The sequence below is a fragment of the Enterobacter sp. KBR-315C3_2022 genome (genome assembly GCF_041399425.1).
Classification (GTDB): domain Bacteria; phylum Pseudomonadota; class Gammaproteobacteria; order Enterobacterales; family Enterobacteriaceae; genus Enterobacter.
Genome location: NZ_JBGKEB010000011.1, coordinates 112872 through 163437 on the forward strand (window position 1 = coordinate 112872; position 50566 = coordinate 163437).

40 protein-coding genes and 1 rRNA gene (1 of these 41 running past the window's edge) are annotated in these 50566 nt (G+C 58.9%); 11 read left to right on the forward strand and 30 right to left on the reverse strand.

Features of this window, described 5'->3' with window-relative positions; genetic code table 11:
• Together malF and malG are read left to right on the forward strand one after the other, a co-directional pair.
• Positions 1-695, forward strand: the end of a protein-coding gene (malF, locus tag AB8804_RS13615; RefSeq protein ID WP_371186956.1) for a maltose ABC transporter permease MalF. 850 nt of this gene lie to the left of the window's left edge; the window shows 695 of its 1545 coding nt (coding positions 851-1545); its start codon lies beyond the left edge, outside the window; the stop codon is at positions 693-695.
• Positions 696-709: 14 nt separating this feature from the next.
• Positions 710-1600: a maltose ABC transporter permease MalG gene (malG, locus tag AB8804_RS13620; protein ID WP_371186958.1), complete on the forward strand. Its 891-nt coding sequence runs from the start codon at positions 710-712 to the stop codon at positions 1598-1600.
• 93 nt (positions 1601-1693) lie between these two features.
• Here malG and psiE read toward each other — a convergent pair whose 3' ends face one another.
• From psiE to pgi, 6 genes are all read right to left on the reverse strand, one after another.
• Positions 1694-2104 carry a phosphate-starvation-inducible protein PsiE gene (gene psiE / locus AB8804_RS13625; protein WP_371186960.1) on the reverse strand — a complete coding sequence of 137 codons (411 nt, stop codon included), beginning with the start codon at positions 2102-2104 and terminating at the stop codon, positions 1694-1696.
• Between the two features lie 177 nt (positions 2105-2281).
• On the reverse strand, positions 2282-4378 hold the full coding sequence (locus tag AB8804_RS13630) for a YjbH domain-containing protein (protein ID WP_371186962.1): 2097 nt from the start codon (positions 4376-4378) through the stop codon (positions 2282-2284).
• The gene (locus tag AB8804_RS13635; RefSeq protein WP_371186964.1) at positions 4378-5115 is read right to left on the reverse strand and encodes a capsule biosynthesis GfcC family protein; all 738 of its coding nucleotides are present in this window, start codon (positions 5113-5115) and stop codon (positions 4378-4380) included. Before AB8804_RS13635 ends, AB8804_RS13630 begins: the two co-directional genes overlap by 1 nt.
• Positions 5112-5750 (reverse strand): YjbF family lipoprotein, encoded by a 639-nt coding sequence (locus AB8804_RS13640; RefSeq protein WP_371186966.1) that lies wholly within the window; start codon positions 5748-5750, stop codon positions 5112-5114. Before AB8804_RS13640 ends, AB8804_RS13635 begins: the two co-directional genes overlap by 4 nt.
• A 63-nt stretch (positions 5751-5813) precedes the next feature.
• Entirely contained in the window at positions 5814-6056 is a 243-nt protein-coding gene (yjbE, locus tag AB8804_RS13645; RefSeq protein ID WP_112012103.1) for an exopolysaccharide production protein YjbE, read from the reverse strand.
• Positions 6057-6422: 366 nt separating this feature from the next.
• The gene (pgi, locus tag AB8804_RS13650; protein WP_371186968.1) at positions 6423-8072 is read right to left on the reverse strand and encodes a glucose-6-phosphate isomerase; all 1650 of its coding nucleotides are present in this window, start codon (positions 8070-8072) and stop codon (positions 6423-6425) included.
• 372 nt (positions 8073-8444) lie between these two features.
• Here pgi and lysC point away from each other — a divergent pair, with 372 nt between their 5' ends.
• The 3 genes from lysC to AB8804_RS13665 all read left to right on the forward strand — a co-directional run bounded on the left by lysC (position 8445) and on the right by AB8804_RS13665 (position 11155).
• Positions 8445-9794, forward strand: coding sequence for a lysine-sensitive aspartokinase 3 (gene lysC / locus AB8804_RS13655; protein WP_371186970.1), 1350 nt, complete (start codon positions 8445-8447; stop codon positions 9792-9794).
• A gap of 93 nt (positions 9795-9887) precedes the next feature.
• Positions 9888-10832, forward strand: coding sequence for a ketopantoate/pantoate/pantothenate transporter PanS (gene panS / locus AB8804_RS13660; RefSeq protein ID WP_371186972.1), 945 nt, complete (start codon positions 9888-9890; stop codon positions 10830-10832).
• A gap of 50 nt (positions 10833-10882) precedes the next feature.
• Positions 10883-11155: a DUF3811 domain-containing protein gene (locus AB8804_RS13665; RefSeq protein WP_371186974.1), complete on the forward strand. Its 273-nt coding sequence runs from the start codon at positions 10883-10885 to the stop codon at positions 11153-11155.
• Here AB8804_RS13665 and rluF read toward each other — a convergent pair whose 3' ends face one another.
• The 5 genes from rluF to metH all read right to left on the reverse strand — a co-directional run bounded on the left by rluF (position 11156) and on the right by metH (position 18346).
• Positions 11156-12031: a 23S rRNA pseudouridine(2604) synthase RluF gene (gene rluF / locus AB8804_RS13670; protein ID WP_371186976.1), complete on the reverse strand. Its 876-nt coding sequence runs from the start codon at positions 12029-12031 to the stop codon at positions 11156-11158.
• Between the two features lie 52 nt (positions 12032-12083).
• Positions 12084-12422: a helix-turn-helix domain-containing protein gene (locus AB8804_RS13675; RefSeq protein WP_371186978.1), complete on the reverse strand. Its 339-nt coding sequence runs from the start codon at positions 12420-12422 to the stop codon at positions 12084-12086.
• Positions 12423-12424: 2 nt separating this feature from the next.
• Positions 12425-12775: a type II toxin-antitoxin system RelE/ParE family toxin gene (locus AB8804_RS13680; RefSeq protein WP_371186980.1), complete on the reverse strand. Its 351-nt coding sequence runs from the start codon at positions 12773-12775 to the stop codon at positions 12425-12427.
• 141 nt (positions 12776-12916) lie between these two features.
• Positions 12917-14548: a Na/Pi cotransporter family protein gene (locus tag AB8804_RS13685; protein ID WP_371186982.1), complete on the reverse strand. Its 1632-nt coding sequence runs from the start codon at positions 14546-14548 to the stop codon at positions 12917-12919.
• 114 nt (positions 14549-14662) lie between these two features.
• Positions 14663-18346, reverse strand: a complete 3684-nt coding sequence (metH, locus tag AB8804_RS13690) for a methionine synthase (RefSeq protein WP_371186984.1) — start codon at positions 18344-18346, stop codon at positions 14663-14665.
• 192 nt (positions 18347-18538) lie between these two features.
• On the opposite strand from metH, the gene iclR reads away from it, so the two are divergent.
• On the forward strand, positions 18539-19366 hold the full coding sequence (iclR, locus tag AB8804_RS13695; protein WP_371186986.1) for a glyoxylate bypass operon transcriptional repressor IclR: 828 nt from the start codon (positions 18539-18541) through the stop codon (positions 19364-19366).
• Between the two features lie 63 nt (positions 19367-19429).
• Here iclR and AB8804_RS13700 read toward each other — a convergent pair whose 3' ends face one another.
• The 5 genes from AB8804_RS13700 to AB8804_RS13720 all read right to left on the reverse strand — a co-directional run bounded on the left by AB8804_RS13700 (position 19430) and on the right by AB8804_RS13720 (position 24096).
• A complete protein-coding gene (locus tag AB8804_RS13700; RefSeq protein ID WP_371186988.1) occupies positions 19430-19909 on the reverse strand; it encodes an Hcp family type VI secretion system effector in 480 nt (159 codons plus the stop codon).
• Positions 19910-20173: 264 nt separating this feature from the next.
• Complete coding sequence (locus tag AB8804_RS13705) at positions 20174-20620, reverse strand: hypothetical protein (protein ID WP_371186990.1); 447 nt, start codon at positions 20618-20620, stop codon at positions 20174-20176.
• Positions 20617-20880 (reverse strand): hypothetical protein, encoded by a 264-nt coding sequence (locus AB8804_RS13710; protein WP_371186992.1) that lies wholly within the window; start codon positions 20878-20880, stop codon positions 20617-20619. Before AB8804_RS13710 ends, AB8804_RS13705 begins: the two co-directional genes overlap by 4 nt.
• Before the next feature lie 325 nt (positions 20881-21205).
• Positions 21206-23392 (reverse strand): Zn(II)/Cd(II)/Pb(II) translocating P-type ATPase ZntA, encoded by a 2187-nt coding sequence (gene zntA / locus AB8804_RS13715; RefSeq protein WP_371186994.1) that lies wholly within the window; start codon positions 23390-23392, stop codon positions 21206-21208.
• Positions 23393-23469: 77 nt separating this feature from the next.
• Positions 23470-24096, reverse strand: coding sequence for a lysoplasmalogenase (locus AB8804_RS13720; RefSeq protein ID WP_371186996.1), 627 nt, complete (start codon positions 24094-24096; stop codon positions 23470-23472).
• 128 nt (positions 24097-24224) lie between these two features.
• On the opposite strand from AB8804_RS13720, the gene AB8804_RS13725 reads away from it, so the two are divergent.
• Positions 24225-24584 (forward strand): DUF2500 domain-containing protein, encoded by a 360-nt coding sequence (locus tag AB8804_RS13725; protein WP_371186998.1) that lies wholly within the window; start codon positions 24225-24227, stop codon positions 24582-24584.
• Positions 24585-24600: 16 nt separating this feature from the next.
• Here AB8804_RS13725 and AB8804_RS13730 read toward each other — a convergent pair whose 3' ends face one another.
• Both AB8804_RS13730 and pdeH read right to left on the reverse strand, forming a co-directional pair.
• Positions 24601-26643, reverse strand: a complete 2043-nt coding sequence (locus AB8804_RS13730) for an AsmA family protein (RefSeq protein WP_371187000.1) — start codon at positions 26641-26643, stop codon at positions 24601-24603.
• A gap of 120 nt (positions 26644-26763) precedes the next feature.
• The gene (gene pdeH, locus AB8804_RS13735) at positions 26764-27537 is read right to left on the reverse strand and encodes a cyclic-guanylate-specific phosphodiesterase (RefSeq protein ID WP_371187002.1); all 774 of its coding nucleotides are present in this window, start codon (positions 27535-27537) and stop codon (positions 26764-26766) included.
• A gap of 233 nt (positions 27538-27770) precedes the next feature.
• On the opposite strand from pdeH, the gene AB8804_RS13740 reads away from it, so the two are divergent.
• Positions 27771-28700, forward strand: a complete 930-nt coding sequence (locus AB8804_RS13740) for a sugar kinase (RefSeq protein ID WP_371187004.1) — start codon at positions 27771-27773, stop codon at positions 28698-28700.
• Between the two features lie 127 nt (positions 28701-28827).
• Here the strand turns inward: AB8804_RS13740 and AB8804_RS13745 are convergent, their stop codons facing one another.
• The 9 genes from AB8804_RS13745 to bcsR all read right to left on the reverse strand — a co-directional run bounded on the left by AB8804_RS13745 (position 28828) and on the right by bcsR (position 44702).
• Positions 28828-30321, reverse strand: coding sequence for a M16 family metallopeptidase (locus AB8804_RS13745; RefSeq protein WP_371187006.1), 1494 nt, complete (start codon positions 30319-30321; stop codon positions 28828-28830).
• Positions 30322-30546: 225 nt separating this feature from the next.
• The gene (locus AB8804_RS13750) at positions 30547-31833 is read right to left on the reverse strand and encodes a dicarboxylate/amino acid:cation symporter (protein ID WP_371187008.1); all 1287 of its coding nucleotides are present in this window, start codon (positions 31831-31833) and stop codon (positions 30547-30549) included.
• Between the two features lie 159 nt (positions 31834-31992).
• Entirely contained in the window at positions 31993-33999 is a 2007-nt protein-coding gene (hmsP, locus tag AB8804_RS13755; protein WP_371187010.1) for a biofilm formation regulator HmsP, read from the reverse strand.
• A 118-nt stretch (positions 34000-34117) separates the two neighbouring features.
• Positions 34118-37600 (reverse strand): cellulose synthase complex outer membrane protein BcsC, encoded by a 3483-nt coding sequence (bcsC, locus tag AB8804_RS13760; protein ID WP_371187012.1) that lies wholly within the window; start codon positions 37598-37600, stop codon positions 34118-34120.
• Complete coding sequence (gene bcsZ, locus AB8804_RS13765) at positions 37582-38688, reverse strand: cellulose synthase complex periplasmic endoglucanase BcsZ (RefSeq protein ID WP_371187039.1); 1107 nt, start codon at positions 38686-38688, stop codon at positions 37582-37584. The genes bcsC and bcsZ overlap by 19 nt, the downstream gene beginning before the upstream one ends.
• Positions 38689-38694: 6 nt before the next feature.
• The gene (bcsB, locus tag AB8804_RS13770) at positions 38695-41127 is read right to left on the reverse strand and encodes a cellulose biosynthesis cyclic di-GMP-binding regulatory protein BcsB (protein ID WP_371187013.1); all 2433 of its coding nucleotides are present in this window, start codon (positions 41125-41127) and stop codon (positions 38695-38697) included.
• A gap of 10 nt (positions 41128-41137) precedes the next feature.
• On the reverse strand, positions 41138-43753 hold the full coding sequence (gene bcsA / locus AB8804_RS13775) for a UDP-forming cellulose synthase catalytic subunit (RefSeq protein ID WP_371187015.1): 2616 nt from the start codon (positions 43751-43753) through the stop codon (positions 41138-41140).
• Positions 43750-44502, reverse strand: coding sequence for a cellulose biosynthesis protein BcsQ (bcsQ, locus tag AB8804_RS13780; protein ID WP_371187017.1), 753 nt, complete (start codon positions 44500-44502; stop codon positions 43750-43752). Before bcsQ ends, bcsA begins: the two co-directional genes overlap by 4 nt.
• Before the next feature lie 11 nt (positions 44503-44513).
• Positions 44514-44702 (reverse strand): cellulose biosynthesis protein BcsR, encoded by a 189-nt coding sequence (gene bcsR / locus AB8804_RS13785; protein WP_371187019.1) that lies wholly within the window; start codon positions 44700-44702, stop codon positions 44514-44516.
• A 161-nt stretch (positions 44703-44863) separates the two neighbouring features.
• On the opposite strand from bcsR, the gene bcsE reads away from it, so the two are divergent.
• Genes bcsE through bcsG form a run of 3 tightly spaced genes read left to right on the forward strand, consistent with a single transcriptional unit; the run spans position 44864 to position 48301 of the window.
• Complete coding sequence (gene bcsE / locus AB8804_RS13790; protein ID WP_371187021.1) at positions 44864-46438, forward strand: cellulose biosynthesis c-di-GMP-binding protein BcsE; 1575 nt, start codon at positions 44864-44866, stop codon at positions 46436-46438.
• Entirely contained in the window at positions 46435-46629 is a 195-nt protein-coding gene (bcsF, locus tag AB8804_RS13795) for a cellulose biosynthesis protein BcsF (protein ID WP_297122588.1), read from the forward strand. The genes bcsE and bcsF overlap by 4 nt, the downstream gene beginning before the upstream one ends.
• A complete protein-coding gene (bcsG, locus tag AB8804_RS13800) occupies positions 46622-48301 on the forward strand; it encodes a cellulose biosynthesis protein BcsG (RefSeq protein ID WP_371187023.1) in 1680 nt (559 codons plus the stop codon). The genes bcsF and bcsG overlap by 8 nt, the downstream gene beginning before the upstream one ends.
• 38 nt (positions 48302-48339) lie before the next feature.
• Here bcsG and birA read toward each other — a convergent pair whose 3' ends face one another.
• From birA to rrf, 3 genes are all read right to left on the reverse strand, one after another.
• On the reverse strand, positions 48340-49302 hold the full coding sequence (birA, locus tag AB8804_RS13805; protein WP_371187025.1) for a bifunctional biotin--[acetyl-CoA-carboxylase] ligase/biotin operon repressor BirA: 963 nt from the start codon (positions 49300-49302) through the stop codon (positions 48340-48342).
• Positions 49299-50327, reverse strand: coding sequence for a UDP-N-acetylmuramate dehydrogenase (gene murB / locus AB8804_RS13810; RefSeq protein ID WP_371187027.1), 1029 nt, complete (start codon positions 50325-50327; stop codon positions 49299-49301). The genes birA and murB overlap by 4 nt, the downstream gene beginning before the upstream one ends.
• Positions 50328-50461: 134 nt before the next feature.
• Positions 50462-50566: ribosomal RNA gene (gene rrf / locus AB8804_RS13815) — 5S ribosomal RNA — on the reverse strand; the annotation flags it as partial.

Below are 50566 nucleotides of genomic sequence, written 5' to 3' on the forward strand. Positions count from 1 at the left end.
CCGTGGTCTTCTCGGTGCTGACGGTGATCCTGACCGTTGCCGTGGGCATGGTGCTGGCGTGCCTGGTGCAGTGGGAATCCCTGAAGGGCAAGGCGATTTACCGCGTGCTGCTGATTCTGCCGTACGCCGTGCCGTCGTTTATCTCGATTCTGATTTTCAAAGGGCTGTTTAACCAGAGCTTCGGTGAGATCAACATGATGCTGAGCGCGCTGTTCGGCATCAAGCCGGCCTGGTTCAGCGACCCGACCACCGCCCGCTCGATGATTATCATCGTCAACACCTGGCTGGGCTACCCGTACATGATGATCCTGTGCATGGGCCTGCTGAAGGCGATTCCGGACGACCTGTACGAAGCCTCGGCGATGGACGGCGCGGGTCCGTTCCAGAACTTCTTCAAGATTACGCTACCGCTGCTCATCAAGCCGCTGACGCCGCTGATGATCGCCAGCTTCGCCTTTAACTTTAACAACTTCGTGCTGATTCAGCTGTTGACCAACGGCGGCCCGGACCGTCTGGGCACCACTACGCCGGCGGGCTATACCGACCTGCTCGTGAGCTACACCTACCGCATCGCCTTCGAAGGCGGCGGCGGTCAGGACTTCGGCCTGGCGGCGGCGATTGCCACGCTGATCTTCCTGCTGGTAGGCGTGCTGGCGATTGTGAACCTGAAAGCTACGCGTATGAAATTCGACTAAGGAGGGCACTGAATATGTCAATGGTCCAACCCAAATCTCAGAAGCTGCGCCTCCTGGCGACGCACTTAGGCCTGCTGATTTTCATCGCGGCGATCATGTTCCCGCTGCTGATGGTCATCGCCATCTCCCTGCGCTCCGGTAACTTTGCGACCGGAAGCCTGATCCCGGATGAAATCTCCTGGGAGCACTGGAAGCTGGCGCTGGGCTTCAGCGTGGAACACGCCGACGGCCGCGTGACGCCGCCGCCGTTCCCGGTGCTGCTGTGGCTGTGGAACTCGGTGAAAATTGCGGGCATCACCGCGATTGGCATCGTGGCGCTCTCCACCACCTGCGCTTACGCTTTCGCCCGCATGCGCTTCCCGGGGAAAGCGGCGCTGCTGAAAGGGATGCTGATTTTCCAAATGTTCCCGGCGGTTCTCTCGCTGGTTGCGCTGTACGCCCTCTTTGACCGCCTGGGCCAGTACGTGCCGTTTATCGGCCTGAATACCCACGGCGGCGTGATCTTCGCCTATCTTGGCGGCATCGCCCTGCACGTGTGGACCATTAAGGGCTACTTCGAAACCATCGACGGTTCGCTGGAAGAAGCGGCGGCGCTGGATGGCGCAACGCCGTGGCAGGCGTTCCGCCTGGTGCTGCTGCCGCTGTCGGTACCGATTCTGGCGGTGGTGTTTATCTTGTCGTTTATCGCCGCGATTACCGAAGTTCCGGTCGCGTCGCTGCTGCTGCGCGACGTGAACAGCTACACCCTGGCCGTGGGTATGCAGCAATACCTCAACCCGCAAAACTACCTGTGGGGCGACTTTGCCGCAGCGGCCGTGCTCTCCGCCATCCCGATTACCGTGGTGTTCCTGCTGGCACAGCGCTGGCTGGTCAACGGCCTGACGGCGGGCGGTGTGAAAGGCTAAGTTTCATCTGTAATGCCACTGCAACCCTCAACTTTAGACGTATTGTATTGAACCACCTTGTGACTGTTAGGCGCTCCCCGGAGCGCCCTTTTTTTATTCGCGCTTCAGGCGCTTCGAGTTGCACAGCCAGAGGGTAATGACCAGCAGCAGGATCGCCGCCGAATAGATCAGCACGTCGAGCGGGGATTTGTGATCGACGATGATCAGCCGCACAATCGCGGTGATCCCGATGTAGACAAAATAGCGCAGCGGGAAGTGAAAGCCGGACTGAAAATACTTCACAATCAGGGCGATAAATTCGAAGTAAAGAAAGTAGACCACCAGGCCTTCCACCAGCGCGTATTTGCTGGTTTGCTCGGGGGCGAACAGCACATCCGCCAGATGCACCGTCTCTTTACCGAGAAAAACGACCAGGATCAGGCCAAGGCTCAGCAGACCGAGGTTCAGCACGGTCTGGAGGATCGTTGAGATAAACTCAACGCGCGGGCGGGTCTGGGATGTCATACAGCACCTCGTTCTCCAGGGCGAGGTTCCTGTATAACGCAAAAGTGTGACGGGGATCTATATTTTTTGTTTATGTTTTGTCCGCATGAGCATTTTTGCCGGGCGGCACTGCGTTTGCCCGGCCTACAAAACACTATCGTAGGCCCGGTAAGCGCAGCGCCACCGGGCAAACCGGCATTAGCGGAAGTTAACGCTCTTATCGCTCGTCATGTCATACAGCTGGAACTTACGCCCAAGCTGCTGGCCGCCGTCGCGGGTCAGCGGCGTCCAGCCCACGGCCGCGCGGCTGCGGGTTGGGCCTGACGAGAAGAGATCCAGCGGAATCGAGACATACACCCCTTTGGTGAAATCCCCTTCCCCGTATTCGTCCGGCGAGACGTTGGTGATGGTGGCATAGCCGCCCACGACCACGCCGCTGTCGAAGTGTTTCGAGATGTCCAGCGTGCCGCCCTTATCGCCTGCCAGATACTGACCAACGCTGGCTTTCACCAGCACGTCCTGCGCGAACGACGGCGTCCAGTAGGCGGTCAAATGCCCGGTTTTCACGCTGTAGTCGGTGAACTTCATCATGTCCTGCGCGCTGCGCCAGTCGCGCTGCTTCACGTAGTTGGCGTCAACGCCGAACGCCCAGTTGCTGTCGACGGGGCGATACAGCACCTCCGCCCCCGCGCCGCCGAACATGGTTTCCAGATAGCCGCCGTAGACCTGGCCGTAGAAGCCGTTGCCGAAGTACTGGAAGTAGTTGGCCTGCAGGTTGTTAACGTAGACGTCGTTCTGCACATATTCACGCACGCGAGTTCTTACGCGCGGCAGTTTTGAATCGTTCGGCGGGTTGGTGTAGTTGAACTTGTCGTAGTTGTTGGCGATGTTGCCGAACAGGCTGCCGGTGGTAAGCAGGTGGTCGGTGACCCACAGATCCGCCGTCGCCATCGCGCCCAGCTGATACATGTAGAAGTTTTCCGGCCCGCCGACGGACTGGTTCAGCACCGGATCGATATGGAAATCGAAGCGGGATTTGTCGATATACCAGCCCTGCTCGGTGGTCTCCGGCACCACCGGCTCAACGCGCTTCTGCACCAGCTCGGTTTCGTGGCCCAGCGGCTCGCCCTCAAGGTGGCGCTTGAGGCTGGCGACGTCCGTTTCGGTCGTCACCTGCGGCAGGTTGAGGCGGTTTTCCGTCACGCGGATCGTGCGGATCCCCTCCGGCAGATCGTTCATCACGATCCGGTTGGCGCGTTCGATCCCTTCGCGCGAGTCGCGGTATTTCACCTGCTCGCCGGTGACGTACAGCGTGTCGCCTTTGGTCTGGATCTTCGGATCCGCCAGGCCCGCGTTATATTTCAGCAGCGTCAGCTGGTTCGCCACCACGGAGTGCTGAATAATCGCATCCTGCGGCTCCGGCTGGTATTTTGGCCGCGCGTTGTCGTTGTAGTGCGGGCGCATGTCGTTGAAGTTGGTGCGCAGCGTAAAGCCAAACATCAGGGTATTGCCGCGCTCGTAGCTGAGGTTAACGTCGGCCCAGTCGGTGACGCGGTAAATGGCGCCGACGTTAAACTTGCTCTTCTGCTCAATCTTCCCGGCGAACTCCTGGCTGTAATCGTTTCCTTCATACTCCAGCTTCAGGCGCAGCGGCTGCCACGGCGTTTGATACTCCACGCCGCCGAACAGCGACGCCGGGCCGTGGAACATCTGGTCGCCGTTAATCGAGCCGGCTTTCTTATAGCTGTTGTCGCGGTAGCAGTATTTGTCGCTGTAGGAACAGAACGGATTTTTCACGTTGCCGCTGGTGCCGAGATAGCCCCATCCCAGCCCGAGCGAGAAATCAAACGGCCCCCAGGCCTTGCTGGCGACCATGTATTCCGCATCAAACAGGCCGGTCCCGCCGATATCCTTCGCGCCGATGGAGACCTGCGGCATCCAGTAGCTCTCTTCCCACAGGCGCAGCTTCAGGTCGAAGGCTTTGTCTTTGTAGGTCTGGTCGCCGGAGAAGGCATCCACGCTGCTGTACTGCTTCGTGCGCACGTCGGTGTAGCGCAGCGTGGTTTCGAGCCACGGGAACAGCTGAACGGAGGCGGAGTAGTAGCGGTACTGATCGTTATCGCGATAGTTGAGGCTCAGCTCGCCTTCGCGGGCCATGCGCGCGGTGGGCGTCTGCAGCAGGCCCACGCCGCCGAAGTCAGACTGCGAGGGCCCAACGGGCGCCGGAAAGGTTTCGGCATGGCAGGCCGCGCTCACGCACAGCGCCAGCATGCTGTAGAAGTAGGTTTTTTTCATTAATCCGGTATCCGCTGCGTCAGGGAGCGAAGGATATCGGCGTTAATGCCGTCATAGGCCTTCGTCCAGAAGTGGTCGGCAAAACCGACAAAAATGATGCTGCCGGGCATGGGCTCAACGTGGCGCTTATTCCAGTAGGCTACCGGTACTTTTTGTGTGCGCCCGTCGGGGTAGATCACCCACGCGTAGCTGTTATCCGCGCCGCTGAGCAGGCTTTGCTCGTCAAGGTAGTTCGCCACGTCGCGCCCCGGCGTGAAGGGCTTTTTGCCGGGGCTGCTTATCAGCCCCATCACGATCACGGTGGAAGGCTTCGCCGGAAGCCAGAGCGTATAATCGCCCTCAAGCGCCGGATTGCCGTGTTCCGCCACGCGCACCTCGTCCGGGTCGAGGTTGATGGTTTGCCGTCCCGTGACCTTCACCGCCGCAAGCTGCTGGCGCAGGGCGCTAATGGCCGCCGCGTCGTCGCCGTCTTCCTGCCCGGCGAGCCCTGTCAGCCTCGCCAGCAGCGCCTTGTGCTGCTGTTCTGCCGCCACGCTCGCCCGGCGCTCGCTGATGACCGCCCCCGGCCACCAGCTGTTGGCGAGCCGCGGCTGCCCGACGAGATCGAGCAGGTGCCCGGCGTCGGCTAAGGTTTTCGGTTTTTCACCGTCCGGCGTGTAGACCTTTACCGTTCCCGCCGACCACGCCAGCGGCGCGGCAAGACTCGCGATGAGCGCCGCAGAGATGAGCTTTTTCATGATTTCGCCGCCTTAATCAGGGTGGTTTTCACCGGGAAGAAATCGGCGCCGAGATACTGTAAGGACTGGCGGATTTGCCCTTCGTCATCCACCCAGAAGCGGTTGTGCCACGTCGCCTGGTCGGTCGTGACCTCTTCATCCAGCACGCGGACCCGGGTTTCGTCGCTGCCGACCTTCACGCTATCCGTGCCGTCCCAGCGGAAGACCGAGCGGGCCGTGGCGTACCGCACCTGCTTGTGCTCGGTCCAGCCCATCGTGCGCGTCCAGCCCGCGCCGTCGGTAATCTGGTTTGGCTTGATAAGCGGATCGGCCGCGAGGTTGTTCACCTCTAGCAGGTTGTCGCCGCCCAGCAGCGTTTTTACGATGCGCCCATGCCGCGTCACGAGGGTAGCCTGATCCTGCGTCACCCATTTCTGCTGCCCGTTTTCGTCGAAAGCGAGCACCACAAACAGCTGCGGCCCGTTGTTAAGCTGCATGTACTGGCTGGCGTAAGGCATGTTTTGCAGTTCGTCATCGGTTAGCTGCACGCCGGGCGTGCCGAACAGGCTGTCCCACAGCGAATGTCCCAGCCCTTTGGTGCTGGCCGAACAGGCCTGTAAGAGCAGGCAAATCAGGATGATTGCAGGTCGCTTCACGACTCTTCTCCGAAGGGGCGAAATAACCACACCGAAGTGTGGTTATGATTAAAACACCCGGTATTACTGGGTGCTGGTCGTCGTGGTGGTCGTGGTTCCGGTATTGGAGCCATCACCGCCACCGGTTGCCGCCAGCGCGACACCCACGGCTGAACTTACGGTGCTGGTGCTGGCCGCGGTAGAACTCCCCGCAGACGCAGACGTCGCTGCCGAACCTGCCGCTTCCCCGACCTGAACCGGAGCCGCATAGGCAGATGTCGCCGCAAGCGCAGATATGGCAAAAATGCCATACAGTACTTTCTTCATAACAATTTCCCTTCAATGAATGAATGGAGATTTACCTGAAAAGAAATTCAGGCGGAATCGAGTATACACAACTAAGGCAGTGGGATTGCCGTGCGGGGAAATAGGGGGAAGGTTTTCAGACTATTAGAAAATTCAGCGGCGCAATATTAATGACCAAAATATCAAAACCTGCTAAATCAATTAATTATAAATATACTGGTTATAATTCCGCCTCCGTATATTCCTAAAATAATCCGCAGCGCCGCGCGGGTTAACGGCCTTTTTCAGATAAAACTCAGATCCGTAATTTGAGATAAATAACAGACATGCGGAATTATCCGATAAAAAAATGCCGGCATATTGCCGGCATTATTCATGACGTATTAATTACGCACGCCAGGATTTATAACGGTTGATCAAACCATTTGTTGAGCTGTCGTGGCTTTCAATCGCTTTATCATCACCCAGCTCCGGCAGAATGCGGTTCGCCAGCTGTTTGCCCAGCTCTACGCCCCACTGGTCAAAGGTGAAGATGTTCAGGATCGCGCCCTGGGTGAAGATCTTGTGCTCGTACAGGGCAATCAGCGCGCCGAGGCTGAACGGCGTGATTTCGCGCAGCAGGATGGAGTTGGTTGGGCGGTTGCCTTCAAACACTTTGAACGGCACAACGTGGTCCAGCGTGGCCGGATCTTTACCCTGGTCACGGTATTCCTGCTCGACAACCTCGCGAGACTTACCGAACGCCAGCGCCTCGGTCTGTGCGAAGAAGTTAGACAGCAGCTTCTGATGGTGGTCGGAGAGCGCGTTATGCGTAATGGCCGGGGCGATGAAATCGCACGGTACCATTTTGGTGCCCTGGTGAATCAGCTGGTAGAACGCGTGCTGGCCGTTGGTGCCCGGCTCGCCCCAGATGATTGGGCCAGTCTGGTAATCCACCGCGTTGCCGTTACGGTCAACGTACTTACCGTTGGATTCCATGTTGCCCTGCTGGAAGTAGGCCGCAAAGCGGTGCATGTACTGGTCGTACGGCAGGATCGCTTCGGTTTCAGCGCCGAAGAAGTTGTTGTACCAGATACCAATCAGCGCCAGCAGCACCGGCAGGTTTTTCTCTGGCGCGGTGGTGGAGAAGTGTTTATCCATCGCGTGCGCGCCGGAGAGCAGCTCAACGAAATTGTCGAAGCCCACGGAGAGAATGATGGACAGGCCAATCGCCGACCACAGCGAGTAGCGGCCGCCGACCCAGTCCCAGAACTCGAACATGTTCGCGGTATCAATGCCGAACTCGCCCACCGCCTTACCGTTGGTGGACAGCGCCGCGAAGTGCTTCGCTACGTGCTTGTTGTCACCGGCCGTTTTCAGGAACCAGTCGCGCGCGCTGTGGGCGTTGGTCATGGTTTCCTGCGTGGTGAAGGTTTTAGACGCCACCAGGAACAGGGTGGTTTCCGGGTTGACCTTTTTCAGCACTTCGGCGATGTGGGTACCGTCAACGTTAGACACGAAGTGCATGTTGAGGTGATTTTTGTACGGGCGCAGCGCCTCGGTCACCATGAACGGGCCCAGGTCAGAGCCGCCGATGCCGATGTTTACCACGTCAGTGATCGCCTTGCCGGTGTAGCCTTTCCAGCTTCCGGAGATGATCGCTTCAGAGAAGGTTTTCATCTTCTCCAGCACCGCGTTCACTTCCGGCATGACGTCTTTGCCGTCAACGATGATTGGCGTATTGCTACGGTTACGCAACGCAACATGCAGCACGGCGCGGTCTTCGGTGCGGTTGATCTTCTCACCGGAGAACATGGATTTAATGGCGTCTGCCAGCTCGGTCTCTTTCGCCAGATCCTGCAGTTTTGCCAGCGTCTCTTCGGTGATGCGGTTTTTGGAGAAATCCACCAGCATCAGGTCGTCGAAGGTCGCGGAGAACTTGCTGAAACGATCGCCATCTTTCGCGAACAGATCCGCGATGGTGACGTCTTTCATTTCATCAAAATGTTTCTGGAGTGCCTGCCAGGCAGCGGTCTGCGTTGGGTTGATGTTTTTCATTAGCAATACTCTTCTGTTGAGAATTGTGACTGCGGTCGATTGTAGCGCCTGCAAATAAAAATTGTGATGGTTTTTATGCCATTGGCCTGGTCTGCATCAAACGCAGGTGAAAAGACCCGAAAAGTATAGCTGCTGCACCGGCGCCGTGCGGTGGGGAAATGTGCCCCCTTTCGCGGTAAAACGGAGCATAAAATATGGCCCTGTTATAAGTCCTGTTTCTCAGGGGTACCCACCCATAAAAAATCCGCATAATCCCAGCGTTGACAGGACACCCCCTACATCTTATTTATAGGGCCGTATTTGCGGCTGCACCTGTTATCGTTTCAATCTTGTGCCCTGGTCGCTTTATTCTTTCCCTGACACGAGGTTGTTATGACGAGTTTTGTGGTCGCTAAGTTTGGCGGCACCAGTGTGGCGGATTACGACGCCATGAACCGCAGCGCCGATGTGGTGCTGGCCGATCCGAATACCCGCCTGGTAGTGCTTTCTGCCTCCGCTGGGGTGACGAACCTGCTGGTTTCACTGTCTGAAGGACTGGAAGCGACCGAACGTTTCGTCAAGCTGGACGCGCTGCGCAAAATTCAGTTCGATATCCTCGAGCGCCTGCAAAACCCGAACGTGATCCGCGAAGAAGTCGAGCGCCTGCTGGAAAATATCACCACCCTGGCGGAAGCGGCGTCGCTGGCGACCTCAACCGCCCTGACGGACGAGCTGGTCAGCCACGGCGAGCTGATGTCGACCCTGCTGTTCGTTGAGATCCTGCGCGAGCGCAACGTTCAGTCCCAGTGGTTTGACGTGCGCAAAATCATGCGCACCAGCGACCGTTTTGGCCGCGCCGAGCCGGACGTTGAAGCGCTGGCCGAGCTGACCAGCCAGCAGCTGGCACCGCGTCTGGAAGAAGGCATTGTCATTACCCAGGGCTTTATCGGCAGCGAAGCCAAAGGCCGCACCACCACGCTGGGCCGCGGCGGCAGCGACTACACCGCCGCCCTGCTGGGCGAAGCCCTGCACGCGACGCGCGTGGATATCTGGACCGACGTGCCCGGCATTTACACCACCGACCCGCGCATAGTTTCTGCCGCAAAGCGCATTGACGTGATCGCCTTTGAAGAGGCCGCCGAAATGGCGACCTTCGGCGCGAAGGTGCTGCACCCGGCCACCCTGCTGCCCGCGGTGCGCAGCGACATTCCTGTCTTCGTTGGCTCGAGCAAAGATCCGAAAGCGGGCGGCACGCTGGTCTGCAAAAAAACCGACAACCCGCCGCTGTTCCGCGCCCTGGCGCTGCGCCGCAAGCAGACGCTGGTTACGCTGCACAGCCACAATATGCTGCATTCACGCGGCTTTCTGGCAGAAGTGTTCGGCATTCTGGCGCGCCACAATATCTCCGTGGATCTGATTACCACGTCGGAAGTGAGCATTGCCCTGACGCTGGACACTACCGGCTCCACCTCTACCGGCGACACCCTGCTGACGCAGTCTCTGCTGATTGAGCTGTCCGAGCTGTGCCGCGTGGAAGTGGAAGAAGATTTGGCGCTGGTTGCCATCATCGGTAACAAGCTGTCGCGCGCCTGCGGCGTGGGCAAAGAGGTGTTCGGCGTGCTCGACCCATTCAGCATCCGCATGATTTGCTACGGCGCCTCAAGCTACAACCTCTGCTTCCTGGTCCCTGCCGATCAGGCCGAGCAGGTGGTGCAGAAACTTCATCAGAATTTGTTTGAATAAAAGTCGTTAGCACGTTAAACACTATTCATAAGCCGGGCGCAGACCCGGCTTTTTCATAACTAAACAACACGACAATACTGCAAGGAATACACTATGTTATCCGCCATTACCCGGCTGTTCCCGCTGTGGGCGCTGCTGCTCTCCGTCCTCGCCTATTACACGCCAACCACCTTCACTGGGATTGGCCCGTGGGTCACCACGCTGCTGATGCTGATTATGCTCGGCATGGGCGTGCACCTGAAAATCGATGATTTCAAACGCGTGCTTTCCCGTCCGGCACCGGTTGCCGCGGGCATTTTTCTGCACTACCTGGTGATGCCGCTCGCCGCGTGGCTGCTGGCCATGGCCTTTAAGATGCCGCCGGATCTGTCCGCCGGAATGGTGCTGGTGGGGAGCGTCGCCAGCGGCACGGCGTCCAACGTGATGATCTACCTGGCGAAAGGAGACGTCGCTTTGTCGGTGACGATCTCTTCCGTTTCCACGCTGGTGGGCGTGGTTGCCACCCCGCTGCTGACGCGCCTGTACGTGGATGCGCATATTCAGGTGGACGTGATGGGAATGCTGCTCAGCATTCTGCAAATCGTGGTGATCCCGATTGCGCTGGGGCTGGTGATCCACCACCTTTTCCCGCGCGTGGTGAAAGCGGTTGAGCCCTGCCTGCCGGCCTTTTCGATGGTCTGCATTCTGGCGATTATCAGCGCCGTGGTCGCGGGCTCGGCGTCGCACATCGCGTCCGTGGGCTTCGTGGTGATCATCGCGGTGGTGCTGCATAACACCATCGGCCTGCTCGGCGGCTACTGGGGCGGGAAGCTGTTTGGCTTCGATGAGTCCACCTGCCGCACGCTGGCGATCGAGGTGGGCATGCAGAACTCCGGCCTGGCGGCAGCGCTCGGTAAAATCTACTTCTCACCGCTGGCCGCGCTGCCGGGGGCGCTGTTCTCCGTCTGGCATAACCTGTCCGGCTCGCTGCTGGCGGGCTACTGGTCCGGCAAGCCGATTGACGAACAACCTAAAAAAGATGCGGTTAAACAGGGTTAATTCGCGGCAGTTGCTTTACACTGAGGCCTCCCCTACAGGAGGCTTCAGCAATGGCGACACCACGATTAACCCAGAAAGACATGACGGAAGCCGAGCAGCGTGAACTTAAAACGCTTCTCGACCGCGCACGCATCGCACACGGCCGCACGCTGACGAACGCCGAAACCAATCAGGTTAAGAAAGAGTACATCGACAAGCTGATGGCCCAGCGCGAAGCGGAGGCGAAGAAAGCCCGCAAGCTGAAAAAAGAGCAGGCTTATAAACCGGATGCAGAGGCGACCTTCTCCTGGTCCGCCAACACATCGACCCGCGGAAGGCGCTAATCAGCGCCCTTTCTTTTTGCGGCCCGGCTGGACAAAACGCTTGCCGCTATTGGCGGGCTTACCGCGATTTTTGTCTTCAGACTGTGGCGCCTTCACCACCGGGCGCTTAATCCCCTGGGCTTTCGGCTTGGACTTGGTTTTCGGCTTCGCTTCGGAGGATGAATTCTCGATAAGCTTGAACAGCTCAATCAGCTCGTCGCCCGTTAAGTCGCGCCACTCGCCCAGCGGAATGCCGGACAGGCTGACGTTCATGATGCGCGTGCGCTCGAGCTTTGTGACCTCGTAGCCAAAATGTTCGCACATGCGGCGGATCTGACGGTTTAAGCCCTGCACTAGCGTAATGCGAAACGCAAACGGCGCCTCTTTCTTCACCTTGCACTTCTTCGTCATGGTGCCCAGAATCGGCACGCCCGCGCCCATTCCGCGAATGAATTCATCCGTCACCGGCTTATTAACGGTCACGATGTACTCTTTTTCGTGGTCGTTACCGGCGCGCAGGATCTTGTTCACCAGGTCGCCGTGGTTGGTGAGGAAAATCAGCCCCTGAGAGTCTTTATCCAGACGCCCAATCGGGAAGATGCGGCTGCTGTGGTTAACGAAATCGACGATGTTGTCCCGCTCGCCGTCTTCGGTGGTGCTGACGATGCCAACCGGCTTGTTCAACGCGATAAATACAAGGTCTTCCGCGTCACGCGGCTCAATGAGCTGACCGTTGACTTTGACCACGTCGCCAGGCACAACCTGGTCGCCAATCGTGGCGCGTTTGCCGTTAAGAAACACGTTACCCTGTTCGATGTAACGGTCAGCCTCGCGACGTGAGCAGATCCCGCTCTCGCTAATGTATTTGTTTAATCGGGTTGATTGAGTTGGCAGCATAGTTTCTCCTGTGAAGGGCGAAATATACCTTAGGTTTGGTCCGGTAAAAAGATTAGCCAACGGTAACTGAGACGGGTTTTCCTAATTTACCCAGCATCATGACCAGCGTGTCGAGCGTAAACTTGCTGGTCTTGAGGTTCACAACGTCAGAAACACGAGGTCTGGACACATTCAGCCTGGCCGCAGCATCAGCCTGACGCAGCTTATTTTCAGCAATCCATGAGGAAATCTCCTGCATAAGCTGCCGCTTGATCGCCAGCAGTTGCTCAACCTCTTTTTCTGCGCTTTCTTGCAGTATCCCGGCCTCATCCTCTCCAAAACCCAGTTCAGTAAAAATGTTTGCCTCTGCCGCCGTCACGTGGCGAATTTTTGTATCTACGCGGTCTCGCATATTCAATTCCTCCGGGCATCAAGTACGGCCTGAAAGCGTGTCCTGGCGATATGCTTATCATGGCTTGAGGTACGCTGTGTTTTCTTATTAAAGCAATGCAGCACATACACGGCGTCGTCAAAACGGGCCAGATAGAGGATTCGATAAGCCCCCGTGCTGCCACGAAGCCGTATTTCCGCCACGCCTTTGCCAACCTCAGACATCGGCTTCCAGTCTGCGGCCTCTAAGCCAGCCTGGAGGCGGTGTAACTGATAGCCCGCATCCCGACGGATCTCCTCTGGAAAACCGCGCAAATCATCAAAAGCACTCCCCATCCATGCAATCAACCTCATGGCTGGCCTTTGTGAAAGCATAACACATCCTTGTATAAAATTTTATACATCACTAAACAAAAGCATTGCTCCACGAGCACGTCACGACTCGTGGAACACGTTATGTTTTCTTCAGGATTTGGTCACGCCTCGCAACACGGTTTTGCGAGGCGCTTTCAGAGATCAATAATCATCACGCTCGTCGTCTTCGTCCGGCTGCTCCATCACGCTGTAGGCCACCGCGCAGAACAGGGAGTTGAGACGCTTCATATCCCCCAGCAGCCCGAGGTGCAGGGAGCTAGTCTCGATGCTTTGCACGTTCTGCTGGTGCAGACGCTCAACGTGGGCGTGCGAGTAGCGGCGGTTGAGGATGCGGAAGCGATGCTTGTTGCGGCGCAGGCGGCGGGCGCTCGGCACGTCGCTGGAGAAGAAGACCGACATCGCCAGCTTGAGGTTGCTCACCAGCTGTTCATGCAGCGCCTCCAGCTCCTTCAAACCTTCGCCCGAAAACGCGCGGCGGGCGGCCAAGGATTTGTCCGCAATCTCGCTGCCCATGCGCTCAACGATATCCGACGCCTGCTCCAGGTTAAGCGACATTTCGATGATTTCCGCCCAGCGGCGGGACTCTTCCTCCGCCAGCTCGTCCTGCGGGATGCGCGCCAGATAGAGCTTGATGGCGGTATACAGCACGTTGATGTCGTCCGCCAGCCTGCGCAGCTCTTTCTCTTCGCGCGGCTCGCCGTGCATCACCTTTTGCAGCCCCTCGAGCATGGTTTCCATCGCGTCGCCCATGCGCAGGGTTTCGCGGGCGGCATTGGCAATCGCCAGCGCGGGGGTGTCCAGCACGGATGTATCCAGATGCTTCGGCTTGAGGCGCGCGTCCAGCTCCGGCTCGTCGCGGATGAGGCGCTCGCAGAAGCGGGCCATCGGCGCGGCAAACGGCACCATCGCCAGGCAGCGCACCAGGTTGTAGAAGACGTGGAAGTAGATCACCAGCTCCGCTTTCGGCAGCGGCAGGTTGTCCATCAGGTTCGCCAGCGGATGGACAAACGGCAGAATAATCAGGCTGCCCACCAGCTTAAACAGCAGGCTGCCGAGCGCCACGCGGCGTGCGGCAGCGTTGGCCGCGCTGTTGTTGAGCATCGCCAGCAGGCCAGAACCGAGGTTCGCGCCGATGACCAGACACAGGGCGACCGGGAACGATATCGCCCCAGCCGCGGTCAGCGTCGCCGTCAGCAGCACGGCCGCCAGGCTGGAGTAGCTGACGATGGCGAACACCGCGCCGATCAGTGCGTCCAGCATGATATCGCCGGTCAGCGAGGAGAAAATAACCTGCACGCCGTTGGCCTGGGTGATGGGCGTCACCGCCTGCACGATCAGCTCCAGCGCCAGCAGGATTAGCCCAAGGCCAATGCCCACGCGCCCCAGCTGTCCGGCACGGCTTTGCTTACGTCCGAGGAAGAAGATGACGCCGATAAAGATCAGCAGCGGCGACAGCCAGGAGAGATCGAAGGTCAGGATACGCGCCATCAGCGCGGTTCCCACGTCCGCGCCCAGCACGATCACCAGCGCCGGGGCCAGCGCGACAAGGTCCTGCGCGACGAATGAGGTCACCAGCATGGTGGTGGCGTTGCTGCTTTGGACCAGCGCCGTCACGCCAATCCCCGCGCAGAAGGCGAGCGGTTTTTTCTCAACGCTGCGGCTCAGCACGGTGCGTAACCGCGCGCCGAACACGCGCATCACGCCGGTACGGACAATATGTGTACCCCAGACCAGCAGCGCCACGGCAGAAAGCAGATGTAGCAGAGTCAGCACGGAAGGGTTTTCTCCTTATCGTTATGTTTTTCCATACTTCAGTATAAGGCTTTGAGCGTAAGAAAGAGACAGGGCGCCCGATGAGCGCCCTGTTTGTTGTAAGGAAAGGTGATTTTAATCCGCGTCGTAGCCTAAATTCGGGGCCAGCCAGCGCTCAACCTCGGAGACGCTCATCCCCTTGCGCAACGCGTAATCTTCGATCTGATCGCGCTGGAGCTGCGCCACCGCGAAGTACTTGCTGTCCGGATGGCTGAAGTACCAGCCGGAAACGGACGCGCCTGGCCACATGGCGAACGACTCGGTGAGCTTCATCCCCGTGTGCGCTTCCACGTCCAGCAGCTGCCAGATGGTGCCCTTCTCGGTGTGCTCCGGGCAGGCCGGATAGCCCGGTGCCGGGCGAATGCCCTGATAGTTTTCGCGGATCAGATCTTCATTGCTGAGGTTTTCATTGGCCGCGTACCCCCAGTGCACCTTGCGCACGCGCTCGTGGAGATATTCCGCGAACGCTTCCGCCAGGCGGTCGGCAATCGCTTTCACCATGATTTTGTTGTAATCGTCGTGCTGCGCGTCGAACGCATCGGCGAGCGCATCTTCTTCCAGCCCGCCGGTGACGGCAAACGCGCCGATGTAGTCGGCCTTCCCGGAGAGCTTCGGCGCAACAAAGTCGGCCAGGCAGTAGTTGGCGAAGCCCACCTTCTCGGTCTGCTGGCGAAGGTGGCGGCTGACCGCCAGCACGTGGGTACGGGTTTCATCGCGGTAGATTTCCACGTCGTCGCCCACGCGATTCGCCGGAAACAGGCCCACCACGCCGTGCGGGTTAAGGGTTTTCTCCGCGCTCAGCTTATCGAGCATGTCGTTCGCGTCTTTGAAAAGGCGCTTCGCCTCTTCACCCACCACCTCGTCTTCGAGGATGCGCGGGTATTTGCCCGCCAGCGACCACGTCATAAAGAACGGCGTCCAGTCGATGTAGTTGCGCAGCGTTTCAATGCTGGCGCTCACCTCCTGCACGCCCAGACGGTGCGCTACCGGCGGCGTATAGGCTGACCAGTCGAACGCCAGATCGTTGTCGCGCGCGGCCTGCAGGCTGACCGGCGGCGTGCGCGGCTTCTTGCGCCCGTGCTGGATGCGCACGGTTTCGTACTCTTTGCGGGTGCGCGCCACGAAGTCATCGCGCTGGGTGTCGGACAGCAGCGCGGACACCACGCCCACGGTGCGCGAGGCGTTCTGCACGTACACCGTCGGGCCGCTGTAGTTCTGCTCGATTTTCACCGCCGTGTGCGCCTTCGAGGTAGTCGCCCCGCCGATCAGCAGCGGAATGGTAAAGCCCTGGCGCTCCATCTCTTTCGCCACGTTTACCATCTCGTCCAGCGACGGCGTGATCAGCCCGGAGAGGCCAATCAGGTCCGCATTCACCTCGCGCGCGGTCTTGAGGATTTTGTCCGCCGGGACCATCACGCCGAGGTCGATAATCTCGTAATTGTTGCACTGCAGCACCACGCCGACGATGTTCTTGCCGATGTCGTGAACGTCGCCCTTCACGGTGGCGATCACCATCTTGCCGTTGCTGGAGCCCTTCTCTTTGCTGGCTTCGATGTAGGGTTCCAGGTACGCCACGGCCTGCTTCATCACGCGGGCGGATTTGACCACCTGCGGCAGGAACATTTTGCCCTCGCCAAACAGATCGCCCACCACGTTCATGCCGTCCATCAGCGGGCCTTCGATGACCTCAATCGGGCGCGCGGCCTGCTGGCGGGCCTCTTCCGTATCAATCTCGATAAACTCGGTGATGCCTTTAACCAGCGAATATTCCAGGCGCTTTTTCACGTCCCAGGCGCGCCACTCGGCCTGCTGCACGTTGACAGCCTCGTCGGATTTACTGCCGCGGTACTTCTCGGCCAGATCCAGCATGCGCTCGGTGGCGTCGTCGCGGCGGTTAAGGATCACGTCCTCCACCGCGTCGCGCAGCTCGGCGGGCAGATCGTCGTAGATCGCCAGCTGCCCCGCGTTGACGATCCCCATGTCCATGCCGTTGCGGATGGCGTAGTAGAGGAACACCGCGTGGATCGCCTCGCGCACCGGATCGTTGCCGCGGAACGAGAACGAGACGTTGGATACGCCGCCGGAGATCAGCGCGTGCGGCAGCTCGCGCTTAATGTCTTCGCACGCGCCGATAAAGTCCTGCGCGTAGTTGTTGTGCTCTTCAATGCCGGTCGCCACGGCGAAGATGTTCGGGTCGAAGATAATGTCTTCCGGCGGGAAGCCCACCTCCTCGGTCAGAATGCTGTACGCGCGGCGGCAGATCTCAATCTTGCGCTCGCGGGTGTCGGCCTGGCCCACTTCGTCAAAGGCCATCACGACGACGGCGGCGCCGTAGCGGCGCACCTGTTTCGCATGGTGGATAAAGGCGTCTACGCCCTCCTTCATCGAAATGGAGTTAACGATGCCTTTGCCCTGAATGCACTTCAGTCCTTTTTCAATGACGTCCCATTTTGAAGAGTCGATCATGATCGGCACGCGGGCGATGTCCGGCTCGCCAGCGATCAGGTTGAGGAAGCGCACCATCGCCGCCTCGGCGTCGAGCATCCCCTCGTCCATGTTGATATCGATAATCTGCGCGCCGCTTTCCACCTGCTGGCGGGCGACGTCCAGCGCTTCGCTGTACTTCTCTTCTTTGATCAGGCGCTTAAATTTGGCCGAGCCGGTGACGTTGGTGCGCTCGCCCACGTTAACAAACAGGCTGTCGTCGCCGATGGAGAGCGGCTCAAGGCCGGAGAGACGGCAGGCGACGGGGATCTCGGGCAGCCTGCGCGGCGGCAGGCCCGCCACCGCACTGCTCATCGCCGCAATGTGCTCCGGCGTGGTGCCGCAGCAGCCGCCGACGATGTTGAGGAAGCCAGACTCGGCCCACTCGCGGATCTGCGCCGCCATGGTATCGGCGTCGAGATCGTATTCACCGAAGGCGTTCGGCAGCCCGGCGTTCGGGTGGGCGGTGACGTAGCATTCCGCAATGCGGGACAGCTCCTGCACGTACTGGCGCAGCTCGTCCGGTCCCAGCGCGCAGTTCAGGCCGAAGGAGAGCGCCTCGGCGTGGCGCAGCGAGTTGTAGAACGCTTCCGTCGTCTGGCCGGAGAGCGTGCGCCCGGAGGCGTCGGTGATGGTGCCGGAAATCATGATCGGCAGATCGACGCCCAGCGATTCAAATTCTTCTTTAACCGCATAGATGGCGGCTTTGGCGTTGAGGGTATCGAAGACCGTTTCAATCAGGATCAGGTCGGAACCGCCTTCCACCAGCGCTTTAGTGGACTCACGATACGCGGCCACCAGCTGGTCAAAGGTGATGTTACGAAACGCCGGATCGTTGACGTCCGGTGAAATCGACGCGGTGCGGTTGGTGGGGCCAAGCACCCCGGCAACGTAGCGCGGCTTGTCCGGCGTGCGGGCCGTCCATTCATCGGCACAGGCGCGGGCCAGCTTTGCCGCCTCGAAGTTGATTTCCGCCGACAGGGATTCCATCTGGTAATCCGCCATGGCGATGGTTGTCGAGTTGAAGGTGTTGGTTTCAACGATGTCCGCACCGGCTTCGAAGTAGGCGCTGTGGATATCTTTAATGACGGACGGCTTGCTGAGCACCAGCAGGTCGTTATTGCCCTTCAGGTCGCACGGCCAGTCGGCGAAACGCTCGCCGCGGAAATCCTCTTCACTCAGGCGATAGCCCTGGATCATGGTGCCCATGCCGCCGTCCAGCACCAGGATCCGTTCATTTAACTGCGCACGCAGCTGCTCTACTTTGTTGCTCACACTTGCTCCCGACAACGCTCGACAAGGCCAAAAGGCTCCGTTCCATACTGGCATAATCTCGAAGGAGGGAAAAGTCACCCGGCGGTAACATGAGACATGTTCACCATCACTCCTCCGATCAGTCAGGATGCGGTTGCAAATTCACCAAATAAAACGAAAATAATTTCCACGATACAGAAAAAGGAGTTCGTCATGGTTGCTACCGTTCCCGCAAAACGCGGCAGAAAGCCTTCTGCCACCCCCGCTGCGCCGCAGGGCGGACAGGTTCAATCGCTGACGCGCGGCCTGAAGCTGCTGGAATGGATTGCCGAATCCCACAGCAGCGTGGCGCTGACCGAGCTGGCGCAGCAGGCGGGCCTGCCAAACTCCACGACGCACCGCCTGCTGACCACCATGCAGCAGCTGGGCTTTGTGCGTCAGGTGGGCGAGCTGGGGCACTGGGCGATAGGGGCGCATGCGTTTGTCGTGGGCAGCAGCTTCCTCCAGACCCGCAACCTGCTGGCCATCGTTCACCCCATACTGCGCAAGCTGATGGAAGAGTCCGGCGAGACGGTGAACCTGGCGGTGCTCGACCAGAGCGATCACCAGGCGATCATCATCGATCAGGTGCAGTGTACGCAGCTGATGCGCATGTCCGCGCCGATTGGCGGCAAGCTGCCGATGCACGCCTCCGGGGCGGGCAAGGCGTTTCTGTCACAGCTGAGCGAAGAGCAGGTCACGGGGCTGCTGCACCGCAAAGGGCTGCACGCCTATACCCACGCCACGCTGGTGTCGCCCGTCCATCTGAAAGAAGACCTCGCCCTGACCCGCAAGCGCGGCTATTCGTTTGACGACGAAGAGCATGCCCTGGGGCTGCGCTGCCTTGCCGCCTGCATATTTGACGAGCACCGCGAGCCGTTTGCCGCCATCTCCATTTCCGGCCCGATCTCCCGCATGACCGACGACCGCGTCACCGAGCTGGGCGCGCTGGTGATCAAGGCCGCGAAAGAGGTGACGCTGGCGTACGGCGGGATTCGATAAGGGCTGAGCGTATGAAGCCGCCTGCGGAGGCGGTTTTATGACCTTCCACAATCACCTTCGCGTTCAGCCACGAAAATGTTCGTTCCATGAGTCGCGATACATAATATTGCCTTCCGTGTACTTCCATGTGATGGCCTCGTAGCGCAATTCGAGCGTTTCGAGGTGGGTGCTGCTCATAACGTTAGGGGTCAGGAATGGCGCAACCGTAGTGAACTTTACGTTCTCCAGAATGATGTTGAAATACTCGGTCTCAATGCCTGAATCCAGAATACGGTACATCTTTATAGTTGCTTTCTTCATGGTTCGGCCTTCACAGACGGCGCGATACAAAAGAGGTGTTGTCTGGTCGAACTCTTTTACAATCGTAATGGGGCGATGAACGCGCGTACCGGTGAGCTTACCCCAGTTTGGATCTACCGGGATGGTAACGCCATGTGAGAATGACTTCAGTTCGATAGAGCCCAGCCGCAGCGGCATCAGGCATGCGCCGACAATCGGTGAGCCGTTCTCATCTTCAAGCCATAAATGCGCGGGTGTAGACATAATGAATATCCTTATTAATAAGCACCAAAATAATGAAGTGCTTTGTGGTTCACCCTTTCAGATAGCCCCTCATTACCGTATCTCAGTGCCAGATCCGGTAAGCCAGTCCTAGCGTTGCTAAATAAAACAACAGAATGAAGCCCTGACTTACTGCAGGAAAATAAACGTCGAGTATGTAGCCGAATAGGAATGTGAGAATGATGGGTAGGTAAGTCCAGAGGAAAATCTGGGCCTGGTGTTTAAGCCAGCGTTTAAAAAAGCCCATTACTGCTTTCCCATTAATCTTATAATCTTGTCGTCAACGCCAGGAACGTTATGGCCATCCGTCCATTGCTGAGAGAGCACGCCAGCACGCATAAAGATGGGCTCCACAAGAAAGTACATCATCTCTATCTCGCGAAAATAGAGCATCTGGTAATAGGCGGGATGCTGAATCTGCAGGCGTCTCGCGCTTTCCGCCGCATGCTGCACGATCCCATAGACACCAAGACTTCCCACTACCGCACTTGTTAAACCTGCTGCGGCCTTCAGGCCTGAGAGGGGAAGAGTGACATGAAGGCTGATAGCAGTCGCGACGCCGGTTGCAAAAGCATAGGACGTGAGCGAACTAGTAGAGATATACACGTTTACGTGCATTAAAATTCTTTGAATCTCTGCGAGCTGGTCGGGAGAGAAATCCTTAACCATCTCCTCGACGTACGCGCTGATCATCTCGCTGACAATATTCCTGCGGGTAACGAGATGGACGATTCCCTTTCGAAACGTGAGTCTTCGAGATGCTGTTTGGTGCAGACGTCGTAATACTCATCCGTCAGGCAAGAGGTATAGTAAAGCAGGTGTTGTGCTCCGGCACCGATATTGCTCACATGCTGCTTTACCTCTTCGCCAACAGCCCGCACCGCACGGTCTAGCTTCATGGCCAATACATTTTGGCTTTGCAGCTGGCGAATGACGTCTTCTGAGTGATACATCCTTAGCTCCCGGCGCTTTCGCGGGATGGCTGTAGCCCAGGCGCACGCAGAAGGTTTCCAGTCGTTGAAGAGCGTTTGCATGCCGCACTCAACCGCAGCACTAAAACCGTCATAAACCCCATTCTTTATCCTTTGAGAAATTGCGGCAATAAGGCCAAGCCTATTCCCCAACCCACAAAGAATGTCCAGAGCCGATCACGGTTCCGCCTTGCGTCATTCATTTTCAGAGGATCACCAGGCGTTTTTTAATCAAAATTAAGCCGTTAGCGCAGAAGCGTAATATGCCGGGCGGCATCCATGCCTCACCCGGCATACGTTAACGATTTTACGCCTTACGCCTCAGCAGCCGCAGCGCATTTGCTGTGACCAGCACCGTCGCCCCGGTATCTGCCAGCACCGCCAGCCACAGCCCGGTGATGCCAAGCAGGGTGGTGACGAGAAATATTCCCTTCAGCCCCAGCGCGATCGTGATGTTTTGCCGGATATTGGCGCGCGTCGCGCGGGCGAGGCCAATCATCTGCGCCAGCCCGGTCAGCCGGTTGTGGGTCAGCGCCGCGTCTGCGGTTTCGAGCGCCACGTCGGTGCCGCTGCCCATCGCAATGCCGATGGTCGAAGCCTTCATTGCCGGCGCATCGTTGATGCCGTCTCCCACCATCGCTAGCGGCGCCTGGCCGTTGAGCTCGGTAACGGCGGTGACTTTATCCGCCGGCAGCAGGCCCGCCCTATAATCTAGCCCAAGCTCACCGGCAATCGCAGCGGCCGCGCGCGGGTTATCGCCGGTCAGGATCACGCCCTGCACGTTGAGCTGGCGCAGCGCGGCAATTGCCTCTTTGGCGTCATCGCGCAGGGTATCGCGCAGCGCAAGCACGCCTTTTAGCGCGCCGTCCTGAACGACAACGATCACCGTTTGCCCTTCCTCCTCCAGTGACGCAATGCGATCGCGCAGCTCCGGCGCCGGGAACTTATCCGCCGCGACGATCAGCACCTTTTTGCCCGCAACGTCTGCTTCAATCCCTGAGCCGACCAGCGCGCGCTGCGCCGTGGCGGCCGGTATCGTCAGCCCGCGGGACTGGGCTTCGCGCACGATGGCCTGCGCCAGCGGATGCGTTGAGCCTTGCTCCACGGCGGCAGCAACGGCGAGCAGTTCGTCTTCGTGGCTATCCTGCGGATAAATGCCGGTGACCTGCGGCCTGCCGACGGTCAGCGTGCCGGTTTTGTCGAACGCGATATGCTGCACCTGACTGAGCTGCTCCAGCGCAGCACCGCCCTTGATCAGCGCCCCGCGACGCGCCGCGGCCGCCAGGCCCGAGGTGATCGCCGCCGGGGTGGAAATCACCAGCGCGCAAGGACAGCCAATCAGCAGCAGCGTCAGCCCTTTATAAATCCAGCCCTCCCACGGCTCGGCGAAGAACAGCGGCGGGACGACGGCCACCAGCAGCGCGACCAGCATGATGGCGGGAGTGTAGATCCGGCTGAAGCGATCGATGAATCGCTCAACCGGCGCGCGTCGCTCCTCGGCCTCTTCAATCAGCTTCAGGATGCGGTCGATGGCGCTGTCGCCCGGTTCGGAAAGCACGGTCAGCTGCACCAGGCGGTCAACGCTGGTCGCGCCCGCCGGGACCTTTTCGCCCGCCGCGCGCTCTACGGGAATGGATTCCCCGGTGAGGGCGCTTTCGTCAAAGCTGGCGGTGGCGGTGAGCAGCGTGCCGTCAGCGGGCAGGCGCCCGCCCGCGGCAACCTCAATCACGTCGCCGGGGCGCAGCGTGGTGATGGCGACGGCTTCACGCGCGTCGCCGACGACCCGCGTGGCGGTTTCCGGCTTCAGCGCCATCAGGGCGCTTACCCCTTTACGCGCCCGGCTTGCCGCCCAGCCCTCAAGGCGCTCGCCAATCAGGAACAGCAGCAGCACCATCGCCGCTTCGGCGGTCGCGCCAATAAACAGCGCGCCGATCGCCGCCACGCTCATCAGGGTTTCGATGGCGAACCAGCTGCCGCTTTTGATCAGCCGCAGCGCCTGACGCGCAATCGGGAACAGCCCAACCAGCGTGGTGGCGATGAACGCCAGGTTACCGAGCGGGTGATTGACCTGCTCCAGCCCCCAGCTTATGGCCATCATGATGATGAGCGCGAGCAGCGGCAGGTTTTCCCGCAGCGGAGAGGTTTTCTCAGCGGGCGCGGATTCGCTGCGCAGGGAATACCCGGCCTTGCCGACGGCGGCTTCAACCTGCCTGCTGACGTCGTTTTCGGCGCTGACCAGCAGCTTTTCGGTCGCGAACAGCACCTGCACGTGGCTTACGCCCGGCACCTGCCTGACCGCATTTTCAACCTTGCGGGCGCAGGCGGCGCAGTCCATGCCGTTGACCACCCAGCTGTAGCGGCTTCCGCTTTCGGGCATGGGTTCAGCCTGGGTTTCGCATGCGCCATCGGCGCAGCATGGCGCTTTCGCTGGCATCGGATTGAGCTTAAGCGCAGAGAATTGTGGCACTTTTTTTGACGATTCAGGAGCAGACATAGCAGCCTCCGGCTAATGATAATTTTCTCATTAACCGGAGTATGCACTCTGGAGTCGACTCCAGAGTCAAGGCTTATTTAGATATAGAGCGAACGCACAATCAGGAAGTGACCCGCGAAGTAGCACGCGGCGGAAATCGCGTTATCCGCGCGGAAGCGGCGGCGATAGTGGCTGCCCAGCCAGACGCTATTGCCGATCAGCAGCAGCGCCGCGCCGAAGAAGGCGGACATCGCCTGCGAGGTCGGGCGGAAGAACCACAGCTCGCCCGCCAGCCACACCATCACCAGCGTCATGGCGATAAAGGTACACACCGGCCAGCGCATCTCTTCGAGCCGCGTCCAGATCACGGCGATCAGCAGCGCGCCGATAACCAGCAGCACCAGCGGGAGCGGCCAGAAGAAGGAGAGCGTCATCTGGCTGGCGAAGTAGAGCGTATACAGCAGGTGCGACAGGAAGAACGCCCCCACGGCGTACAGCAGGCGCTGGCGCGGCAGCAGCGTCAGGGCATCCCCTATCAGCGAGGCGCAAAGCCCGGCGAGCACCAGATAGCTGACGGCGTTGAACATCGGCGCTTGCCAGGCAAGCAGCAGCAGGAGCAACAGCGTGACGGGCTTAAACAGCCAGCGCTGCCAGGCAGGGCCACGATAAGACGCATCGACGTAGAGCCATGCGGAAAAACAGACAGCGATAAATGACCAAAGCATATTAACTCCCTGTATCTGTTACGGCTGAATAATCAGTTTCACACCCAGTGTAGTGACGCAGCAAGGCGTTTGGCAATGCCGGGGAAGCCGGGTATCCTTAATTCCGCAAAATCTGATGGGATACCTCAATGAGCAAGATGCCGCTTTTTTTCGTGGTGGTGGTGGCGATTATCGTCATTGCCGCATCGTTTCGCTTCGTCCAGCAGCGCCGCGAGAAGGCCGATAACGACGCCGCGCCGCTGCTGCAAAAGCGGGTGGTGGTGAGCAACAAGCGCGAAAAGCCGATCAATGAACGCCGCTCGCGCCAGCAGCAGGTGACGCCTGCGGGCACGGCGATGCGCTATGAAGCCAGCTTCAGGCCGGAAAGCGGCGGCCTCGAGATGACGTTTCGCCTGGACGCGCAGCACTATCACCAGCTGACCGTCGGTGACAAAGGCGTGCTGAGCTATAAAGGGACGCGGTTTGAGGGGTTCAGGGCCGAACCCTAAACTCCCCTCCCTCCGCTTATTGCTTCATCTGCGACAGTATCGTCCGACACTGGTTCGCATCCCCTTCCGACGGTGAGATCAGCGCCAGCAGCGCCGCCGCTGGCGTGACCAGCGTTGCCAGCGCGGCGGCCACCGCGCCGCGGGCGATCAGCGGCCCGGCCTTCACACCGGCCTGCGGATTTTTGAAGGTGCCGCGCACGTAAAGCGGCGAGCGCAGCGTGATGATGCGAATGCCCTTGCTCTCGGGATCGATCGTCAAATCAAGCTGTTCAGACGCCATGCTGGCGGTCCCGGTGACGTTGATCACCGCATTTTCGGTGTCAAAGGCGAAAATCTTCGGCCGCGCCACGCCGTTAACCAGGTCCAGGTTCGCCGCCGCGCAGTTCACCCGCACCTCTTCGTCCCCGAAGATCTGCCCGACAATAAAGTTACCGACGTTAAGCCCCAGAATCTCCATCAGGTTGCGGCTGATCAGCCCGTCGTTCATTAAGAGCTTCAGGTCGCCGTTGCTGCTTCCCAGCAGCGCCGCCACGGAGTTGCCGACCCCGCGAATGTCGGCATCGCCGTTCATCTCGCCCAGGGTTTTTTGCATCAGCTCGACGTTCGGCATCAGCTCCTTAAGCTTCAGCCTGCGCGCCTGGATTTCCGCCCGCCCCTGCATCGGCTTTTTGTCGCCTTCCAGATGGATGTTCGACGAGATGGTCCCGCCCGCCAGGCCAAATTTCAGCGGCTGCAGGCGCAGGTCGGCGTTTTTGAGAAGAATATGGGTAGAAAGATTGCTGATGGGCAGCGTGCTGCCGTGCTCGATTTTACCGCCCTTAAACCGCACGTCGGCGTCCATCACGTCCCACTTGTCGGTTTCAAAGCGATCGTACGGCAGCACTTTGCCCGCGGGCTGAACGTCCTTTTTGACCTCTTTCGACTTGGTGCCTTTACCGGAATCCACGCCAATCAGCGGGCCCAGGTCGGCCAGGCGCAGCTGGCGAGACTCTACGTCGCCTTCGAGCTTCGGACGCGGTTTGCCGGTGGTGTAGGTGAGCGTGCCGTGAATATCGCTGTCGCCGATGCGCCCGTTAAATCCGCGGTAATCGAAGACGGAGGATTTTTCGGCGTTGATTTTCGCCACCAGATGCCCGTCCGTTTCAAACGGCGGCGTGTCCGGCAGCAGGACGCCCGTCAGGTCGTACAGCTCACCCAGCGAATCGCCGGCGAACTTCAGCTGAAGATCGACGCCGCCCATGTTCATCGGGTCGTTTACCGTGCCCACGAACGCCACGCGGGTGTTGCCGGAGCGGAAATCCGCCTGCACCGGGAACGGCGTGCCCTCGCTGCGCAGGGCCAGCATGCCGCCGATTTTACCGGTTCCGGTAAGCGGCTGGCCGTTGTAACGCCCTTTCGCCGTCAGGCCAAAGACGTAATCGCCCGCTTTGGCGTTATCCCCTTTGGCTTTACTGCCCGTCACCTCGCTAAACGGCAGCGGCTTGCCCAGCGGATCGACCAGGATCTCCACGTCGGCCTTGCTGACCTTGTCGTCGATGGCGATCCGCCCGCGATCGAACAGGATGTTGTCGAGCCGGAAAGACCAGGACGACGGCTGCGCGTTGGGATCTTTTTCGTCGCTGCTCGCAAGGTTGAACGTCCAGTTGTTGTTTTTCTCGGACAGCCTAATCAGGCGCGCATCGGGCTGCTTAAGCTTGATCCACGGGAGATAGACCGTTTTGGTCAGCAGCGCGAGAGGCGCCAGCGTGGCTTCCACGCGCGGCAGGTGGACCATGGTCACTTCAGGAATATCGGGCGGGTTGCCGAGAACAATGTCGTCGGCGTGGACGTGCGGCCACGGGATCCAGCTTCGCCAGCCGGTCTCCTCTTTCTGGCGCTCCCACACTACGCCCAGATCGCCGCGTATGGCGAAGGGCCGATTCAGCTCGGTTGAGACTTTCTGGTTGATGGTCGGCTTGAGGCGATTCCAGTCAAACGTGGCAATGATGATGATTGCGACCACGATCAGCAACAAGAAAATCCCTATAACCCAGGTGGCAATCCTGGCCGTTTTCGTCATTGTTTTCCCCTTTCCTGATGACATGCTTTCATGAATATAGTTCATGGCTCGGGGAAACGGGGATGCTGTGTCCGGGAATAGTGCGTAACTGCAACGCACCATTATGGGAAACAGCTTTATTTACAATGAGATAATCACATTATCCAGCGTATCCATCGGCACCGGGCGCGAGAGAAAATAGCCCTGCGCGGCGGCGGCCGGGGAGTTTTGCACGTCGCGCCACTCTTCAAGCGTTTCAACGCCTTCGACAATAACGCCCTGGCAATAGCGGTTCATCAGCTGCAGCAGCAGGGTGAAGAGATTTCGGCCTTCGGAGGTCTGACGCAGCATAATGAACAGGTCGCGCGCCACCTTAATGTAGTCGTAGCGGACCTCGCTGAGCGCGGAGAAGTTCGCCATTCCGGTCCCGAAGTCATCCAGCCAGAGCGGGCCAAACTCACACATCGACGCAAAAGAGGAGTCCTGCGGCAGGCGGATGTGCTCCACCAGCTCAAAGCGCATCCACGGCAGCGTTGCGATCAGCGCCTGCAGCGTCGCGTTCTGACGCAGCGCCATCAGCGTTGGGCCATCCACGTTCACCGACGCCAAGATACCGTGCTGTTCAAAGAAGGCCCGGCGAGCGAACAGCATGTTGAGCTGCTCTTCCAGCGCGTCGATGCGCTGGCGTACCGCCACCTCCGCAAAATAGCGGTCAGGCGCGATACGCTGTGAAGGATTGGACGGATGCGTGACGATCGTTAAGATCTCAATCGCCATCAGCTGACCGCTGGTGCGGTAGATCGGCTGATAGGTGTACGCCCGTTCACATTGCAGCCAGTAGCGATGCTCCTGCAAGCTCTCAATACTTGCCTCAGGCGTCATGTTCAGCCGCGGGATAACCTGCTCTGACTTCATTTCAGATGTCCTGTTGTATGGGGAAATGGCCTTTCTGGACTCGTCACTGGGTTATCGGCGCGGCAAATGAGAACTTTATGTTCGGTTCGGCGGGAAAATGAAATTAAGATGACAGAAATTAGCAGGAACGCGTGCTGGCTCAAATAAAATATTGGAACGACGTTTTAATATAGTTGACCGCATTATTCACTCAACGCACACTACTGTTAATTACTCTGTTCAGGTTCCCGACTATGTCCAAAAAAATTGCCGTGATTGGCGAATGCATGATTGAGCTGTCGCAAAAAGGCGCGGAAGTCAGCCGCGGTTTTGGTGGCGATACGTTGAACACATCCGTTTATATTGCCCGTCAGGTTGCCCCCGAGGCCCTGAGCGTCAGCTATGTGACGGCGCTGGGAACGGACAACTTTAGCCAGCAGATGCTGGAGGCCTGGCAGAGTGAAAACGTGCAGACCGGGCTGATCCAGCGCATGGAGAACCGCCTGCCGGGGCTGTACTACATCGAAACCGACAGCACCGGCGAGCGCACCTTCTACTACTGGCGCAACGAGGCCGCGGCCCGATTCTGGCTGGAAAGCGATGCCGCGCCTGCAATCTGCGAACAGCTGGCGACGTTTGACTATCTCTACCTGAGCGGCATTAGCCTGGCGATATTAAGCCCGGAAAGCCGCAACACGCTGTTTGCGCTGCTGCGCGAGTGCCGCGCCAACGGCGGCAAAGTCATCTTCGATAACAACTACCGTCCGCGCCTGTGGTCCAGCCGCGAAGAGACGCAGCGGGTGTATCAGCAAATGCTGGAATGCACCGATATCGCGTTCCTGACGCTGGACGACGAAGACGCCCTGTGGGGTGAAAAGCCGGTTGATGAGGTTATCGCCCGCACGCAGGCGGCTGGCGTGGGTGAGATTGTGATTAAGCGCGGGGCGGACGCGTGCCTGATCGCGATACAAGGCGAGGCGGCCGTTGAGGTTCCGGCGGTGGCGTTAGCGAAAGAGAAGGTGATTGATACCACGGCGGCGGGCGATTCGTTTAGCGCGGGCTATCTGGCAGTACGCCTGACGGGAGGCACGCCGGAAGCGGCGGCGAAGCGTGGCCATCTGACGGCCAGCACGGTGATCCAGTATCGCGGGGCGATTATTCCGCGTGAGGCGATGCCTGCTTAACAACGGTGCGGGCTGATGCCCTCCCCTCACCCTAACCCTCTCCCCAAAGGGGAGAGGGGATCGCCCGGAGCCGTCTTTTCTCCCTCGCCCCTTTGGGGAGAGGGCCGGGGTGAGGGGCGCTAGTCTCTTACTGCCCCTGCGGGATATCCGTTGCGTCCGGGTGCAAATCATCGGCCGCCGCAGCCTGTGCAGGCTGTGAGTCTGGCTCCATGATCGTTTTCCAGGTCGCCTGAAGTTCCTTCATGTCATACTCCGGCTCGCCTTTCGGCTGCAGCAGCACCAGCGCCATGTCCTGCGAAAGCTGCTGGCGCAAATCCTGATTGAGCATGTCTACGGTCAGGCCGCTCAGGAAGTCCTGACGCAGCTTCTGATACTGCTCCGGCGCGATATCCACCACCTGATTTTGCAGCGAGCGGATGCGCTGGCTAATCAGAATATCGGTATCGGCACGCGCGTAGGTCGCAAACAGCTTTTGCAGCTCAAGCTGCTTCTGCGCCACCAGCGCGTTGAACTCCTCTTCAGACAGCCCCTCTTTACGCACTTTCGCCAGCTCTTTGGCGACCACGCCCAGGTTTGCGTTCAGCTTGTCGCCGGGGGATTCAACGTTAATGGCGCACTGCGCGCGCTGGAAAAGCACCCGGCAGTCGAAGCCAAGCCCAATATCCTTCACGTTGTTCTTGCTGAGCGTCTGCTGAACGTGCCAGAACAGCGCTTCGCGCGCCAGGTCCGCGCGCCAGTAGCGGAGCAAGGCGGCCGATTCGCGAATCGGCTGCCAGGCGGTATCCCACATCATGGAAAGGCGATCCTGACGCACGGTGTCCGTCATGATGCTGACCGGCTCAGCGCGAAGCGGAGACAGCGTCGGCACCGGTGCGGGCGTTTCACGTTTGCCCTTGAGATCGCCAAACGCTTTGTTGATCTGTTCCACCACCGCGCGGCTGTCGACATTACCCACGACGATCAGGGTCATCGCGTCCGGCGTGTACCATTTTTCATAGAAGGATTTCACCTGCCCGGCGTCGACGGGCTGCTTCAGCGGCTCGGCCGGATCGTGGCCCAGCAGCGCGGAGCCCTTCAGGCGGTAGCGCCACCAGCCCTCTTTGGTGTCCGCAGGCCAGGTCGCCACCATGTCGCTGTTGCTCAGGGCATAGTTTACGGTCTCTGGCGTGATGGACAGCTTGCCCGTGGCGTCTGACAGGTAAGTAAGCGCTTCTTTCAGCAGGTCGTTACGGTTGTTCGGCAGGCTCAGGTTAAACATGGTGTAGTCATAGGAGACCACGGCTGGGGGCAGCGGGCGTTTTGGGTCGATGGCCTGTTGCCACAGCGAACGCACCTGAACCGCTTGCAAACTGCCGCTCTGCGTGAGCGCCAGTCGGGGAATAAAATGGCTTAAGCCGGTCTGCTGGGTGCTCTCGGTCAGGGAGCCGGTATTCACAGACAGACGAATTTCGATACGGTCGCTGGGACGTTGCGGCGTAGTGAGAACTTGCCACTGAAAACCGTTTGCCAGAGTCCCTTGTTGCCACGCCGGGTCCGGCTGGAGCGCATCTGCCTGCACATAACTGGCTGCTGCCATCATCAGCAAACCGCCGGTTAAGAGTCGAATTTTTGTGCCCTGCATGTGAACCCCTGATCAACATTCCTGATTAAAAAGAGCGTCTCGCGACGTGAGCACTCTTAAAGATGACGATGAAAACACGTCGATTAGACCGCGTGTTCTGCAAAACGTCACGGCTCGAAGTGAAATATACCCAAAAAAAATCTTATCGAATTATGACAGGTATGAGCAGTTATTATGCGCAGGTGCCCACATTCCGACAAGGGAATGCGGGCAATTGACGAGATATCAGGAGGATAATTCGGTTTTTTGGCTCTCAGGCGTGCGATTATTCAGCGTATCGTCGAGTTTTTTATGGTCCAGCTCTTTCACCCACTTCGCGACGACCACCGTCGCCACGCCGTTCCCCACCAGGTTGGTGAGCGCGCGCGCTTCAGACATAAAGCGGTCGATGCCGAGGATCAACGCCAGGCCGGCGACCGGCAGATGGCCCACCGCAGAGATCGTTGCCGCCAGCACGATAAATCCGCTTCCCGTGACGCCCGCCGCCCCTTTCGACGAAAGCAGGAGCACCACCAGCAGCGTGATCTGGTGGAAGATATCCATATGGCTGTTGGTCGCCTGAGCGATAAACACCGCCGCCATCGTCAGGTATATCGACGTTCCGTCGAGGTTGAACGAGTAGCCCGTCGGGATCACCAGCCCCACCACCGATTTACGGCAGCCCAGCTTCTCCATCTTATCGAGCATCCGCGGCAGCGCGGATTCGGATGACGACGTTCCCAGAACAATCAGCAGCTCTTCGCGGATGTAGCGGATGAACTTGAAGATGTTGAAGCCCGCGGCGCGCGCGATGGACCCCAGCACGACAACGACGAAGAGAATACAGGTGATATAGAAGCAGATAATCAGCTGACCCAGCTGCACCAGCGTGCCCACGCCGTACTTGCCGATGGTAAACGCCATCGCGCCAAATGCGCCAATAGGGGCCAGGCGCATGATCATGTTGATGATGCCGAAGATGACCTGCGAGAAGCTTTCGATAACGTTAAAGATGATTTGGCCTTTGCTGCCCAGGCGGTGCAGGGCAAAGCCAAACAGTACCGCAAACAGCAGCACCTGCAGGATGTTGCCGCTGGCGAACGCGCCGATGACGCTGCTTGGGATAACGTCCAGCAGGAAGGCCACGACGCCCTGATCTTTCGCCTGCTCGGCGTAAATCGCCACCGCTTTGGCATCCAGCGTCGCCGGATCAACGTTCATCCCTGCGCCGGGCTGCACCACGTTCACAATAATCAGACCAATGATCAGAGCAATGGTACTGACCACTTCGAAATAGAGAAGCGCCACGGCGCCGGTGCGCCCCACCGCCTTCATGCTTTCCATGCCAGCGATGCCGGTAACCACCGTACAGAAAATTACCGGTGCGATGATCATCTTGATGAGCTTAACGAACGCGTCGCCAAGCGGTTTCATTTGTGCGCCCAGTTCAGGGTAGTAATGACCAAGCAAAATACCGACTGCGATGGCCGTCAGGACCTGAAAGTAAAGGCTTTTGAAGAGTGAGGTTTTCATAGGGTGTCCTTGGGAAGAAAAACCACAGGCTTTATAAGGTTATGGTTAACCTGCGGCTCTAAAATAACACCCACATAACAGGACAGAAATAAACCTGGTTCAAATTTGAAACACAAATGTTAAGAAGTTTGAGCTGGCTCGCACAAGCCAGCAACAAAATTACACTTTTGCGTGATGGCTGTCGGCAGAAAGGTAGCGCTGCTCGAAGATCTCCGGCGGGACGGCGCGGGCAAACAGGAACCCCTGACCGCTCTCAACGCCCGCGTCGGCCAGCCACTGGCGCTGGTCGTCGGTTTCAATTCCCTCCGCAATCAGGTGCAGATTGAGGCTGCGCGCCATCTGGATAATGGCCTGCACCATGCTGCTGTCGTCCGGCAGCCCGTCGACGAAGGTTTTATCGATTTTCAGGACGTCAACCGGCAGCGTTTTCATGTGCTGGAGCTGGCGCAGCCCGGCGTAGCCCATGCCAAAATCATCCAGCGCGATGCGAATACCCGCGTTTCGCAGCGGCTTGAGGATGGCGACGGCCTCATTCGGATCGTCAATCCGACGGCTTTCCGTCACTTCCAGAATCAGCGTGTCGGGCTGGATCCGATAGCGATGGATCAGCTCCAGCATTTCCGGGACCATGTTGGGGTGCAGCAGCTGCAGCGCGGAGAGATTCACCGACAGTGGCAGCGTGACGCCGCGCTCCTGCCACGCGGCAAGCTGGCGGCAGGCCTCTTCCAGCACCCAGTGGCCCACCGTCACCATCAGGCCGCAGGACTCAATGCGCTCGATCAGCCCCTCGGGAAGCTCCCACGCGCCGTCCGGCTGCTGAACGCGCAGCAGCGCTTCGGCGCTTTTCACCTCGCCGGTTTGCAAATTCACCTGCGGCTGCAGCCAGAGCGCAAACCGGCGGTTGTCCAGCGCGGTCAATATGTCGCTCTCTTCGGTAAGACGCTGCTGCGCCTTTTCCATCTGCTCCGGGTCGAAGAACTGGATCTGGTTTTTGCCCTTGCGCCGCGCGGTGAAGGCCGCCGAGAAGGCGCGACGATAGAGCTGCTCTGCCGTCAGGTCGCCATAAAACATCGCTATTCCTATGCTGGCGCTCGGGCGCAGCTGAATCCCCTGCACGGGCAAACGCTCGTTAATGACAGTGAGCACTTGCTGACCTAACGTCACCGCGTGCCAGGGCTCCTTTACGCCGTGAGCGATAATCACGAAGTCATAGCCGCTAACCTGCGTCAGCACCATGCGCGGAGCCAGAACCGACTTCAGCTTTTCCACCAGCGTCAGAAGCAGTATTTCGCGCTGGCTTTCCTGCAGCACGCCCGCGGTATCCTGCAGCGTTTCGCAGGCCACCGCCATCAGTGCGGTCGTTTGCTGGCGCGCAACGGTCTGCTCCAGCAGCGCCATCAAAAACGCTTTATTCGGCAGGTCCGACACCGGAAAGCGGGTCGCGTTGCTGTTCAACTCGTCCTGCTGGCGCTGAATACGCTGCTGGTTGAGGTTATAGCTGCGTATCAGCATGCCGATTTCATCGTCATGGTGCAGGCGCGGCAGGGCAAGCTGATGGCCAACCTGCTCCTGCGCGGGGAGATTATTGAGCTCACGGGCGATGCGGCGCAGAGGGTGCACAACGAGGCGATTAATGCACCACGTCAGCCCCACGCTCAGGATCAGCGTCAAAAGTAAGCAAGTGGTCACTAACGTTGTAACCCAGCTCATCACGAACTTGTACATGCGGTATGAATCCGCCTGCATCACCAGATAGGCTAACGGCTGGGGGTTTGACGGACGCTCAAGCGAATAAATCGGCAGGGAAATCTGCACCGGCAGCTCAAACATCCGCATGATCATCATCGGAACCGGCCGCTCGGGGATAAAGCTCATCCTCAGCGCCTGGAACTGGTTAGGCAGCACCACGTCGGCGCGGCTGACGATGCCGGTCGGCTGGATGCGCTTTAAGATGGTTTCTGCTTCGGGGATGTCCCCCTTCAGAATGGAGGCCGAGAGAGGTTCCCGCACCGAGCGGGCGATACTTTCGAGTTGCGAAGCCGTGTTGTAGCGATTCTGCTGAACGGAATGAAACAGCAAAATGACGCAGAAAAGGGAGACAAACAGCATGGTAACGGCAGAAACCATCGCCATCTGTTTGATAGTTAAAGAACGGCTGACACGCAAAATGACTCTCCATAAAACTCGAAGCGCTAGGCGCACCAGGGGATAAACCTGGTGCGATTGAGTATACCCGATTGCTACACTTTTAAGAGAGACTTACAAATCGATTAAGTTAATCTTATTACCAGTCCGCGTACGGTATGAGCGGCTCAGGCGGTAAATCCATATCGCCCTGCCAGCCCGCGGCGGAATATCGAACGTAAAGCAGCGCGTGGCTTGGGGTGTAGTCTTTCGCTTCCTGGATGTCGACACCCATCCCAACGAACCAGTTTGACGTCACGCGGCGCTCGATAATCGCCCGGGCGGTATAGCCAGTTCCGGACGAGCTGCTGCCGGTTTCCATCGCCCCTCTGTCGGTATAGCGGCCCGGCTCATCGGTGGGGATCAGCCCCTGATCGGGGTAGCGCATCACATCGTCCGTTTTTGAGTGCGACCACGAGACCGAGCCGCCCAGCTCCCAGGACCAGTTCTCGGTGCGCTTGCGCCAGGTGACCGGCAGCGCAAACGAGACGTACTCCTGCGGGCTGTAGTAACCGCCCTGGCCAAGCGTATAGGCGCTCAGATCTTTGTCGTAATGCCACAGCATATTCGAGACGCCGACCGTCAGGCGCTCGTTGTTTTTGTTGATCAACTTATAGTAATAGCCGGTCATCCAGCGCACGCGCCAGTTATCTTCCACATTTTTCCCGGTCAGGCTGTCCGCGTTAAGGCTTGACCAAACCCCGTTCGCTTCGCCCTTGTCATAGCTCAGGCTCACGCCGCCGCCGGTGGATCGGACGCCGCCCCAGGTGGTGCCGGTGTTGGTATCTTTTTGCCCGGCGAACGCCAGCAGGGAGCTGGAAATCGGGCGACGGTGCGCGTTAACGGTGTAGCCGATTGGCCCCAGATCGCTGCTGTAGCTTACGCCGCCGACCACGTCCACCACGTCAAAGCCCATCGGCGTGGTGCCGATGTCCCACGACCAGGTTTTATTCTGCCAGCCCACCGCCACGCTGGCGCCGTTGGCCGTCTGGCTGGTGTTGCCGCTACACGGCGTTTCGGCGCAGGTACCCCACTTCGGATCGTAGGTGCCGTTGGTGGTGGCGAAAGAACCGGCGTCCATGTTCACCAGATCGCTGCGGAAGAACATGCGGCCATCGGACAGCGGCGCGTCAACCTGCAGCATCGTGGTGTGCGCTTTCAGGTCGGAATAACCGCCCGTGCCGCTGGAGCCCCAGTAGTCATGCTGCAGCGTGACGTTAAGGTCCTGCTGACGGTATAGATCCCCGGCATCGCTGCGCACGCCGCGCTTCAGCCAGTCGTCTTTTTCGTCGTTGCGCGTCAGGCGGGTAAAGCTGTCGTTGTCAGCGGGACGCGCGGTCGTGATGCCGGACGCCACCATCGCGTCTTTGTACGTCTCCAGCGCCTGCTGCGGCTGGCCGTTCTGCGTCTGGAAGCGGGCCGCATCGCGCAGCACCAGCGCGTTGTCCATGGACGGCGGCTGCGATGTTGCCTGCGGGATCAGCTTACTGAAGGTCTGTTCTGCGGCGGCGGCATCGCCGAGGCTCGCCTGCGCCATCGCGATGCGGCGCTGCACGTTAAGCGACTGCGGTTCGCCGCTTTGCGCGCCCGGCAGCTTTGCCAGCTCGCCGCGCGCCGCGTCTTTGTTGCCCTGGGCTATATAGACCTCGGTCAGCCCGAGGAGCGCGTCTTCGTTTTGCGGCTCGCGCTGCAGCACGGTGTTATAGGCGGTTTTCGCGGCGTTGTGATCGCCACGCTGTTCCGCCCAGTCGGCCAGGGTTAAATCGATGCGGGCAGAAGACGGCTGCTGGCGAAGCAGGCTTTCGGCTTCCTGCTCTTTACCGGCGTCGCGCAGGCGATTCGCCGTCTCCAGCACCTGGTTGCTTTGCAGGCGGTCCGCCAGCTCCTGAATATTGCTATTCCACTGACCGCGCGGCAGCGTGTTCAGATGCGCCAGCGCGGCGCGGTCCCGATCGCTGCCAGAAAGATAGAGCCCGTAGGCATAAACCTGCTCCGGATCGGTCGGTTTTTGGCTGGCGAGCTGGCGCATTATCGTATCCGCCTGGCTGCGCTGGCCCGCGCTGTAGAGATCGCGCGACAGGCGATAGGTTATCCACACGTCGCCGGGCGCCAGCGCCAGACGGCGACGCTGAATTTCTGCGGCTTGCGCGTAGTTGCCCCGATTTTCCAGCTGCTCCGCCTGCGCGGCGAGCTGTTCGTTGGTGAGGCTGCGTTCGATATCGTCAATGCTGCGGCGCTGGCTGGCCGACAGCGACTGAATAAACTGCGCGGCTTTTTCCGGCGACTGGGCGCGATAGATATTCGCCAGCCCGCGCACGGCGTTGCTGTTGCCGCTGTCCATGCGCAGCGCCTGGCGGTAGTAACGCTCCGCCGCCTCGTTATCCTTGCGCGCCGCCGCCGCATCGCCCAGCCCCAATACGGCATAGCTGTCGGAATTATCAACGCTGCGCGCCTGCTGGTAGTAGCGCTCCGCCTGCGCGGTGTTATTGGCCTTCAGCGCGGCGTCACCCTGCTGGATCAGCAGCCAGTAGCGGTTTACCTTGAGCAGGCTGTCCCATTTGCCCCGGTTGTCGCTCTGGGGATCGAGGGCGATGGCCTTCTGGAACTGGGCTACCGCGCGGGCGCGATCGCCTTTCTGGGAATAGGCCTGCCCCAGCGCGCCCACGGCTTCGCTGTCGGCATGGTTTGCGCTCACCGCTTTTTGCAGCTCGGCCACCGCCTTACTGCCCTGCCCGGCATCAACCGCCGCGATGCCTTCCGCTTTCGCGCGGAACGCTGGATCGGCAAGCTGTTTCTGCTGTTCAGCAAGCTGCGTACGCGCGGCGGCTACGCTATCGCCGTCGCTGAATACGCTGAGGTATTTTTGCAGCGCGCTCACGCTGGCGCTGCTGGCCGGCAAATCTTTAACCTGCTGATACCACATGTCGGACGCCTGATTGCGGCCGCTGTTGGATTTAGCCATCTCCTGCAGCACCGCGAAGCCTTCATCGCGTCGACCATTCTGGAACAGCAGCTGGGCCAGCGTCGCCTGCAGCTGCGCGTTGCCCGGGCTGCTGGCGTTGATCGTTTTCAGCTGGTTAATGGCCGAATTACGGCGCGCGGGCTCTTTGGCCACTACGCTCCAGTATTCCGTGGCCAGATCGCCGCTCGGCGGATTTCCGGAGAACAGCTTGTCGTATGCGGCAATCGCTTCCTGGGTATGCCCCGTGGTGGCAAGCAGGCGAGCCTGCTGTAGCGCCTGGCGACCGTCGGGGGTGGAGAGCAGCATCGTATTGCGCGACGACTGATACGCACCGGAATCCGGCGCGATGCCCTTCAGGCGATCGAGCTCTTTCTGCGCGCCGGACGTGTCGCCCTGGCGTAACAGGTAGCGAAAACGCGCGGCAATGACGTCCGGATTGTTCGGGTCGATCAGCTCCAGTCGATAGAGAGACTGACGAACCAAATCTTCACGCTGCGTCGACTCGCCCAGGCGAACCTGCTCCAGCAGCTGTTTCTGCTGCGGAGAATTGGCCGCGTGGGCCATCGGCAAAAAGGCCAGGCCTAGCGATAAACTGAGTAGACTTACTGTGAACTTGCGCATTCCTGGCCCCAATCCGGTATTAATTCACCCTTAGCGGTGAAGCGAAAACGATGCTGATCCCAGCCTTGCCCAAAGAGGGTCAGTACATAGCTGAAGTAGGCATTTTTATCGGGAAAATTATCGGCGACGCGCTGGCGCTGTACCGCCTGCGCGTCTCTGTCTTGTAAAAACGGAAGCAGCGAGGCGGAAAAGCCCACCGGACCGTTGCCCGTGGTTTTTCCGGTCGCCACGTCAACGACTTCCGGCGGGACGCCGTTACGATCGGTCAGCGCCGCCATCGGCCTGAAGCGCGCCAGCAGCCGGGGCTTTTGCGGATCTTTTTCGTTCATCATGCCGACCCAGAGATAGACACGGATCGCGTCATAGCTGCCCACCAGCGAGGTATCCTGCTTCAGCTGCCAGCCTTTATCTTTCACGTAGCGCACCCAGTTCGGCGAGAAGCCCTTCGGTGCGGTCTCCAGCAGCAGGCGCAGGTTGGTTTCGCGAAGCGTGCTCCAGGGCGCGCCGTAGCGGGTGAAATAGCTGGCTAGCTGCGGCGGCAGATAGCTGGGGTTGAAGCGCCACGCATTCTCTTCGGCGAACCCCACCTTGCCCGGCAGCAGCATCGATCCCAGTCCGGGCACTTTCACCACTTCGTCACGCGCGATGCGGTTCAGCAGGGCCTTGCCGACGCGGGTATAGTCCGGATTTTTCCACAGGCGTCCGGCTTCCAGCAGCGACCAGGCGATCCAGATGTCGGCATCGGACGCCGAGTTCGTGTCGATCACCGCCCAGCTCTGCTTATCCTTCTGCCCCCACAGCCAGGCAGGCAGATGCTGCGCCAGATCGCCCTCGGCAAGGTTATCGCGCGTCCACGCCAGCACCTCGTCAAACGCCTTGCGGTCGTTGGCGACAAGGGCAAAGAACAGCGCGTAGCTTTGCCCTTCAGAGGTGGTGATTTTGCGCGAGTCGCTGGGGTCAATCACCCGCCCGTCTTCGCTAATGTAGTCCTGCTTGAACTGCGCCCAGGCAGGCCAGCTACAGGCGGCGCGGAGATCTCCCGCCGCCAGCATCAGCGCCGCCAGGACGCACCCGCGAAAGACGTTCATCACGGCTTACTCACGATCCGGATTGAGGCGACGACGGCTGATAATGCGCAGCAGACGCCACAGCACCCATGCCAGCAGCACCACGCTTATCGCCGCCAGCACCGCCAGCAGCACCGGATGGTTAGAGAGCGCGTACCACAGGCGCTCAAACCACGGCAGGTGGCCCACGTAGTAGATATCGCCTACGCGAAGGCTGTTAACGCCGGATTCGCGGATCACCGACACGGAGCCGAACATCGCCGCGCGCTTGCCGCTGTCGTTCATTGCGTTGTTGAGCAGCTCGTACCCGCGCGGGCTGTCTGCCAGCAGCGCAACCACGCTGCGCTGGTCGTTATACGGCGACTGGAAGCCCACAATCGCGGCCATCGGCGCTGTCGACGTGACGGTCGTTTGCGCGCTGGCCTGGCGGTCGTTTTTGTCCGGCATGATGCTCGGGAAGGCCGTCTGGCGCAGCGGCGTGTTGACCCAGGACTGCGCGGCCTGCACCAGCAGGTCGATACGCTTGTCGTCCTTCAGCTTGTCCGGGATCGTGCCGATCACCATCAGATCGGCGTCTTTGTTCTGGATCTGGCTGCCGTCGTCGGTCAACGTCACGTTGATCGCAGGAAGGCCGGTCTGCGCGCCCACGATGGCCATCGTATCCAGCAGCGTCGTCAGCTGAGATTCGCTTGGCGCTTTTGGCATCACGACGATGGATTCAGACAGGTCGGCCATGCGGCTGAACGGGAAGCTGGCGTTAGCGAACGCCCGCAGGTCCGGCATGGCGATGAAGTGATAATACTTCGAGAAGTCGATGGTTGAGTCATCGCCAATCACCACGCGGTTCTGCACCGGCTGGAAGGTGATGCAGTTATCGATTGAGCCGCCCGGCATCGGATTCATGTACTGGAAGTCAAAGCGCAGCTGGTTAACCGCCCCCAGCTTCAGCGCCGGAATAGAGACGTCGGTTTTCCCGTCCAGCAGCCCCTGCAGCACCGGCAGGCGCAGCATGAGCCGATTGGTTTCCTGATTGGTGGCCAGGCTGAACGACTGGAGGAACTGGTTGTTCAGGCTGATATCCATGCGCGAGCTGTCTTTCGTGACCGGCGCGGTATAGCGGTAGTTCAGATTGATGTCGATCCCGTTGGTGCGCAGCAGATAGAGATCCGGCGGCAGGTTGAGGGACAGGCTGACCGGCGCAGGCTCAAGCCCCGTCGACTGGAGCTGCTCCTCATAGGTTTTCAGCTCGCCGAAGGTGATCGCGCGGTCGGTACGCACCCAGTTTGGCGCGTCGTAAGGCTTACGCGCCAGCAGCGGCTTGACGTCATCCACCACCACGCTGTTGCCGCGGAAAAGCACGTTCCCCTGGGCAATGCCTTTGGCCGCCTGAACGAGATCCTTATCATCGCGCCCGAACACCACCAGCAGCTTGACGTACGGGTTGTCCGGATGGCTCATCATTTCCACGGTCGGTGCCGTTACGTTCGGATGGTCGCGCAGGAAGGCCGGGCGTTTGTCGTTGGTCGCGAACACAATGGCGTTACGATCCGGCAGCTTATCAAACAGAACCGGGAAGGTTTGCCCGCGCCAGCCGGCGCGAGAGCCAAACCACGAGGTCACGATTGTCGCCGCCCGCTGCTGGGTGATATCCGGCGAGCCGGCAAACACCACCGGCAGGTTTAGCTGACGGTTGTCGCGCGGGTCAAAGAACGGCACCGGGAAAGCGGAGAGGTCGTTTTTCAGCGCCAGCGACTGGTAGGTCATCTGCAGCGACGAGTTGCGCCCCACGTCCATCCACAGCGTGCTGCTGGCCGGGTTTTCGCAGACGTCGCGGTAGTGGCCGACGAACTCAAGGCGAACGCGGTTAAAGTCGGTGATAAACAGCGGGTTGATCGGCACCTGCGCCAGCGTTTTTTTACCCAGCTGCTCCTTAGTGACCGTCAGCACGTCCATCAGCTCGTCGTTCAGATAGACCTTGAGCTGCGACTGCACGGGCAGCAGTGACGGTGAAGGCGTGTATTCCAGGTTCAGAACGGCCTGCGAGACGACCTCGTCGCTGCGCATGCCAAACTCGACGCCGCCGTTAGGGTTGACGCCGCGAAGCACCATGCTCCCCGGAGGCGGGGCAATCTGCGCGAAGGTGAGCTTCACGTCACGCGATGGCGCATTTTCTACGGCAACCGGTGCATTGGCCCCCTGTACGCCGGGCATCACCTGCCCTACGATCTGCGCTCCCGCCTGCGCGGCGGGCAGCGTGTTGCCCTCTACCGGCTGGTTGGGAACAACCTTCTCCGTTTGCTCGGGCGCTGCCGTGATAACCGGATCGGTCGCCTGTGCGACCACGGGCACCGTTGGCGCAGGGGTCGCTGCTGCGCTATCAGGCGCGGCGTTCGCCATTGTTGCGGGAAGCGCACTCATCCCCATTGCCACTGCACATAACCAGGAAAGTTTTGTTTTCATCGCGTTATCATCATTGTTGAGCCATAACCGGGTCCGCCTGCTTCACCACGTCCCGCTCGGGTCGACGAGGAATGAACGACACGACCCAGGAAACCAGCGAAGTAAGAGACCGGAAAATTAATTTCACCGACGACGGGGCAAATTCTGCAAGGTGACGATAGCCACGGAACCCCAGCTTCAGAATATCCAGCAGGCTTTCCAGAGGCTTGTCTTCCGGGAAGCTGTCCTGCCAAAGCGCCCACGTATCCGCGCGGGCGAACGTACACTGCACAAAATCGATATGCTGCTTTTTGGTCAGCGGCATCAGCTGCAGACCGACTTCAATGCCCGACACGCGCACGACCTGCGTCGGGAAGACATATTCCTGCTGGCCGCGCTTGAGCAGTAAATTCACCTTCTGCCCTTCCAGCACCTTCGCCTGGCCGTTGATTTTGATCCCCACGCCGCCGTCAGAGAAGTCGTGGACGGTACAGGAGAAGAGATGGCCGTCTTCGCGGGCAATCGCCGCAGGCATGCAGATTTCGACGCGATGCGCGCGGCGAACCTGCTTGCTTTCTACCGACACCGCCACCGCGCCGCCGAGGATAATCAGGTTGTAGAACACCCACGCCATGCTCACGAACACGGTCAGGATTTCGTTTTCAGGGCCGTAGAAGTAGCGCCAGACGCCGACGATCACGCCCACAATGTTGAGCAGCACGAGGAAGATATACGGACGGGAAATCACCCAGTCGACGTACTCTTCCTCCACCAGCCCGCCCTTCGCGGTGACGTTAAACTTGCCTTTGTGCGGGTTAATCAGCGCCACCATCGTGGGCGGCGCGATGTACCAGGCCAGCACGGTTTCGTAGATTTCACTCCAGAACGAATGGCGGTATTTGCCCTGGATCTTCGAGTTCGTCAGGCTGGCGTGGATCATGTGCGGCAGCACGAACAGCGCGATCATCAGCGCGGGCGCATAGATGATGTAAGCGTGAAGCAGCAGGAACGCCAGCGGCGCGGTCAGGAAGATGAGCCTCGGGATGCCGGACAGGAAGTGGAACATGGCGTTGACGTAGCACAGGCGCTGCGCCAGCTTCAGCCCTTTGCCCATCAGCGGGTTATCCAGGCGGAAGATCTGCACCATGCCGCGCGCCCAGCGAATGCGCTGGCCGATGTGCGCGGAGAGCGATTCCGTTGCCAGCCCCGCCGCCTGCGGTATGCGCATGTAGGCGGAGGTATAGCCAAGACGGTGCAAACGCAGCGAGGTGTGGGCATCTTCGGTCACGGTTTCAACGGCGATGCCGCCGATTTCGTCCAGCGGCTTGCGGCGAATGACCGCGCAGGAGCCGCAGAAGAAGGTCGCGTCCCACATGTCGTTCCCGTCCTGCACCAGGCCATAGAACAGCGTGCCCTCGTTAGGGGTTTTGCGAAAACGCCCCAGGTTGCGCTCGAACGGGTCCGGCGAGAAGAAGTGGTGCGGCGTCTGCATCATCGCCAGCTCTTTCTCCTTCAGGAACCAGCCCATCGTCATCTGCAGGAAGGAGCGCGTTGGCACGTGGTCACAGTCGAAAATGGAGACGAACTCGCCGGTGGCATATTTCAGCGCGTTGTTGATGTTACCGGCCTTGGCGTGCTCATGCGTGGTACGGGCGATGTATTCGACCCCCACCTCATGCGCAAACTGGCGGAACTCCGCGCGGCCGCCGTCGTCCAGAATCCAGATTTTGAGCTTATCTTTTGGCCAGTCGATGCCCAGCGCCGCGTAAATGGTATTTTTCACGACGCTAAGATCTTCGTTATAGGTTGGCACGAAAAGGTCAACGGACGGCCACCGGGCGGTATCTTTTGGCAGCGGCACGGGCTGACGATTAAGCGGCCAGACCACCTGGAAATAGCCCAGCACCAGCACAATCCACGCGTAGGTTTCGGCAAACAGCAGGACCAGACCGCACACAAGGCTGACCGGATCGTCCCAGTTTAGCGTTGAGGTGTAGCGCCACCAGATATAGCGACAGGAGACGGTGAGCGACAGCACAATCAGCATCAGCGCGGAGAAGCGCCCCGGTATACGCCGCACCAGCAGCGCGACGCCCCACAGCAGGATCAGGAAGGTGAACTGCGCCAGCGGGTTGAAGGGCTGCGTCACGCAGATCAGCGCCAGAATGAGCGAGAACACCACTATCACGCCGAGAATAAAACGCCGAAGGCCCGGGTGCAGGTGCCCGAGCTCTTTGTGATCGTCCAGATGGCTGGTTTTGTCGCCCACCCGTTCGGGCAGGCTGTCCAGCCACTGATGGTAGCGTTCGCGCAGGTTTTGCACGCGGTCGAAGCTGCGCCAGCGCGGTGTCTTCTCTGCCGTTCGCGGCGAGGTCATCACCAGCCAAGCGGCCTGAATAAAATAGCGCGCCGGATCCAACGGCTTCGGCCTGTCCGGATTGATGTGCGGGTAGAGCTCGGCTTGCCTGGCCCGGATGCGCTGCCAGCGCGGGTGTTCGAGCGGAATGAACGTCCAGGCCAGGATCGTCCAGAAACAGCCGAGCGCGGCGCTGAATGCCGACGCGCCGTGTCGGCGATAGTGCCGATAGCGCTCGCTTAAACGCGCGCTGACCGGTGGAATGAGTAGCCAGGCGGATAAGCGGCTCATACCGCGCTCCCGGCAGACTCCCGGCGTCCTGCGTAATGCAGCAGGCACCAGTTCGCCAGCGTCAGGATCTCCTCTGCCGCGAGGGAATCGCTACGGTATTCGCCGACAGGCTGTTTCGAGGCGAGGCATTCCGCCATCGCCTCATCACGGTGGATAACGAGCGGCAGCAGGCGGCGCTGGCTTTGCAGCCAGACCTGATAGAGATCGTCCTGAATCTGGCTGCCAATGCGTAAATCGTTAATCAGAATTTGGGCGTTGTCGGGCAACGCCTGCTGGTGCAGACGGATGTGGCAATTCGCATCCACGTTCACAATCGCGAGCACACGATCGCATTGCGCCATGAGCTGGCGCGTCAGCGATGCCGCGCCGTGCGGCAAATCCAGCAAAATCCATTGGTAGTGGCCCTGCTCCTTTAGGCTTTGCAGCGCGGGCACAAACTGGGAAAACAGGCGCTGATACGCCGCTTCATTTCCGCGCTCCGTTTCGGTCAGCTGGCCGAAAGGCAGTAAATCGAGCTGAGAGGTGTAGCGCATGCCCGCATCGCGCCAGTCTTTGTCATCAAGCAGCGCGCGGGCCCAGCCATCTGTGCGCGTAAAGTCGACGTTGAATGACATACGCAACAAATTGTCGGAGCTGGCGTCAATAACCAGCACCGATTCACCTAATAGCTGTAATGACCACGCCAGCGCCGCGGTCACGGAGGTTGTACCCACTCCGCCACGGACGCCCTGTAATCCGAGTATGGCCATCAATGGCTCCCTTAATGTTGTTGGGCAAATTCAGCTAAAAGCGGCCAGCGCTTAATCGCCGCCGCCAGCTGTTCCCGCTGGGAAATATCGGTGTAATCTATTTCGGGTAACGAAAAAGCCTTCGTCAGTGCCAGGAAGTCGTTTTGGAATGTGTACCCCAGAGTGGAATCGACTGGCGTTACGGGTTCATTATTATGCATTCTTATTCTATCCCTTCGAGTCACTTTGCATGTTTCGGTCTATACGGGCGTCCTGCCCTCGAATTTTGATTTACATGCTAAATCTGATGTTCTTTAATTTCAATGTTAGGTTTATTTCTGGGCTTTCGCTAGTAAACTGAGATACAGATAAATTAGATCAAATGAGGGACACCGTGGGCTCCATATTTTCTATTGGCATTCAGCCATTATGGGATGAATTGCGCCACATGCCGGTTGGAGGAGTCTGGTGGATTAATACAGACCGGGACGAGGATGCTGTCCGTCTTGTAAACCAGACCATCGCCGCGCAGGATAATCATACCCGCGTCGCCGTCATTACGATGGGTAATGACCCCAAAAAAATCATTACGCTTAAAAGTGAGCAGGGACCACAAAGTGTACGGTTATTTACCATGCCTGCGGATGCAGATAACCTCTCTCTTTTCCCGCGCGATATTGATTGCTCCATTGATCCGGATCACTATTTATTGATACTTAAATGCGCTAATAACGCATTACACAATATATCTTCTGAGAAATTACTCAATTGCCTGGAAAAACTGCATAAGTGGACCAAAAACCGAAAGTGTACCGTTTTGGTCATCAATCCCGGCAGTAATAATGACAAGTTATTCTCTCTTCTAATGACTGAATATCGCTCTCTTTATGGCCTGGCAAGCCTCCAGGATCGGAGCGACAGCTATCTTTACGATATTGCGTTTTGGTGCAACGAGAAGGGCGTGAGCGCCCGACAGCAGCTGACGCTGAAGTCGGTCTCCGGCGAATGGCATCTTGCTCAGGAGGAAGAAACCGTTGTTCAGCCGCGCAGCGATGAAAAACGTATTCTTAGCCACATTGCCGTTCTCGAAGGCGCGCCTGCGCTTTCTGAAAACTGGTCATTGTTCGACAACAATGAAGCCCTTTTCAACGAAGCCCGCACAACGCAGGCTGCAACCATCGTTTTCGCCCTGGCCCAGAACAACCAGATCGAAACGCTGGCGAGACAAATTCATACGCTGCGCCGCCAGCGGGGAAGCGCATTAAAAATCGTGGTGCGAGAAAGCAGCACCAGCCTGCGAGCCACCGACGAGCGGCTGCTGCTGGGCTGCGGCGCCAATATGGTTGTGCCGTGGAACGCTCCGCTGTCCCGCTGCCTGACGCTGATTGAGAGCATTCAGGGGCAGCAGTTTAGCCGCCACGTGCCGGAAGATATTTCCACGCTGCTCTCAATGACCCAGCCGATGAAGCTTCGCGGATATCAGAAATGGGACACCTTCTGCGATGCGGTCGGTAACATGATGAACAACACGCTGCTTCCGGCCGACGGCAAAGGCGTGATGGTCGCCCTCCGTCCCGTTCCCGGCATCCGCGTTGAGCAGGCGCTGACGCTGTGCCGCCCAAACCGTACCGGCGATATTATGACGATTGGCGATAACCGTCTGGTCCTGTTCTTATCCTTCTGTCGGGTGAACGATCTCGATACGGCGCTTAACCATATTTTCCCGCTGCCGACCGGAGATATCTTCTCCAACCGCGTGATTTGGTTTGAAGATAGCTTGATCAGAGCAGAACTCGTGCAGATGCGTTCTATTACTCCCGAGCAGTGGGTAAAACCCCTTCCAATGACCAACGACATCAAACCCGTTCTCAATGCCAGGCATGATGGTCACGTCTGGCGTCGGGTACCGGAACCGCTTCGCTTATTATCCAGGAATGAAGAGAGCGCCTCATCATGAACATCAGCGATATCATTCAGCTGGTCATACTTTGTGCACTGATTTTTTTCCCGCTTGGCTACTACGCGCGCCATTCGCTTCGCCGTCTTCGCGATACAGCCAGAATGTTGTTTGTAAAACCTCGCTACGTTAAACCAGCCGGAACACTGACACGAGCTCCGCAAGTCAAGGCAAACCGAAAACATGACTAACTCTTCCTATACCGCGTCGGCCCCCTCGCCGCTGTGGCAATACTGGCGCGGCCTTTCCGGCTGGAATTTTTACTTCCTGGTGAAGTTTGGGCTGCTGTGGGCGGGCTACCTTAATTTCCACCCGCTGCTCAACCTGGTGTTCATGGCATTCCTGCTGATGCCAATCCCCAGCCTCAGGCTTCACCGCCTCCGCCACTGGGTTGCCATTCCGTTCGGCTTTGCCCTGTTCTGGCATGATACCTGGCTCCCCGGCCCGGATAGCATCATGAGCCAGGGCTCGCAGGTTGCCGGCTTCAGCGCTGACTATATCCTTGATTTGACCGAACGCTTTATTAACTGGCAGATGATTGGCGCGGTATTTGTGCTGCTGATTGCCTGGCTTTTCCTCGCTCAGTGGATACGCGTCACCGTGTTTGTGGTGGCCATTATGGTCTGGCTGAACGTGCTTACGCTGGCTGGACCAAGCTTCTCACTGTGGCCTGCCGGTCAGCCAACCACGACCGTGACGACGACAGGCGGTTCTGCGGCGGCGACGGTTGCTACGGCTGGCGATACGCCAGTGGTGGGTGACATTCCGGCCCAAACGGCACCGCCGACCTCGGCAAACCTGAACAACTGGCTTTCAAGTTTCTACACCGCTGAAGACAAGCGTCAGACCAAATTCCCGGATGCGCTCCCCGCAGACGCACAGCCGTTTGAGCTGCTGGTGATTAACATCTGCTCTCTGTCCTGGGCGGATGTGGAGGCTGCCGGTCTGATGTCGCATCCCCTGTGGTCGCATTTTGACATTCAGTTTAAAGACTTTAACTCAGCGACCTCCTACAGCGGCCCGGCGGCAATCCGACTGCTGCGCGCCAGCTGCGGCCAGCAATCGCACAAGAATCTCTATCAGCCGGCGGGTAACCAGTGCTACCTGTTTGATAACCTGGCCAAGCTGGGCTTCACGCAGCACCTGATGCTGGGCCATAACGGTCAGTTCGGCAACTTCCTGAAGGAAGTGCGTGAAGAAGGCGGTATGCAGGCTGCGCTGATGGACCAGACCGGTTTACCTGTGCCGCTGCTGGGCTTCGACGGATCGCCGGTTTACGACGACACCGCCGTGCTGCAGCGCTGGTTAGATACCACCGGGAAGGACGATAATCCGCGCAGCGCAACGTTTTACAACACCTTGCCGCTGCATGACGGTAACCACTTCCCGGGCGTGAGCAAAACCGCTGACTATAAGGTGCGTGCCCAGAAGCTTTTCGATGAGCTGGATGCGTTCTTTACCGAGCTGGAGAAATCAGGCCGCAAGGTGATGGTTGTGGTTGTACCGGAGCACGGTGCGGCGCTGAAGGGCGACAGAATGCAGGTTTCTGGCCTGCGTGATATCCCAAGCCCTTCTATCACTAACGTGCCTGCCGGTATTAAATTCTTCGGCATGAAGGCCCCGCACGAGGGTGCGCCGATTGAGATTACGCAGCCGAGCAGCTATCTGGCAATTTCAGAGCTGGTCGCACGCGCGGTAGACGGGAAGCTTTTCGTGGAAGATACCGTGAACTGGGATCAGCTCACCAGCGGCCTGCCGCAGACGGCAGAGGTCTCTGAGAACGCAAATGCGGTGGTGATTCAGTATCAGAAAAAACCTTACGTTCGTCTGAACGGCGGGGACTGGGTGCCATATCCGCAGTGAATGTAAACCAGCAAAAAGGGAGCCGATGGCTCCCTTTTTTATTCCGCACTTCGCAGCGAAATCTCTCCGCCAACCCAGGGCTTAATCACCCCATCCTGCTCAAGCAGCAGGGCACCTTGTGCGTCAATTCCGCGCGACGTTCCATAGACCTCTTTTTCACCAATCAGCAGCTTCACCGGCCGGTTAATAAAGTTATCCAGTTTTTTCCAGCGCGAAAGGAACGGTGCCAGCCCCTCTTGCTCAAAGAGGGTGAGCGCCGTACGCAGCTCTTTAATCAGCCGCACGGCGAGGGTGTTACGGTCTATTTTAACCCCGGCCTCCTGCAGGTTCGTCCAGGCCTGATTGACCACCTCGCTCTGCACGTTACGCATCACCATGTTGAGGCCAGCGCCAATCACGATCTGAGCAGCATCGCCCGTTTTCCCCGTCAGTTCGACCAGGATACCCGCCAGCTTGCGATCCTTCAGATAGAGATCGTTGGGCCATTTGACCCGAACGTCTTGTGCTCCCAGATCCTGCAGCACTTCCGCCATGATGATACCGATCACCAGACTCAGCCCAATGGCCGCAGCCGGACCCTGTTCCAGGCGCCAGAACATGGAAAGATAGAGGTTGGCACCAAACGGAGAGAACCATTTGCGCCCGCGGCGACCGCGCCCGGCCTGCTGATATTCAGCAACGCAGGCATCACCAGATTCCAGCTCGGCCAGACGATCAAGAAGATACTGGTTGGTTGAGTCTATGACGGGCAGTACGGCAACCGTTCCCTGGCCTATCTGGCTGCGGATAAGCGCTTCATTCAGCAGCTGAATAGGCTCCGGCAGGCTGTATCCTTTCCCGGGGACCGTAAAGACGTCTACGCCCCAGTCCCGGAGGGTTTGAATGTGCTTGTTGATCGCGGCACGACTCATACCCAATTGTTCGCCAAGCTGTTCACCGGAATGAAACTCACCGTCCGCAAGGATACCGATGAGCGTCAGGGGGACAGTATTGTCCTTCATGCGATGACCTCCACGGCATTGATTTCACCCGTGCGTCCGATGAAGCGCACTTCAGGTTCAAGCCAGACGTTAAATTTTTCGCCAACGCGCTGACGGACATGATGGGCCAGCTGGACAACATCCTCGCTGGTCGCATCGTTTTGGTTGATCAGCACCAGCGCCTGCTGGCGGTGCACGGCAGCGCCCCCCACCGTGGTGCCTTTTAATTCGCATCGATCGATGAGCCAGCCTGCCGCCAGCTTCACGCTGCCATCGGCCTGTGGATAATGCGGAGCCGAAGGCCAGCCAGCAAGAAACGCTTTTGCATCTTCGCCGCTGATCACCGGGTTTTTGAAGAAACTTCCTGCATTACCGTTCACTTTCGGATCGGGAAGTTTGGTCATTCGCATGTGGCAAACCGAGTCAAATACTTCATGAGGAGTGACCGTTGCCGAATCGAGGCGGGCTAAATCGCCGTACGTCAGAATCGGCTTCCATTGTTTCGCGAGGCGCAGGCCGACGGCCACAATAACGTAGCGATCCTGATATTCGTGCTTGAAAATGCTGTCACGATAGCCGAAACGGCACTGCTCAGCGGTTAAGCGCCGGGCGCTTCCCGTTGCTAACTCAATGCAGTCAACGTATTCGCAGACGTGTTTTAGTTCGATGCCATAGGCACCGATATTTTGAATTGGAGACGATCCCGCGCAACCCGGAATGAGGGCGAGGTTTTCCAGCCCTGCCATTCCTTTTTCCAGGGTGTACTGCACAAGATGGTGCCAGTTTTCCCCGGCCCCCACGTGCAGATGCCAGCTGTCAGCGCGCTCTTCAACATCGATTCCCATGATGCGGTTGACGATGACCGTCCCCGCAAAATCATCGAGAAACAGGACATTACTTCCCTCGCCGAGGATCAGGACAGGTTCGTCTTTTTCTGTTGCGCTTTGCCATGCATCCAGCAGTTGCTGAGCATTATCGACACGTACAATTTCATTAGCATTCCGTTGAATGCCAAAGGTATTCCAGGGCTTAAGGGAGTGGTTCATAGACGCTATCCTGATGCAAAAACCGGGATAGTTTACCGTATATACGGGCGAATAGGTGATCAGTTTATGGAAAGGAGGAGGGGCCAAAAACGCAAAAAGGCCATCCTTTCGGATGGCCTCTTCACTTGTTTGATGCCTGGCAGTTCCCTACTCTCACATGGGGAGACCCCACACTACCATCGGCGCTACGGCGTTTCACTTCTGAGTTCGGCATGGGGTCAGGTGGGACCACCGCGCTA

Coding starts and splice junctions, on each gene's coding strand:
- malG (WP_371186958.1), top strand. CDS start 710: ATGTCAATGGTCCAACCCAAATCTCAGAAGCTGCGCCTCCTGGCGACG.
- psiE (WP_371186960.1), bottom strand. CDS start 2,104: ATGACATCCCAGACCCGCCCGCGCGTTGAGTTTATCTCAACGATCCTC.
- AB8804_RS13630 (WP_371186962.1), bottom strand. CDS start 4,378: ATGAAAAAAACCTACTTCTACAGCATGCTGGCGCTGTGCGTGAGCGCG.
- AB8804_RS13635 (WP_371186964.1), bottom strand. CDS start 5,115: ATGAAAAAGCTCATCTCTGCGGCGCTCATCGCGAGTCTTGCCGCGCCG.
- yjbE (WP_112012103.1), bottom strand. CDS start 6,056: ATGAAGAAAGTACTGTATGGCATTTTTGCCATATCTGCGCTTGCGGCG.
- pgi (WP_371186968.1), bottom strand. CDS start 8,072: ATGAAAAACATCAACCCAACGCAGACCGCTGCCTGGCAGGCACTCCAG.
- lysC (WP_371186970.1), top strand. CDS start 8,445: ATGACGAGTTTTGTGGTCGCTAAGTTTGGCGGCACCAGTGTGGCGGAT.
- panS (WP_371186972.1), top strand. CDS start 9,888: ATGTTATCCGCCATTACCCGGCTGTTCCCGCTGTGGGCGCTGCTGCTC.
- AB8804_RS13665 (WP_371186974.1), top strand. CDS start 10,883: ATGGCGACACCACGATTAACCCAGAAAGACATGACGGAAGCCGAGCAG.
- rluF (WP_371186976.1), bottom strand. CDS start 12,031: ATGCTGCCAACTCAATCAACCCGATTAAACAAATACATTAGCGAGAGC.
- AB8804_RS13675 (WP_371186978.1), bottom strand. CDS start 12,422: ATGCGAGACCGCGTAGATACAAAAATTCGCCACGTGACGGCGGCAGAG.
- AB8804_RS13680 (WP_371186980.1), bottom strand. CDS start 12,775: ATGCTTTCACAAAGGCCAGCCATGAGGTTGATTGCATGGATGGGGAGT.
- iclR (WP_371186986.1), top strand. CDS start 18,539: ATGGTTGCTACCGTTCCCGCAAAACGCGGCAGAAAGCCTTCTGCCACC.
- AB8804_RS13700 (WP_371186988.1), bottom strand. CDS start 19,909: ATGTCTACACCCGCGCATTTATGGCTTGAAGATGAGAACGGCTCACCG.
- AB8804_RS13705 (WP_371186990.1), bottom strand. CDS start 20,620: ATGATCAGCGCGTACGTCGAGGAGATGGTTAAGGATTTCTCTCCCGAC.
- AB8804_RS13710 (WP_371186992.1), bottom strand. CDS start 20,880: ATGTATCACTCAGAAGACGTCATTCGCCAGCTGCAAAGCCAAAATGTA.
- zntA (WP_371186994.1), bottom strand. CDS start 23,392: ATGTCTGCTCCTGAATCGTCAAAAAAAGTGCCACAATTCTCTGCGCTT.
- AB8804_RS13720 (WP_371186996.1), bottom strand. CDS start 24,096: ATGCTTTGGTCATTTATCGCTGTCTGTTTTTCCGCATGGCTCTACGTC.
- AB8804_RS13725 (WP_371186998.1), top strand. CDS start 24,225: ATGAGCAAGATGCCGCTTTTTTTCGTGGTGGTGGTGGCGATTATCGTC.
- AB8804_RS13730 (WP_371187000.1), bottom strand. CDS start 26,643: ATGACGAAAACGGCCAGGATTGCCACCTGGGTTATAGGGATTTTCTTG.
- pdeH (WP_371187002.1), bottom strand. CDS start 27,537: ATGAAGTCAGAGCAGGTTATCCCGCGGCTGAACATGACGCCTGAGGCA.
- AB8804_RS13740 (WP_371187004.1), top strand. CDS start 27,771: ATGTCCAAAAAAATTGCCGTGATTGGCGAATGCATGATTGAGCTGTCG.
- AB8804_RS13745 (WP_371187006.1), bottom strand. CDS start 30,321: ATGCAGGGCACAAAAATTCGACTCTTAACCGGCGGTTTGCTGATGATG.
- AB8804_RS13750 (WP_371187008.1), bottom strand. CDS start 31,833: ATGAAAACCTCACTCTTCAAAAGCCTTTACTTTCAGGTCCTGACGGCC.
- bcsC (WP_371187012.1), bottom strand. CDS start 37,600: ATGCGCAAGTTCACAGTAAGTCTACTCAGTTTATCGCTAGGCCTGGCC.
- bcsZ (WP_371187039.1), bottom strand. CDS start 38,688: ATGAACGTCTTTCGCGGGTGCGTCCTGGCGGCGCTGATGCTGGCGGCG.
- bcsB (WP_371187013.1), bottom strand. CDS start 41,127: ATGAAAACAAAACTTTCCTGGTTATGTGCAGTGGCAATGGGGATGAGT.
- bcsA (WP_371187015.1), bottom strand. CDS start 43,753: ATGAGCCGCTTATCCGCCTGGCTACTCATTCCACCGGTCAGCGCGCGT.
- bcsQ (WP_371187017.1), bottom strand. CDS start 44,502: ATGGCCATACTCGGATTACAGGGCGTCCGTGGCGGAGTGGGTACAACC.
- bcsR (WP_371187019.1), bottom strand. CDS start 44,702: ATGCATAATAATGAACCCGTAACGCCAGTCGATTCCACTCTGGGGTAC.
- bcsE (WP_371187021.1), top strand. CDS start 44,864: ATGAGGGACACCGTGGGCTCCATATTTTCTATTGGCATTCAGCCATTA.
- bcsF (WP_297122588.1), top strand. CDS start 46,435: ATGAACATCAGCGATATCATTCAGCTGGTCATACTTTGTGCACTGATT.
- bcsG (WP_371187023.1), top strand. CDS start 46,622: ATGACTAACTCTTCCTATACCGCGTCGGCCCCCTCGCCGCTGTGGCAA.
- birA (WP_371187025.1), bottom strand. CDS start 49,302: ATGAAGGACAATACTGTCCCCCTGACGCTCATCGGTATCCTTGCGGAC.
- murB (WP_371187027.1), bottom strand. CDS start 50,327: ATGAACCACTCCCTTAAGCCCTGGAATACCTTTGGCATTCAACGGAAT.